Below are 56,352 nucleotides of genomic sequence, written 5' to 3' on the forward strand. Positions count from 1 at the left end.
CGAAGCACGCCGCGGCGCGCGAGCAGGCAGATTTTGGGCCGACGGGCTTGCGCCCAGGCTCGCTGGTCGGCCTCCGCCGCGCGGTAGCCGTCACGGCCTCCGTTGCGCCCCACCTCACGACTGATGCTGGACGGCGCTCGCTTCAGGGCCTGTGCGATCTGGCGCATGGAATGGCCCTGGCACAAGCCTCGGGAAATCTCTTCGCGATGGGCTAGCTGAAGGGCCCGAGGCGCCCGTTTGCGTGGTGTTGGAGCGAACCCGCCACGCTGCCTCAGAACGTAGTGAATCAGCTCCCCGTCCCGCTCAAGCGACCGGGCAATGGCAGCGGGCGGCACGCCGGCTTGCCAGTTTGCCCAAATCTGTTCACGGTCCACCGCCGACAAATGACGCCAAAGCCTGACTGCTCTGCTCATGATGCCCACCTCCGTCTTGATCAGACTACGGTGTTGCATCGACCGGTTGAGATCACCGGATGGCGAATCGAAAACCCCCGGCCGAAGCCCGTCCCGATGGGGGCGCAGCCGTAAAAAAAAGCCGCGCAGCGGCCTCCTTCCCCGAGGGTCGCCGCAGCAGGAGCGCCAGCCGCTATGGGCCGCCGGCTCTTCCCGCCACGTCCGAGCTTCAGCGCAACCCGGTTTCGTTGCGCGCGATGATCAGGCGCTGGATCTCGCTGGTGCCTTCGTAGATCTCGGTGATCTTGGCGTCGCGGAAGTAGCGCTCCAGAGGCATCTCGCGGGAGTAGCCCATGCCGCCGTGGATCTGCACTGCCTGGTGGGCGATGAACATGGCCGTTTCCGATGCGACGAGCTTGGCTATCGCTGCCTCGTTATTGAAGCGGCCGCCGGCGACCTTTTCGCTTTGCGTCTTGGCCCAGGCGGCGCGCATGGTCAGCAAGGTGGCGGCATCCAGACGGCATTTCATGTCGGCGATCTTGGATTGCGTCATCTGGAAGCTGCCGATCGGCTGGCCGAATGCCTTGCGTTCCTTCACCCAGGTGATGGTGGCTTCATACGCTGCACGGGCGATGCCCACTGCCTGCGAGGCGATGCCGATGCGGCCGGCGTCGAGCACGCCCATCGCAATGGCGAAGCCCTTGCCTTCGGCGCCGAGCATGTTTTCCTTCGGGCACACGTAGTCGTTGAATTCGATCTCGCAGGTGGCCGAGGCGCGGATGCCGAGCTTCGGTTCGGTCTTGCCGGCATGGAAGCCGGGGATTTTTGTGTCGATGATGAAGGCGGAGATGCCCTTTGCGCCGATCCCGGCGTGGGTCACGGCGAAAAGCACGATGTAGCGGGCCACCGGGCCTGAGGTGATCCAGCTCTTCTTGCCGTTGATCACCCAGTCGCCGTCGGCATTCTTCACCGCGCGGGTGTGCATGTTCGAGGCATCGGAGCCCGACTGTGGCTCGGTAAGCGCATAGGCGCCGATTTCCTCGCCCGAGGCGATCGCGCGCACATACTTCTGCTTCTGATCTTCCGTGCCGTTCTTCAGGATGCCGTTGCAGAACAGCGAATTGTTCACCGACATGATGGTGGCGTGCGCGGCGTCGGCGGCCGAGACCTCGATCACCGCCAGTGCGTAGGCCGTGGTATCCATGCCGGCGCCGCCGTACTCTTCGGGCACCTCGATACCCATCAGGCCCAGCTGACCCATTTCCTGGATGGTGGCCAGGGGAAATTCCCCCTTCGCATCGAACTCAGCCGCCACGGGGGCGATGCGCTTTTGCGCGAAATCGCGCGCGACCGCCTGGATCGAAAGCTGGTCGTCGGTGAAACGGAAATCCATGAAACTCTCCTGCCTCTTAGCGTTAAGCCGGGGCGAACCAATCCCCGCGCAGCCGGCTATTCTAACGGTCGTTCCAATCCCCGGCGCGTGCAGCGCAACAATGCGCCTTGACGCGGGGCCGGGTGGGGCCTAGCCTTTAGCATCTTTATATCGCGATGAAAGGATAGGCCTTGGATCTCGCCACTGCCTCCGGGGTGCTGCGCCTGCTTGCCGACGCCACCCGCGTCCGCCTGCTGGCCCTGCTCGAGCGCGAGGAACTGACCGTGGCCGAGCTCGCCGCCATCTTGCACCTGGCTCAGCCCCGTGTGTCCACGCATCTGGCCAAGTTGAAAGAAGCGGGGCTCGTCCGTGATCGCCGGGCCGGCGTATCGGCTTATTACCGCGCCAATGCGGAGTTCGATCCGCGCATGCAGGGCTTGATGGCCGCGCTGCGCGAAAGCATCGACGACGCCATCCTGCGAGCCGATGCCGCACGGCTACCCACGGTGCTGGCCCAGCGGGCTGGGGAAGCTGGCTGGGCCGACACGGTGGCCGGCGACATGGAGCGGCATTATTCTCCCGGCCGCACCTGGGAAACACTTGCCCGCGCCCTGCTGCAGTTGCTCGAAACCGGCGACGTGCTGGATATCGCCTCCGGTGACGGCGTCACGGCTGAGTTGCTGGCGCCGCATGCGCACTCGGTCACCTGCGTTGATTCGAGCGCGCGCGTGGTGGAAGCCGCCCGCCTGCGCCTGGGCCCGTTCTCCAACGTTGAGGTGATACAGGGCGACATGCACGCGCTGGATATCGCCGACGGCAGTTTCGACCTGGTATTGCTGCTGCACGCCCTCACCTACAGCACGCAGCCGGAAAAGGTATTCACCGAGACCGCCCGCGTGCTGCGCCCCGGCGGCCGCGTATTGGCCGCCACGCTCGGCCAGCACGACCACGCGGCGGCCGTGGAGCCTTTCGATCACCGCAATCTCGGCTTCAGCAGCCAGGCGCTTGAGCAGATGGCCTTCGATGCCGGGCTCTCGGTGGTCAGCGCCACGCGAATCAGCCGCGAACGCCGCGCGCCCCATTTCGAGGTGCTGAGCCTCGTTGCACGCAAACCCGCTTGAGGATCCACCCATGAGCAACCTGCCCTGGCTTTTCCCCCATCGCGTGACCTTGCTTGAGAAGGCCCTGGCCTCGCGCATCCTGGTGCTCGACGGCGGCATGGGCACGATGCTGCAAGGTCACCAGCTGGACGAGCACGGCTATCGCGGCGAGCGTTTCGCCGAAGGCTTCGACGCCACTAACGCACATGGTGAGAACTGCGCATGTGATCTCAAGGGCAACAACGACCTGCTCACGCTCACGCAACCGGGAATTATCAAGGGCGTGCACGAGGCTTACCTTGCTGCCGGTGCGGACCTTGTGGAAACCAACACCTTCAACGCCACGCGCATCAGCCAGGCCGACTACCATCTCGAGCACCTGGTGCCCGAGCTCAACCGTGTCGGCGCTGCGCTGGCGCGTGCTGCCTGCGATGCCGCCAGCACGCCTGAAAAGCCCCGCTTCGTGATCGGCGTGCTCGGGCCCACCAGCCGCACGGCGTCGATCTCGCCGGACGTTAACGACCCCGGCTATCGAAATGTGAGTTTCCAGGAACTGGTGGACAACTACACTGAAGCTGCCGATGCGCTGATCGACGGCGGCGCGGACACCATCATGGTCGAGACCATCTTCGACACGCTCAACGCCAAGGCAGCGCTGTTCGCCCTGTCGGAGCTCTTCCGGGTTCGCGGTGGCCGCATGCCGGTGATGCTCTCCGGCACCATCACCGATCGTTCCGGGCGTACCTTGTCGGGCCAGACCGCCGAGGCGTTCTATTACTCCGTGGCACATGTCGAGCCGATTTCAGTGGGCTTCAATTGTGCGCTCGGTGCCGATGAACTGCGCCCGCACATTCAAACGCTCTCGTCGATCGCGCGTACTTATGTGAGCACGCATCCGAATGCGGGCCTGCCCAATGCCTTCGGCGAATACGACGAAACACCCGAGCAGATGGCCGCCACCATTGGCGACTTCGCCCGCGAGGGCCTGCTGAACCTGGTCGGTGGCTGCTGCGGCACCACCCCCGCCCATATCAAGGCCATCGCCGACGCCGTGGCCCATTGTCGTCCCCGCATTTTCGAGGCAAGCCAGCAGGCAGCATGAGTACTCTTCGCCATACCCGCCTGAGCGGCCTCGAGCCGCTGGTCATCACCCCAGACCTGCTCTTCGTCAATGTCGGCGAACGTACCAATGTCACCGGCTCCGCCCAGTTCCGCAAACTGGTCAAGGAAGGCCGCTACGAAGAAGCCGTGGACGTCGCCCGCCAGCAGGTGGAGAGCGGCGCTCAGATCATTGACGTGAACATGGACGAGGGCCTGATCGATTCGGAAGCGGCGATGACGCGCTTCCTGAATTTGATCATGTCCGAGCCCGACATCGCCCGCGTGCCGGTGATGGTGGATTCCTCCAAGTGGACGGTGATCGAGGCCGGCCTGCGCTGCCTGCAGGGCAAGGGGATCGTCAACTCCATCTCGATGAAAGAAGGCGAAGAAACTTTCCTGGAGCACGCCCGCCTGGTGCGCCAGTACGGCGCCGCCGTGGTGGTGATGGCGTTCGATGAAGCCGGCCAGGCCGATACCTGCGAGCGCAAGGTCGAGATCAGCTCCCGTGCGTACAAGCTGCTCACTGAAGAAGTGGGCATGCCGCCGGAGGACATCATCTTCGACCCGAACATATTCGCGATCGCCACGGGCATCGAGGAACACAACAACTACGCGGTGGACTTCATCGAAGCCACGCGCGAATTGAAGAAGCGCTTTCCGTCGTGCCATATTTCCGGCGGCGTATCGAACGTATCATTCGCGTTCCGCGGCAACAACCCGGTGCGCGAGGCGATTCACTCGGTGTTCCTGTACCACGCCATCAAGGCAGGCATGGACATGGGCATCGTTAACGCAGGTTCGCTTGCGATCTACGACGATCTTCCGGAGGAGCTGCGCGAACGGGTCGAAGACGTGGTGCTGAACCGCCGGCCCGACGGCACCGACCGCCTGCTCGAAATCGCCGACCGCTACAAGGGCGGCAAGGCCGAAGCCGTGATCGAAACGGCCGCGTGGCGCGAGAAGCCCGTGCGCGAGCGCCTGTCGCATGCCCTGGTGCATGGCATCGACCAGTTCGTGGTGGAAGATACCGAAGAGGCCCGGCAGCTCTCATCACGCACGCTGGACGTGATCGAAGGCCCGCTGATGGACGGCATGAACGTCGTCGGCGACCTCTTCGGCGCCGGCAAGATGTTCCTGCCCCAGGTGGTGAAGTCCGCGCGCGTGATGAAAAAGGCCGTGGCCCACCTTATTCCCTTTATCGAGGAAGAGAAACTTCGCACGGGCGACGCCGGCAAGAACAATGGCACCATCGTGATGGCCACGGTGAAGGGCGATGTGCACGACATCGGCAAGAACATCGTGGGTGTGGTGCTTCGCTGCAACAACTTTGAAGTGATCGACCTTGGCGTGATGGTGCCCGCCCAGAAGATCCTGGACACCGCGCGCGAAGTGAAGGCGGACATCATCGGGCTGTCCGGCCTCATCACTCCCTCGCTTGAGGAAATGAGCCAGGTGGCCCGTGAGATGCAGCGCCAGGGATTCCAGCTGCCGCTGATGATCGGCGGCGCCACCACTTCGCGCGCGCACACCGCGCTGCGTATCGAGCCCCATTACAAAGCCGCCACGGTGTGGGTGAAGGATGCCTCGCGCGCGGTCGGCGTGGCGCAGTCGCTGGTGAGCCGCGAGTTGGTAGACGAATTCATCACCAAGGTCCGCAGCGAGTACGCCGAAGTGCGTGAGCGCCATAAGGACCGGAACGCCGGCAAGCCACTGGTGCCCCTGTCCAAGGCCCGCGCGCAGCGTTTCGAGGGCGGCTGGGATGCCTATGTACCCCCCGTCCCCCGCCAGCCCGGCGTTACCGTCTTCGACAACTACGACCTGGCAGAAATCGCGAAGTACATCGACTGGGGCCCGTTCTTCAACGCCTGGGAACTGGCCGGCAGGTTCCCTGCCATCCTTGACGACGAGATCGTCGGACCACAGGCGCGCGAACTCTTTGCCGATGCCAAGGCGATGCTGGGCAAGATCATTTCGGAAAAGTGGCTCACCGCCCGCGGCGTGATCGGCTTCTGGCAGGCAGGTGCCGTCGGCGACGACGTGGAGGTGCGCGGCGAGGACGGCAAGAAGCTGGCGATGCTGCGGTTCCTCCGCCAGCAGGTCGACAAGCCGGCCGATCGCCCGGACTTCTGCCTGGCCGATTTCATCGCGCCCAAGGATGCCGGCGTGGCTGACTGGGTGGGTGGCTTCGCCGTCACCGCGGGCCTGGGCATCGAAGAACGCGTCGCGCGGTTCGAGGCCGACCACGACGATTACTCATCCATCATGCTCAAGGCCCTGGCCGACCGCCTGGCCGAAGCCTTCGCCGAGCGCCTGCATGAGCGCGTGCGCGGCGAGTTCTGGGGCTACGCGCCGGACGAAGCCCTGGACAACGAATCTCTCGTGGCCGAGAAATACCGCGGCATCCGTCCGGCGCCGGGCTACCCGGCCTGCCCCGAGCACACCGAAAAGGCCACCTTGTTCGACCTGCTGGACGCACCTGGCAACACCGGCATCGAACTCACCGAAGGCTTCGCCATGTATCCCACGGCGGCCGTCTCCGGCTGGTATTTCTCCCACCCGCAGAGCCAGTACTTCGTGGTGGGAAAACTAAGCCGTGAACAGGTGGAAGACTATGCCCGCCGCAAGGGCTGGAAGCGCGAGGTGGCCGAACGCTGGCTGGCCCCCTACCTGGACTACGACGTGGACTAGGTCACCTCTTTGGGCACCTGGTGGCGCAGCCGCGCCTCGCGCATGTGCACCCACAGGTTATAGACCGACACGAAGGCCGGGAAAAAATTGGACAGGATGCCCACCGAGTCATTCTTGCCGAAGACGAAATAGGCCAGCAGCAAGGCCGAGCCCACCACTGACAGCCACCAGAACGACAGCGGCATCACCACCCGTTTGTACTTGCGGGTGTAGTACAGCTGGACGAACCAGCGGCTGGTGAACATCAGGGACCCTGCGAAGCCGACGATCTTCCAGGGAGTGAACGAGAAATGGGACAGGGCGGCCAGCACGTGCTGCCATTCGTGGATGAAGTAGTCCATGGGGGGTCGGCCACCGGGAAAAGTCGGCCATTTTACCCACGATGGCCCCCCGGATGTTGACCGCCCGCCCCGCCCTGCGTAGAATTCCGCGCTTCCGGCGGGCGGTTAGCTCAGCGGTAGAGCACTGCCTTCACACGGCAGGTGTCACAAGTTCGATCCTTGTACCGCCCACCATACGAATCGAACGAAAACGCCTCCGAAAGGGGGCGTTTCCGTGTGCACAGCAGCGAACCGTTCACCCTCCGCAGGTGTCACAAGTTCGATCCTTGTACCGCCCACCATACGAATCGAAGCCAAGAAGGCCGCCCTGTCAGGGTGGCCTTCTTACTTTGTGGCGCCGTAGCGCACAGCAGCGAACCGTTCACACGGCAGGTGTCACAAGTTCGATCCTTGTACCGCCTACCGCTGCCCCCCGCTACAGTGCCCGCGTGATCCGCTTCGGAAGTGCAGCAGGCTAAAGAGGGAGTGCCTCCATCTTCCGACGCTAGGATAGGGCGATGGCGTCTGCGTAGGCGCCCAGAACGACCGTCTGCCGCGGCCCGAAGAAGCTGCCAGAAAGGGGCTCGGCGAATGATGAAAGCGGCACTTAACATCAGCGGAAATCAATGAAGGCATGGATAGTGGGATGCGTAGCCTGCTTCGTGACACTTACGGCCATCGCGGGCACACCGAATGTCCAGGCGCCGGACGAGGCGTTCGGGGATCTCATCGCGGCCAGCGTCTATAACCAGGGACCCGGTGTGGCGGTACTTGTGGCGCGCGACGACAATGTGATCTATCGCGGTGCACGAGGGATGGCCAGTATCGAGTTGGGCGTGCCGTTGGACCCGGCCCAGCGCTTCCGCATTGGCAGCATTACTAAGACCTTCACCGCCGCGAGCGTCCTGAAGTTGGATGCCGAACACAAGCTGGCGCTAAATGATCCGCTTTCAAAGTTCTTGCCCGGGTTTCCCAATGGATCTCATATCACGCTTAGCCAGCTGCTAAGCCACACGTCCGGCGTGAGCGACAACTGGACAAGCGATCCAGCCAAACCCCTCAACACCGAGGAAACCGTCAAACAAATCGCATCCGTCCCTGCGGATTTCCCGCCGGGAACAGCTTGGGTCTATAGCAATTCCGGTTACATCCTGCTGGGCGCCGTCATTGAGAAGGTCACCGGCAAGCCTTGGCATGAAGCCTTGCGCGGGCAATTCCTGGCGCCGTTGCGGCTCGATCACACTGGATTCTTTACCGATGAAGCGGTGGTGCCAGGCAAGGTGACGGGATACACCCGGGACGCGACGGGAAAGACGGCATTACCTACGTTCGTGACCATCAGCGGGCCGGGTGCGGCAGGCGCGCTGGTATCCACGGTGGACGACCTGTTTCGGTGGATGCGTGCCCTGGTGACGGGCCACACCCAGCCAGGCTCCCTATACCAGAGGATGGCTCAGCCAGCTAGCACGTCGGACGGTAGCCGCGTGGACTACGGCTTTGGCCTCATGCTCGGCCGCGTTCGCGGCGAGGCGGTGGTCGAGCACAATGGTGGTATCGAAGGATTTTCATCGCATGTGGTTTATTTTGTCGATCAACATGTAACGGTGATCGTCCTGGCAAATTCGGACAGTGGCTCGCCCAACCCGCGCTCGCTTGCACACCGCCTGGGAGCGCTGGCCATCGGTAAGCCTTATACGCACCTTCAAGCCATCACCACACCACCGGAACTGGCACACGCGCTAAGTGGTACCTATCGAAGCGATAAGGGGGTTTCGCACGTGCTCGCCGCAACTGATGGCGGCGTATCCATTCAACGGGGAGGAGGTCCAAGTCGCCCGCTCGTACTCGCTGAAAACGATCGGTTGTTTTATCCGGATGACGCCACCGATTACATCCAGCTGGTTCGGAATGGCGATCAACGGGTGATCGCACTGGACTTTTATGTGGATGGGATGGCTCCCCCCAGGCGTGAAACGCGCGTGCCGAAGTGAGAGAGTACAGCACCAGGTAATGGCGAATGTCTGCGGCAGCCAAAAACGGATCGGGCGGATGAACACATCAGGCACTGCAGCCTCGCCGGGGCTCTGCCATCGTTTGGCGACGGCGAGCTCGGGCTACTTACGCCAGCCCAACGTATTCATCCGCCCCATGGCTCGTTAAGCCTTGCCCGCTTATGGGTGGGGTGGCGAGCGAGCCAGGGTAGAAAACCGTGAACAGACGGCCGGGCATACGCCCGCCTGGTCGCCCGCCGTATGACGGTAAACCCCGGGCCCCGCAGACATTGCTGCGGGGCCCGCTGTTCAACAGGTTTCTACACCCGGTTGCCGGTAACCCGGCAACCAGTGAATGATCCCGGGTCACACACGGAGGGTCCATACGAATCTTCTCAAAAGTGATGCCGACATGAACATCCAACGATGCTCAATCAAGGTTCGACAAGGCTATTCATCAAGCCTGCTCGTTCGTTCACCCTCCGCTACGAACCCATCACGTCCGTTTTCGGAAGTACTAAGCATGCTCAATTCAACTTCCCGATGGATATGCTGCATGCCCGCTAACGGCATCGAACAAAACGACGACGACGCCATTACCCAGTTCCGCCGTTACGTGCAACAGGCCGGCTTCCCCTGCCTTGCCGCCCGCACCGCCACCGAGAACGACCATATTCAATTCCTGGTAGCAGGAAGTCTTGAATCCGCTGACGCGGATGACGCCATCGTGGCGCAGGCGCGGGCGTTCGCAGCAGACGTGAAATCGCAGAAGGGATTCCACAGTCTGGCCCTGCTCTTCCCACGTACGCCGCCGATGGATGAAGCAACCTTCGAACGCGCGTTGTGGAGACGGTTGCAGGCCTTACATGCAATGGATGCTCGTACCGCGCCGTGGGATCCGTCGGTCAGCGCCGACCCGGCGTCTCCGGATTTCAGCTTCAGCCTGGGCGGCCATGCCTTTTACGTCGTGGGTTTACATCCAGCGTCAAGCCGGCGTGCGCGGTGTTTTCCCCACGCCGCACTGGTATTGAACCTGCACAGCCAGTTCGAGGCCTTGCGGGCGGATGGTCGCTACGAGCGCTTCCACGACGCCATCGTCGAGCGCGACGTGGCGTTCTCAGGGTCGGTCAATCCGATGCTGGTGACGCATGGTGAGGGGCTGGAGGCCCCGCAGTACAGCGGGCGGGAAGTGGATGCTGCGCTCTGGCGCTGTCCGTTCCATGCGGGCAAGCCAGCGGGCTGAATGGCGTCAAGTACAGACGGTACCGCTTGCCAGGGGCCTGGTAGCCACGCGACCTGAGTGACTGACCATCAGCTGCGCGCCGGGCACATCGGTGGTGTTCGTGCCGTCGGCGTCGGCGGTCGATGCCTTGGAGCAGGTCGTCACAGTCATGTCAGCGGTCAGAGGGGTCGGTGTTAGCAGTTCGCCACGCCCATTGTAAGTGAGTGGGCCGACGGCGGAAGCGCGGATCGATACCGCGGAGGCTACAAGCGTCACCCGCAGCAGTCGTGCAGCGGCGTCGGGATCATCCTTCTTATATTCGGTGTTGGGCGCCGCGGCCGTGTAGATGATCCAGCCCTTGTCGTAGTTGCCCGTCGTGGTGTCACACGTATTGTCCGTGGTATTGGCACGCGGACAAATGGACACATACGATCGCGTGGAAGCTGCCTGCCCGCGGGCAAAGGTAAGGTCAGCCATGATGTTGTTGGACTGGTTGGCGACACGATTACGCTGCATGAATTTGCGCATGTTCGGCACGGCGACTGCCAGCAGAATGGATGCCACGACCACGGTGACCATCAGTTCGATCAGCGAAAAACCGCGTTGGGATTTAGCTGCCATTGGTCACTCCTTCGCAATTGTCACGGACCAGTGCTTCCTGCACGCCCTTCGCTTCAATCCGCTGCTTGTCGTTGAGGGCCTGGGCGGTATTGGGGTCGGCGGCCTGGGTAACGGTGCCATTCTGGACCACGATGCCCTTGGTGAGCAGCGCCTGCAGATTGTGCCGCGCCGTGTCGCAGGCGGTGCGGCGGTAAGCCGCGTCCGCTGCATTGAGGTTGGCCCCGCTGCTGGCGGTCGACGCTGACGCCGGCATTAGGGGAGCCGCGGGGTCGTTCTTTAACTGCAACCGGTTCGCCTTGACCTTGACCGGTGGCTGCTGGTCGTAGTGGGTGACGCCCGAGGCGTCCTTCCACTTGTAAACCTCCTGCGCCATAGAAACGCCGGCCCACAAGGCGAGAACCACCATCAGGCTGGATGTTGCCGTGCGCATATCATCGACCCCAGCAATTGAGGGTGTCGGCGGTCGTAGAGCTGTTCGACGCCTGCACACCTGCCCGGTTGAGGCTGAATTGCACGCACTGGTCCTTCAACTGAGTACCCACGGCTTTGGCCTCAAGCGTATAAGCGACGGTGCTGGCGCTGATCGGATCGGTGATCGCATAGAACTGCCCCGCCATGGTCGAGGTGCCGTTGAGCGAGGCCAACGAAGTGGCGTACTTGTTGTTGGAAAAGTAATAGCGCTCCTGGCGCGCGGCGAGGTCTTGCAGGGTGCGTGTGGCATCCACGCGGTGCGACCGCAACACGTAGGACCGGTACGACGGCAGCGCAATCGCCGCCAGGATCGAGATGATCAACACCACGATCATGAGCTCGATCAGGCTGAAACCGCGGGAACGTGGCATGGTCATCCTCACTGTTGATCTACCGGCTCGCGCCAGGAAATCTGGTGGCTGTTCACCGGACTGATGGTACCCACATCCTTGCAGACCACCTTGTCGCCAATCTGCATGCACGCGGTGACCTTCTGCGTACCGGACCCTTGCGTGGTGTGGATGCTGGGCGCGGACGCCTTGCCCTTGCCGATGGTGGTCTTCTTGTACACCTCGCCCGGCTTGCCGTCCGACCCTGTCGCGCTGCCAAAACTCGCCGCGTGACTATCGGCGGTGCCGGTGATGTAGTTCAGCGCATAAAGGTAGCTTGTACCGGATACCGATATGGGGTTGCAGTCGGAGCTGTCGGAGGCGTCCTTGTCCGCCTTGGTCGGCGGCACGTAGGTCGGCGTCAACAGGATGCCGCCCAGCAGTGTCTGGCTGTTCACCACGCGCTCGGACGGCACCAGGGCACTGGCGCCACTGTCACCCGGGGTGAGGGCCAGCTTCCAGCCGGAGTATGTGAAGCAGAACGGCGTGGTGGTTGCCTTGGCCTGCAGGGCCGACGCCAGGCTTGACAACGTAGTGGCCCCCGCTGTGGTGGCGCCCAGCGTATCGTCGGAATTTACCTGCACATTGGTCGACACGAACAAGCTTGAATCGCTGACCGCAAGTGTCCGGCAAGCAGAGTTCAGGCCTAGCAGCAGGCTGTTGTCGGAAATACCGTAGATGTACTGCTGCTGCGTGCCCTGAGACGTAGTGGCCGAATCGTCTGCGTCGGTGAAGGCACGGCCCGAACCGAAGTATATGAAGTCGCGTCCGGACGGATCGCGTGCCAGGGTCGGACGTACCGTCACCGGCGTGCCGCCATTGTAGATCTGCAGCAAGCCTTGCCAGGCCGTCGGCAAGGAGCTTTCCACGCCAGCGGAGGTACGCATGTCGATCTTCCACAACCCACCGCCGAAGGCGCCACCCACGGCCGACGGGTTGGTCACCACGCCGAAGTACATGCCCTCGGCGCTGTTGTCCAGATCGTAATCGGAAGACACCATGTCGCCGGCGAAACTGCTGGCCGGTCCGTTGCTGAACTGCTTCGCATACGTTGCCTCGACAGTACCGTTACCGACCAGGCTGGAGAGATCGTAGATGTATGCGTTGAGCGGGATGGTAGGCGAGCCCTGCACCAGCTTGCCCGGCCCGCCGTTGTCCACCGGACCGGTACCGAAGCCCAGGAAAAACTTCAGGTTGCCCGAGGAATCCTTTTCGACCGCTATGGCAGGCGCCGGCGTCGTGAACGTGGGCACCGACTGCAGGTGGTCGAGGGACAACGCAATCGATGGGATCTCGCCCAACACAGTCGGTGGCTGCTCCGGATCAGTGATGTCCATGATCACGTAGGACGAGTTGGACGTCTGCACCGTCGATGGGCATGAAGCTGCGCTCGTACCCGAGCAGCCGAGTGTATTCACACTGATAGGGCCGCCACCGGTACGGAAGGGTACGACCATGATCGTGCCCCAGCCGCACACGTGGCCCTGACTGTCGACATTGGGCGTACCGCTGCTACATCCGTCGGCGGTGGCGTTACCGAATATCTTCACGTCGCTCACCACCGGTGAGCCGTCGACGTAGAACACGTGTGAGTAACTCTTGTCCGCTGCCCATCGCAAGTGCGCCAGAAGGTTGCTGGGCACGTACGCCCAGGCTTCCTGGCCCAGGGCCCAGTCGTTGCCAGAGGCCGACACTGGCGAGCCAGTCGTTCCCGGCGACGGCAACGTGCGAGTGAGCGTCGGCAACGTAGCTGATTTGCCGCCACTGGCGGGTTGTGCGGCGGTATAGAAACCTGCATTGAAGGCATGCAGCATGCCGTCGTTGGCGCCTACATACACCATCTGCCGGCGATGCAGGTAGTTGGTACGGAAGGCCAGGAAGCTGTTGTCGTTGTAGAGCAAGTCGTAGGATTCCGCCGGCACGCTCACTTCAATCGGCGAGGAATTGACGATGTCGCCCAGGCGATAGGTACGCGCGGAGGCGGTAACGTTCTGAAGGGGCACTGCACCACCGCCGGAACTGCGGCTGCGGAAATCGTCGGTGTCTTCCAGGCCGCGCACCCAGTTCACCATCGCCGCTGCCCGGGTGTTACTGATCTCGTTGAGCAAGCCGAAGTTGCCTATGCGATAGCTCAGGCCCGCAGCCGTCTTCGACGATTTACCGCATAACCCGGTACCATCCACCGGCGAGTAAGTGGCGCTGTTGCTACGCACCACCGTGTTGTTGCTGGTGATGCAGGCGCCGTTGTTACCCGTCCACACGAAGGGAACCTGCACGCCTGTGGTGATGGCGCCGGTTGCCGATCCGTTTTGCATGTACTTGCCGGTCAGGATCGACAAGGTCTTCTGCGGCTGCACCGCCACCGTGGTGAAGATGTAGCGCTGGCCACGATTGGCTGTCGTGTCCGCAGCGTCGGCGTAGTTACGCTGCACGGGGATGTTCGCCAGCGCCGTCGCATCGGCCGACTTAGTTGGGTCGTAATACGGATTGAGCAGGTCACCTGCATCCCACACCGGCGTCACCGTGTTTGACTGGGTGCAGTTCGCATCGGTAGCCGGATCGTCGCTCGGCGGTGCCGTGCAACGGAAGGTAGCAAGCGTGGCCGAGTTGGCCGCTGCGTTGGACGGGCGGCCGCTGGCGATATAAGCCGCATCTGGCGACAACACCGGATTACCCGCCGTGTCCTTCAACCCCCCCTCGCGCAGGTAGCCCTGGGCATCGGTCCAGAACGACCGCAGGCTGCCCGTCCAGACCACGCCATCGAAGAGACTGTAGTACTTCACCTGGTAGGCCAGGCCGTTACCAACGAAGTCGTTGCTGGAATCGGCCAGGCCCGCGTTGCCGGTGTCGTTGCCGCTGCTGGCGGCGATGGCCTGGAAAACGGCGTCTAGCTGGTCCTTCAGCTTGCCCGCGTTGCGAGCGAAGAAGTAGTTCGCAGGATCGGTTCCTGGCGCCAGCACAGGCGCGGTACCGTTGAAACCCGAATACTTGGCTGCATACCATAGGGGCGTCTGCAGCGCGCTTACCGAAGGATCGGAACTGGCGGTGAAGGTCGTGACCTGGGGATTGGAATCGCAATACGGCGAGGCCAGGTTATTGCAGCCGAAGGACACACCGGAGTTGTTGAATTCCGTAACACCGTCCGCCGTTGTGCCGGCCAGCTGATAGCCGATATACATGCCACCTGAGCTGTATCCCAGCCATTGGTTACGCATGATCAGGGTATTGTCGGTGGGGGTATTCACCAACTTGCCGTCAGTCGTGCAAGCACCTCCGCTGGTGCCCACGGTGGACCCTGTAGTCTTACCGCCGAATACGATTGGATCGCAGATCGCCACCCCACCGCTGACTACCTTCGATGGCTGAAGGCAACTGCTGCCCACGCAATAGGAAATGACGTTGGTGGCGTCCTGATCGTGGTCCGAGCCGTATTGGGAATCTTCCCACACGAAGTAGAAGCTGCCCACGTTCGGATACTTCTTAGTGGGCACCATGCCATAGGTCGTGTTCTTGTCCAAATTCTGCCGCGAGCCCAGCGACACCGAACCGATATAACAGCTTGAATACGTGCCCACAGCCGCAGGATCGGCACGACAGGTCGGCGATACCGAGACGTTCTTCGAGCCCACTGGAATGTTGAATGAAGGCAGGTTGTCCGACAGAGAAATGCCGTAGGTCTTGACGCGGAAGCTGCTATCGACTTTACCGTCGGTGCGGATAAGGGTGGTCCAGGCGCCGTAGCTCAGGCCTGCGATGAAGTACGAACCGCCCTGGCCTGGGGTGCCAAGGCAAACGCCCACCAGGGTCGACATGTTGCCGACGGTCGCCGGTGTGCAAATGGAGATATCGCTGTAGGAACCGACGGACGTAAGCGTGCCGTTACTCGGCGCACCCGTTAGCGCGGTTGTATTGTAGTAAGTGGAAAGCAAGTATTTGCCACTGATGCCTTCCAGCGACTGCACCTTGTTGGTAAGCACCGCAGCCGAACTCAAGTTCTCCACGCTCGACACGTTCTCGCTGTCGAAGCTGTTCAGGCCACTGCTGATGACCACGATCGAGCACGTGGCGCAGGGCTGGTTGCGCGGCTTTGTCGAACCGCTGTCGGTGCCATAGGGGTCGTTCCAGGGCGGCGTGGGCAACGTGGTGTCGCCGGTTTGCGACGGACCGGTATCACCAATGATGTAACGCAAGGCATCGGCATACATGCTGGCCAGCGGATTGCCGAAATCCGGGCACATCGTGGGGTTGGCTTGAATGTAATAACTGCGGGCACCCCACGCCGTCTTCGAGGGCGAATAGCATCCCGTGTCGCCGGAGGTGCCATAGTCGGCGCCTGCCCACCCGGTAATCTGCAGGCGGTCGAGCGTGATTACGATGCCTTCCGTGGTGTTGATGCCCTGCTTGTAGCAGAAAGTGCCATCGACATTGCTGAATTCATCGCCCGTAGCGCAGCCGCTGGCAACTGTGGTGTCGTTGTAAGCAAGCTTACCGATGTTGCGCCGTAACTGGCCGCCAACGCGTGGTGTCTTCCAGCCATTGGTGACCAGACCGAAGCGCTTGGCGGTGGTGTTGTCGTTCTTGCTGTACTTCTGCAGCAAGCCCTCGGGCTTCAGGCTCTTTCCGGTGGTGACGCAGAAGGCCTCGGTGGGGCTACCGTCCTGTTTGCACACGGTGACGCGCGCGTTGTAATCCTGATTGCCGTCACCGCTCTTCGGACGATTGGTGTCGCCTTCGCCGGCGCCGTTCCACTGGCACTGCAGCTTGGCCGTGGTGGCCCAGTCCGGCCACTGGTCGTTGGCCACTCGGATCACCGGTGCCGGCGTGATGCCAGAGATAACCTGGGTGGGGGTAGAAAAGGCCCCGGTTTTACCAGCGGAGACATTGCAGAAGGTGGTCGGGCTGGTAAACGGCGTATAGCTACCGATGTCGGTACCGGTATAAACCTTCGCCCAGGCATGCAGGTCGTCGGGAATCTCTGCACGCTCAAGCACCGTGGTCTTGGCGGTATCGGTACTGCGCGTTCCGCCGTAAAGCACCCAGCGGATGATGTCCAGGCGGCTCATCGACACCCAGTTCAGGAAGTTGCCGCTCCACGGACCGAGCGATGCCGAGCACTGGTGGGCGGTGGCTGTACCGGTCGCGCTGAACGTACCGCTGGCATACGTGTAGCAAAGGCTTGGGTCGAAGTAGCCGTTGTAGTCGAAGGCGTTCTGGTAGGTAGTGTCCACCGTGCCATCGCCATCTAGGTCGGTGTAGTCGGGATAGGCCTTGTTGAATAGCTGTTCGTCGCGTGACATCACCAACATGATCAGCGGCGCCACCTTTGGTGCGGCGGTGGCCACGGAGCCTGGGGGGAAGGCTTCGTAGTTCGACATGTTCATCGAATTGATGTCTGAGAGCTGACCGGTAGTGGGCGCGGACTGCGCCCACACAGCGGCACAGGAGAGTACCCCGATCAGCAGGCAGGCGATGATCGCCTGGGTTGAGCGCTGGAACCTGGCCATGGACTGCCCCTGTTACTTGATGACTTGGTTGTATTGGGTGATCGTGGTCGCCGTGCCGCCACCGGGCACCACCGACGCACTCCTGATCTGGAAAATCATCGAACCGCCGCCGTTGGCCGAGCCCACACCTTTGCTGGAGTAGCCCTGAGCCTGGGCGCCGCCTGCACCGGCGCTGACCACCGAACCGTCCTTGACGATGGCGATCTTGGTGACCGCCTGCTGGTCGGTCGTGCATGTATCGGCCGTGGTGGTGCACGTTGTGAGCACCACATCGGTGTCCCACTGCGAAGGATCGTAGTAATACCCCGGGCTACGCGTGACGCAGGTGGGGTCGGTGTAGAAGTTGATCGGGCCACCGCACTCCTGCTGCAAGCCGCCATTCGCCGGGTCCATCTTCGTCAACCACAATGGCGTCTTGGCGAAGGTGACTGCGGGATTGAAATCCGTCGTCGCGATTGCACCACCCCAGGTGGTAGGCCAGCCGCGGTAGAACACGTGCTGGTCGAACAATGCCAGGGGTACCGCGCGCGCCGCTTCGGAGGTTTCGAAAGCCTGCTCGTGCTTGGCGGTGGCATTGACCAGGTTCATTTCGAGCAACGTACCGCGCATGGCGATGATCGCCACCAGCGACAGCATCACCAGAAAGATCAGGCCCACCAGCAAGGCGGCACCCTGTTGACGACCAACGTGACGAAACCGGGGCGTGTCATGTCTGGTCATGGTCAGTTCTCGTTCCGGTTCCGCAGCTGCACCACGAACTGTTGCACGGCCCGGGTGAACTGCCAGGGTTTGTCGCCGAATGGCGTGAAGTTGGTGCAGCCGGATACGTCAGCGCCGGAGACCGCGATCTTGTACGTGCAGTCCGAACTCAACTTGTAAGTGCCTTCGTGTGGCACGGCAACATCACGCACAGGCGACACAGCCACCACGCTGACAGCCGCCGATACCACGCGGTCCCATGCATTGGCGGCGGTTACCTCCGAGGCCGTCATGTAGCTTGTGGGCGCCGGCGAGTTGCCATCGGCCGCCGAGACGCCGTACGACACTTTCAGTTGCTCCACGCCGTCGATCACCGCTTCGGAGATGAACTTGCCATCAGAGCGCAGGTACATGCGCATCAGCGTTGGCAATGGCGCGCCGTTGTCGTCGGTAGCGGCACACACGGCAGTTGTCGGGGCGCTACAGGGACGCAGGTAATACACATCCACTCGATATGGGAAAACATAACCCCGGATGGAATCTGAATTGGTCGGCGTCGAGGGCACCGGACTGCCAGCGAACAGCGTGGCCTGCCCTCCCACCGCGGTTACCAAGTAAACCTGGCTAGGATTGGCGCCGATGGTAGCTGCCTCAGCCGGGACCGGACCTGGCGAAAGCATCTGGGTGTCGACGTAGCGCATCACGATCACGTCGCTGCCCTTGACGTAGTTCGCCGCGTCACCGATGCAGGCGGCGCCCAGCGGAAAGGTATCCGAACCGCTATAACCGAACACGCTGCCGCCCCCGGTACTGTTGGGTACCACCGATGTGGCCCACGCCTGGGTGCAACTGCCACCCGTCGCGGTGATCGCCGCCGTCGCGGTGGAATTGATGTTGATGCTGTTGTAGTCGTTGCCACCCCAGAAATCCGCCATGCGCAGCGACCACCCAATACGGTCAGCGGCTACACGGACGTTCTGCTGCAGGTAGTTGGCACCGGACTGCAGCTGGTAACCCTTGCGATTGGCAATGAAGAGGTTGATCAGGCCACCGACCACCACGATGCCCAGTACCACAGCGATCATCATTTCGACGAGTGAGAAACCCCGCTGCCCCACCGGTTTGGCCGTTCGCGTCATGGTCATGGCAGGTAGTCGAAGGAGTAGCTTTCGTTATTGGTATCGGTACCGGTGCTATCGCGGCTCTGCGACAGCCCATTCCAGGTAGTGGTGATGGTGAGCGTGCCGCGGGTAGTGCTGGGCGTGATCGAGGCAATGCCCACGGTGCCGACGGGCACGGCCAGCGTGGTGCTGATCTGGGTGATCCAGTTGGTGATGTCCGCCGCCGCGACCTTGCAGGGGTCGTCGCCGCACTTGCTGGGATCGGGAATCCCGCCTGTGTACTTGTAGTAACTGGCGCTGACGTCACCGCCCTTGGCGGCGATGTCGCTGGATTTACTGACCCCGAATACGCCGGCGGGGTTCGCGCGCATGGCATCAGCCAGGCTGCGGGCTTGTAGCACCGCCACGGTTCGCGCACCGGCCTGTTTGGTGAATTGCGCACCCTTCAGCTGCATCAGGGCAAGCCCAAGCACGCCCACGCTGAAGATCACGATGGCAACCAGCACTTCGAGCAATGACACGCCGCGCTGGACGCGCGACGACGGCGACTTTGCCACAGTGATTCCCCCAAACCCCATTCCGACGCATGCATCCTGTCGCACCGCCCGGCGCAGACGCCAGCGCCAGGCGACGAGCGGTTAGATTCCGCCGACAAACGGTATACGGCCGGTTCACTCCCCCCGGCAGTCAATGGCCATGAACCCGCCGCCCAGGAGGCTGCTCCATGTCCAGCCACGACCGTAAAGACGTCCACCATCCCGACCACGGCCAGCCGACCCATCCGGAAACGGCCGGGGAAAAAGCCCGCCGCAAACTGCAGGAAAGCGATAACCAGGACCAGGCGCTGGAAGAGACCTTCCCCGCCAGCGACCCGGTATCTCCCTTTGTCCCGGCCAAGGCGCCGGACTAACCTGAACGTTGGCTCGGGTTGACCTGCCGCCGTGACGAGATGGTCACAACCGGATGTTTAACTTGCGCGGCCTTCGAAAGCCCACTGGAGCTTCAAGCGTGCTCGCGCAATATGTCGCCCCCACCCGCTTGGGAACCGCCCGGATCGTCCGCCACGGCCGCCAGTGGCGCGCCTTGATCAATGACGCCGAATATGGACGCCACGAAACGCCCGAGGCAGCAATAGCAGCCCTGCGCGAAGGCGAGCCTGCTGCCCGCGTGCCAGGTCTGCCCCAATGGAGCTTCACCGACGATCACCCACTGGCCAGCCTGCCCAATCCGCGCGCGGCCTAACGCTTTTCGCGCTTATGGAGCCCATGCTTCTGCGCCTCGCGGGCTTCGCGCCAGCCCTCACTGAGCGCCAGGGCTTCGGTTTCATAGGTAAAGCTGCCGCTGTCGCTGGTGGCAAGGATCGTGTGGCCATCATCATTAAGTACGGTGTAACTCCAGCCGTAACGGATGCTGCCTTCATCCGAACGCGGAGCACGGACAGTGATCAGGGAATCATCGAGCCGGGTCATCGCGCGTCTCCATGGGAGTCGGCCCGGATATTAACGCTCCCAGGGGCGAAGGATGAATGAAAGCGCTCAAGCGTGGTCTTGATAGGGCGAGTAATTCGCCTCGTTGGCCGATGGTTCAACCGCGCCCAGGAGGATATGCACCTGCGCGGCATCGATCGGGGCCAGTCGGGGGAAGGTGGCATTGACCAGGGCGGCAACCACCGGCGAGGGGCTCTGGCCCAGGTGCTGGTTCAGCAGATCGTGCAACTCGCCAATCATGCGCAGGCGCTGGCGGCTGACATGGTCCTGGCGGGCCTGGTCGGCGTTGGATTGCACCCAGCTTCCGACATCGGTGCGCAGGCCCATCAACGATGCACACAAGAGGTCCGCGTACTCGCCACGGCTGTCCACCTGCGGAATCCAGGTACCACGACTGGCCAGGTAACCCTCCACCGCCCTGCCGGTTTCACCTTTGGCGCAGGCCTGTTCACACAGGTGCGGGTCCATGCGCATCAGCGTATCGATGGCTTGCAACACCGCGCGGCCGTGCAGGCCGGCATCATCGGGCGAGGCCCATTCCATTCCGTCACGATCGGTGAAGGCGCGTTCGACGATCCAGAACACATCGAAGGCCATCAGCCGCTTCATCTCCTGGCTCATGCCGGACAAATCGTCGTCGAGCAGGCGCCAGGCCTCGATGGCATACGGGTTTGCGCCGAAGCGGGCCAAGGCCGATGTCAGTTCGCCGCGTGGATCGAGCATTTCCGCGTGCTCGCCGAAGCCGGCTGAATATTCAGCCAGTGCGTCGTTAAGCCAGGCTTCGGTGCTCCCGTCCATGTTCTCCCCACACAATTTCGCTTTACCTGACGGTATCGGCGGCAGGCGGGGATGCTTGAGCTACCGGAGCCCAGCGAAACCTGAACGGGCATGGCCCGCGCCGTCAACGTTCTATGTCCGCAACCGTTTTTTCTTCCTGCTGCGGACGTGGGTCCGCCTGTTGCTGGAGGAGTGACTGATGAACCGGATTACCCGAACCCTTGCCCTCGCCGCCTTTGCCGGCCTGGGCCTCGGCGCCACCGCATACACCGCACCGGTGCAAGCCCGCGAGGTGGTGGTCGTCACCACCCGCGTTGCCCCGCCGCCGCCACGCTTTGAACGTGTCCCGCCGCCGCGTGTGGGTTACGTCTGGGCGCCGGGCTACTGGCGATGGAACGGCTCGCGCCACGTCTGGGCCGGCGGCTATTGGGTCCGTGCTCGTCCCGGCTATCGCTGGGCCCCCCCGCGCTGGGAGCATCGCGGCCCGGGTTGGCGTTATCACGGCGGCGGCTGGGTGCGTTGATCTAGCACCCGTCATCTTCCCGTCACCGGCGCTGCACGAGGCGCCGGCCAGCCTCCGGACACGGATCGTCCGGAGGGCCGGACGCGGGAGGAGTACTGAATGAACGAAACATCGGAGTCGAAGGGTGTCGCCGCCCCCGGCAAGCAGAAAGGCGGCATCGGCTATGTCGTGCTGTGGTTGCTCGGCGTACCCATTCCCGTGCTGATCCTGATCGCGCTCGTGCGCGGTTGTGCCTGATCCCCCTATCGCACGGAGAAAAACCATGGCTTACGTAGCTTCCACGGCGACCGAGGTCGTCGTGACTTATCCGCGCCTTTCCTGGGGCGCCATCTTCGGCGGCTGGCTGGTCGCCACCGCCGTCGCCGGCCTGCTGTACGTGGCCGGACTTGCCCTCGGGTTCGCCGCTTTCGATGCTTCGGACCTTGCCAGCACAACCAAGGGCATCGGCATCGGTACTGGCATTTGGTTCGTCCTGACGTGGGCTGCCGCCCTGTTCCTGGGTGGCATGGCGGCGAGCTGGTTCGACAACCAGCTCGAACACACCATGGGCGCTCTGCAAGGCGTGGCCGTATGGGGGTTGTCCTTGACGGCCACGGCTTTGTGGATTGCCATGGGATTGGGCCACGCAGCGACGGGCGGTGCCGCGGTGGCTGCGGCGGCGCACGGCAACGGAGGTGGCGCATCGATTGTCGCCAGCGGTCCGGCCACCGAGGAAGTGGCTATCCTCGACGAGCAAGTGCACCAGGCGCTTCGCGGCGAACGCAACGACTCGGCAGTGACCGCCGCGCTCATCGCGAGCCACGACGACGCCGCACGCCGCCTCATCGAAGCACGCGGAGCCAGCGGCGCCGAAGCCCAGCGTGTACTGGCGTCGATGTCGGCGCAGACCCAGGCCGCCCGCAACGCCACCGCGGCGCAGGCCGAACGCGTGGCGCATTACACCTCGTTGAGCATGTGGGTATCGTTCCTGAGCGGGTTCCTTGCGTTTCTTGCGGCCGCCGGCGGCGGCTGGGTTGGCGCGAACAACCTGCACCGGGTGTTTCATCTCAGGCGGTATGAAGGAAGGTCCGTGCGCGACGTTGTCACTTGATCCTCGTGGCGTCCCGATGATCAGTGTCATGCGCGGCCTGCGAGCAGTCCCGCATGACACCATGCTCGGAATGGTCGGATGCATCACCGACAGCAGTCGAGATCCCAGCTGACATACGTAGGCAATGTCGCACGGCAAAATCGACGCTCAGCAAGCGCGATCGAGACACCATCATCATGGACGCGAATAATTTGAGCATTCCTTACAGGGAACAGCCATCGCCGGTTGACGAATCCCCGGGAGCGCACAATCATCCGGGCATGGACGATCGTATGGCTCGAATGGAAGTGAACATCAACTACATCCGTCGTGATGTGGACGAACTTCGCAGTGGGCTCCACAGAGTGGAAGAGCACATTCAACGCGAGGCATGGCGGTACGACATCAATGCGTTGAAGGACACCATCCACAGCGAATCATCGAAGCGACAGGAACAGTTCACGGAATTACGCGGTGAAATTGGCGACGTACGCCGTGAAATTGGCGACCTGCGCGCGGCCATGACCACTGAGACTGGCAACCTCCGCGCGACCATGACCACTGAGACTGGCGACCTGCGCGTGGCCATGACCACGGAGACTGGCGACCTGCGCGTGGCCATGACCGCGATGGAATTTCGCCTGGAACGGAAGTTCGAGCAATGCCTGCTCAAATTTCAATCGCGCATGCTGTGGGCCATTGGCGCAGCCGTGGGACCCATCATGCTAGCGTGGTTCATCCAGACGTTCCTGCCTGCACTCAGGGCCTCAGGCGTTTGATGCCTCCGGCCGGCGGCGCACCCACGAGGGCGCTATCAGGGTCCCGCGCCGCAGCGCGACTACCACCAGCACTACCGTGAGCACGCTGCAACAACCCAGCGCAACTACCGATGCCTCGGCGCCAAAGCTGCCGCCAGTCAACCAGTCGGGCCCGGAAATGCGCGGTGCTATCCAACCCTTCTGCGCGATCCCGGAGACCGAAATACCGTACACGGTTCCCTGCATGATGTTCCACGCCGCGTGCAAGCCCATGCAAAGCCATAGCGACCGGGTCACGTTGTAGAGCATGCCGAACAGCAGGCCGGCTTCGATGGCAATGGCCAGTGCACTCCACAGGGTGGCATTCGGGTTACCAAGATGCGCAGCGCCAAAAACCAACGCCGAGATCACCAGCGCGGCCCACGTGCCCAGGCCTTCCTCGACGATACGGAACAGCACGCCACGGCAGACGATTTCCTCGGTGATACCCGGGGCAATTCCCAACATCACGATCTGCGCGATCCAGGCAACCTCACTGTTGTAGCCATCGATCCGATAGCCACCGGCCAGGGCGATCACGCCAACGACCACACTGAAAAGGAATGCCCCGCCCACCAGGCCCGCAACGATACCCACGGGCGCGCGCGACGCTGCAAGTTCCGCGATGCGTCGCTTCTCGATGAAGCGCACCAACAGCCAGTAGGACAGTACAAACGGGATAATCATCACCAGACGTCGCAACGTGGATGCAGGTGTCATCGAAGCCAGGCCTGCACCGGGCAGGCCGACCAGCTTGAGCGCAAAGTTGAATACCGTGAGCGACACCGCCAGGAAGAAGGCAAAGATCACGATACGTGCCAGCGGCGAATCGATCAGCCAGCGCTTCCAGCCCGGGCGGCCATCAAGCGGCAACGACGGCGGAACGTCTATCACAGTGGTGTTCATTGGTTTTCCCCAGGCCGGCATGGCTGCATTGAAGGCTAGCGGGCATACGCGCCGATGCCAAGGCTCGATGCCATAAGTCATGGCGTGTGAGCCGGACTCATCAGCCGCCCGCTATCTACCCGCACCGATCCGCCAGCAGGCTTCAAGGAAGATCCGTCGTTCCATCTCGCCGTCAATTTCCTGTGCAAGGCACTGCGCGAGGACATTCAGGTCGCCGCCGCCCTTCGCAGCCCGACGTACCAGGTGCCCGGCGACGGGCCCGATACGCCTGGCCAGTTCCGTCTCGAGTAAGCGCAAGTGCACCGCATCAACGCCGCCGGCCGGATGGGAGATATCGGCCGGTCCAGTGTCCGGCGACGGACGGTGTTCGGAGGAAGGGTGATGGGCGGCGCTCCCGCCAAGGGCAGAATCCAGATAGTCGCGCAGACGATCGATGTGAGGTTCTAGGGGTGGCGGGAACGCATCCATCCAGTGTTGTGTGCTAAGGAAGTACTCCAGGCTCTTTGATGGCAGCACATCCTCGATCCGAAAGGGCAGTATCGGCACTTGCTTGTGCACGGCCCGTTCTACTTCGCGCCGCACCTGGCCTGAATCATTGCTGCTGCCGGAGAAAACCAGCACCATAAGACGCGCACTGGAAATCGCATCGATGATTTCGGCGGCCCAGTCGGCTGCCGGGGATACGTCGCGCGGCGCTATCCATACGCTGATGCCGTGTGCCTCCAGACGCTGCACAAGTGCCAAGGCAGCCTCGCGATCGGGCTGCGAATAGCTGACGAACAGGTCGTGGGCCATGGCTCAGCCGCCCAGCATCCGCAGCGCCTTGTCGAGGCTTTTGCGCATGCGGTTAAAGGCGGTCGACAACGCCGCCACCTCAGGTCCTCCGCCACTCGGGAAATCCGCGGCCGCCGTATCGCCAAGGCTCACCTGGTCGGCTATCCGCGCGATCCGGCGCACCGGCCGGATGACCAGTACATAAAGCGATGCATTGATGACCAGCCACACGCCTGCGAGCATCGCGGCGATAGCGATCAGCACGTCGCGGCGGACACGTCCGGCGCTCGACTGGGCACTGTCGAAGGGCACCGAGACGATCTGCGCGCCGACCACTTCGTTAGGCTGCCAGCCGAATCCGTTATCGCTGCCATAGCGTGCCAGCATGGTTGCCGGTGCCGCTGACGGCAGGCTGTGACACCCCAAACAACCGGCATCGACCCGGATGGGACGCGCCAGGTAGAGGGACCTGCCCATCGGGGTGTCGCGTATCCCACTTACTTGCCTGGTGCCGCTGTCGTTACGGAAGCGCTGCACGATGTCTGCCTCCCAATCCGTCGCGCGGTCGCGTGGATTGGTCGGGTTGAGCGTGGCTTCCTTGTAGGAGTACTCAGGGTGCTTCTTGTGCAGCGTGAGGAAGTTCTGCGTCGCGGCATAGAACGGCACGCTCTGGGGGCGGAACGCGCTGGCCAACTTGTCGCCGAGCAATGGTCCGATCTCGGTCTCGGTGTAGAAGCGGATCGCCGCAGCGCTGTCCATCATCAAACCAGCCTGGGCAAGCACTTCGCGCGTTGCGTTTTCCTGCAGCGTCGCCGTTACGATGAGGGAGATCGCGAACATACCGAGCGCAAAGGCGACAAGCAGTATCAGGTTGATCCGCAGCAGCATGCTCGGCCCCCTTTGACGGAGCGCAGGTCGACGCACCCGGCCCGACTATGTTCATGGCTGTGGGAACTTCGATGACGGCCTGGAGACTCGGCGCTCATGCCATCGTGGCAATCATGACATAAGCAAATTTGCCGCGCGCCCGATCAGGGACCAGGGCGTACAAATAAAACAGCGACATACGTTGATGCACGTATGTCGCTGTTTTTATTGCAAAATATGGTGCCGGAAATAGGAATCGAACCTACGACCTACGCATTACGAATGCGCCGCTCTACCAACTGAGCTATTCCGGCGAAGAGGCGGGATTTTAGGGGGCTTGGGGGCTTGGGCGCAAGCCTAGCTGGCAGCCATGCGCAGTTCGCGCGGCAGGGCAAAGGTGATGTTCTCAGCTTCGCCGTCCAGCTCGCTCACCGTGCCGGCACCCCAGGTCTGCAGGCGGGCGATCACTTCCCTGACCAGTTTCTCCGGCGCGGAGGCACCGGCAGTAACGCCCACGCGCGTGGCGCCTTCCAGCCAGGCCTTCTCGATGTGCTCGGCACCGTCGATCAGATAGGCACGCACGCCCTGCTTCTGGGCAAGTTCGCGCAGGCGGTTGGAGTTGGAACTGTTGACCGACCCCACCACCAGCACCAGGTCTACCGCGTCGGCCAACCGGCGCACGGCATCCTGGCGGTTCTGCGTGGCGTAGCAGATGTCGTCCTTGCGCGGGCCTTCGATGGCCGGGAATTTCTCGCGCAGCGCCTTGATGATGGCGATGGTGTCATCCACGCTTAAGGTGGTCTGGGTGACAAAGGCGAGCTTTTCCGGCTGCGCCGGATTGAAGCCTGCCACCTGCTCCACTGACTCCACCAGGTGGATGGCTCCGGTGTGGGCGCGGTTCCACTGACCCATGGTGCCCTCGACTTCCGGGTGGCCGCCGTGACCGATCAGCACCACGTCGTAGCCGGCGCGTCCCAGGCGGGCGACTTCCATGTGTACCTTGGTTACCAGCGGGCACGTGGCGTCGAACACGGTAAGCCCGCGGCGGTCGGCTTCCTCACGCACGGCCTTGGGCACGCCGTGGGCGCTGAAAATCACGGTAGCGCCGTCGGGGACGTCGGTGAGCTCTTCGACGAACACGGCGCCGTCCGCTCGCAGGCGTTCCACCACGTAGCGGTTGTGTACCACCTCGTGCCGGACATAGATGGGTGCGCCATAGGACTCCAGCGCACGATCGACGATGGCGATGGCGCGGTCGACGCCGGCGCAGAACCCACGGGGATTGGCAAGGAGGATATCCATGGCCGCGATTATCGCACGGCGGTGGTTTTCTTCCCCTGGAACAGGCTGCCCAGCACCAGCAGCACCGCGCCCACGGAAATGGCGCAGTCGGCCACGTTAAATACCGGGTAGTAATAGGTGCGCCAGTACACCTCGATGAAATCGGTGACCTGGGCCGCGTGCAGCCGGTCGATCAGGTTGCCCACGGCTCCGCCAATCACCAGCGCCAGCGGCAAGGCCGATTTCCAGTCGCCACGAGGCGTCTTCTTGAGCCACGCAGCCAGGGCAATGCTTATGACGACCGCCAGCAGCACGAAGAACCAGCGCTGCCAGCCCGAGCCGGTGGCCAGGAAGCTGAAGGCAGCGCCCGTGTTGAAGGCCAGCGTCCAGTTGAGAAAACCCGGGATCACCGGGTGCGGCATGCCTGCTGGCGCCAGCGCGCCGAGTGCCCAGAACTTGGTGAGCTGGTCCAGCGCGATAACCACCAGCGACAACCACAGCCACGCCAGCGCGCTGGCGGGTTTCTCCGTCCTCAGAACCACTGGCGCACCTCGCCCTGGCCGGCGACGTTTTCGACACAGCGGCCGCAGATCTCCGGATGGTCGGCACGCACACCGACATCGTAGCGAAGGTGCCAGCAGCGTATGCACTTGGTGGCCGTGCGCACGGACGCTGCCAGCCACGCCTCACCTTCGGCCAACTCCACCTTCACCGCATTCGCAGGCTTGGCCGCCAGCGGCGCGAGGGTCAACTCGGAAGTAATGAAGACGAAGCGCAGTTCACTCGCCGCTGGCGTGTAGCGGGCCAGCAGTGCATCGTCCAGGAATACATCGACCTGCGCCTCCAGCGACGCACCGATGTCGCCGGCCTTGCGCATACCCTCGAGCACGCGCGAAGCGCTGTCGCGGATGGCAAGCAGGTCTGTCCAGTAGCGGCGTTGTTCCGGCTTTGCCTGCAGGCCTTCCAGGCCTTCGTACCATGTTTCGAAGAGCACCGATTCGCTGCGCTCGCCTGGCATCGACGCCCAGATTTCCTCGGCGGTGAAGCTGGTCATCGGTGCCAGCCAGCGCACCAGCGATTCCAGGATGCGGTACATCGCGCTCTGCGCGCTGCGGCGGCCGACGCTGGCCGTGGGCATGGTGTAGAGGCGGTCCTTGGTGATGTCCAGGTACAGCGCGCCCAGCTCGTTGGTGCAGTAGTTCTGCACGCGTTGCACGACCTCCGGGAAGTCGTAACGATCGTACGCGGCCACCACGGCCTGTTGCGTGTCCACGCAGGCCTGGATCGCCCACTGGTCCAGCGGCAGGCAATCGGCCACGGGCAGCAGGTGTTGCGCCGGATCGAAGCCTTCGAGGTTACCCAGCAGAAAGCGCGCGGTATTGCGGATGCGGCGATAGGTGTCGGCCACGCGCTTCAAGATCTCATCCGACAGCGACATCTCGTTGCGGTAGTCGGTGCTGCAGATCCAAAGGCGAAGGATGTCCGCGCCCATGGTCTTCATGATGTCCTGCGGCTCGATGCCGTTGCCGAGCGACTTGGACATCTTGCGGCCCTGCGCGTCCACGGTGAAGCCGTGCGTAAGCACTTCCTCGTAGGGTGCGCGGCCGTGAATGGCAGCGGAGGTCAACAGCGATGAATGGAACCAGCCACGGTGCTGGTCGCTGCCTTCCAGGTACATCACCTTGTAATCGCTGGCCCCGCCCGCCTGCAGTTCCGGGCGCGCGCCGATCACGGCGAAATGGCTGACACCGGAATCGAACCAGACGTCCAGGACGTCGGTGACTTTCTCGTAGCGGTCGGCCTCGTCGCCCAGGAGGTCATGCGCGTCGAGCGAGAACCAGACATCGATGCCGCCCACTTCCACCCGCCTGGCGACCTCTTCGAGCAGTTCCACGCTGCGTGGATGTGGCTCGTGCGTGGCCTTGTCCACGAACAGTGCGATCGGCACGCCCCAGGTACGCTGGCGCGAGATGCACCAGTCGGGGCGGCCGGCGATCATGCCCGAGATGCGCTCTTCTCCCCAGCCCGGGATCCAGCGAACCTGCTTGATCGAATCCAGCGCTGTGCGGCGAAGGTCGGCCTGTTCCATCGATATGAACCACTGCGGCGTGGCGCGGAAGATCACCGGTGATGTCTTGTGGCGCCAGCAATGCGGATAGCTGTGCGTCAGCTTGGCCGAGGCCAGCAGCATGCCGGTGCCGCGCAGCGCCTCGACGATAAGGTCGTTGGCCTTCCAGATGTGCAGGCCGGCCAGTTGCAGGCTGCCAAAGGGCGGCACGTCGGCGCGATAGACGCCGCGGCCGTCGACATAGTTCAGCGGTCCGATGCCATAGCCCTGGGCCACGGCGAAATCCTCCGCGCCGTGATCGGGCGAGGTGTGCACGGCGCCGGTACCGTCTTCGTCCGACACGTGCTCGCCCATGATCACCGGCAGCTTGCGGTCGTAGAACGGGTGATGCAGCAGTTCGTTTTCGAGCACCGCGCCCTGGACAGTGCCAAGCACGCGCACGTCGGTTATGCCGTAACGCGCCAGGGCCTTCTCGGCCAGGGCCTCGGCCAGTACCAGCAGCATGCGGCGGCCATCGACCGCCGGGCCTTCCACCAGCACGTAGGGGATCTCAGGCCCCAGCGCCACGGCCTGGCTGGACGGCAACGTCCAAGGTGTGGTGGTCCAGATCGGCACGGCGACAACGGCGTCTTCCGAAGCCACGCCGAACTTCGCCGCCAGTGACTTAGGTTCGATCGCAGCGTAGGCCACGTCTACCGCGGGGGAGGTTTTATCGGCGTATTCGATCTCGGCCTCGGCCAGGGCCGAACCGCAGTCGAAGCACCAGTACACCGGCTTGGCACCGCGCACCACATGCCCGTTGGAAACGATGCGCGCCAGCGAGCGCAGCATGTCGGCTTCGTATTTGGCATCGAGGGTGCGATAGGGATGTTCCCAGTCGCCCAGCACGCCCAGGCGTTTGAAGTCCACGCGCTGCAGGTCGATCTGCTCGAGTGCATATTCCCGGCACTTCTGCCGGTAGGCCACGGCATCGAGCTTGTCGCCCACCTTGCCGAATTTCTTCTCGATGGCGATTTCGATGGGCAGGCCGTGGCAGTCCCACCCGGGAACATACGGCGAGCGGTTGCCGGCCAGCAGCTTGGATTTGACCACGACGTCTTTGAGCACCTTGTTCACCGCGTGGCCAAGGTGGATCACGCCGTTGGCGTAGGGCGGGCCGTCATGCAGTACGAACACGCGGTCGCGGTGGGCGGTCCTGGCCTGGATCTGCTGGTAGCGACCGATCTTCTCCCAATGCGCCAGCCAGCCCGGCTCGCGCTTGGGCAGGTCGCCGCGCATCGGGAAATTCGTCTGCGGCAGGTTGATCGTGTTCTTGTAGTCCTGGCTCATGTCGGCAACCGGTGATGCGAAAGGGTCGTCATGCGTCGACGAGGATGGGGTTCATGCCAAGCGCCTGGCGGGCGTGGGTCTCGTCGAGCTTCATTTGTGCGGTGAGCGTGTCCAGATCGGCAAATTTCTGCTCGTCCCGGAGCTTGGTAACGAACTCCACTGCCACGCGGCGCCCGTAAAGGTCGCCGGAAAAATCAAACAGGTGCGCCTCCAGCAGGGGTTCGGCCACGCTATTGACCGTGGGCCGCACGCCAAGGCTCGCCACGCCGGGCCAGCTGCACGGCCCTTCGCCCACGCCGATGCGCACGGAAAAAATGCCCTGGATCGGACTCACACGCTTACGAAGATGGATGTTCGCGGTGGGATATCCAAGGGTGCGGCCCAGCTTGTTGCCATGTTCCACATGGCCCTCGATCACGAACGGACGCCCGAGCAACGGCAGCACTTCGGCAAAGCAGCCTTCAGCCAGCAGTGCGCGGACACGCGATGACGACACGCGCACGCCCTCGATTTCCACGGGTGGCAGGGCGTGGGCCGTAAACCCCAGTTGCGCACCCATGCGTTCGAGCATGGCGAAATCACCCCTGCGGCCGTGGCCGAAGCGGAAATCGGCGCCCACCCAGACTTCGCGTGCGTTCATCCGCCCGACCAGGACATGCGTGATGAAATCTTCCGCCGGCATGGCAGTGAGCTTCTGGTTGAAACGAAGCATCAGCACGGCATCGAGCCTGGCTGCCTCCATGCCCTGGAGTTTCTCGCGCACGGTGGACAGGCGCGGCAGGGGCTGCGGCGAAAAGAACGCGCGGGGTAAAGGCTCGAAGCTGATCGCTGCGGCGGACACATGCTTCGCCACGGCGCGCTCATGCACGGTGTCCAGTAACGACTGGTGACCACGATGCAGCCCGTCGAAGGCACCGATGGCAACGATGCTGCCGCCCGGCGCGATGGACGGCCCGGAAGTGTCACGGAACAACCGCAGGGCCATCGTTCAGCGGGCCCCTGGCAGGCCGGCAACCGGCATGGAGCTTGGGAAAAAGGTCATCCAGCCAGTATAGCCGCAGCGTTGCGGCGCACAACGCGCCGGGACCTTAGTGCTCGCGTAATTCACGCAGGCGAAAGCCCAGGGCGAACAGCGTGGCCAGGTAGCCTCCCCCACCGGCGGCGATCAGGGCAAACAGCCAGCCGATGCGGTGGTGCACGTCCATGCCCGGCCAGGCCGGGGCCAGGTACAGTCCGAGCACCAACACGGCGATCATCACCGTGCAGGACGCACCCAGGCGGCCCAGGTGGCGGCTCCAACCCGGCTGGCGCACATACACCCCGGCCTTGCGCAGCCAGTACCACAGCAATGCCAGGTTCACGTAGCTGGCCAGCGCACTGGCCATGCCCAGCGCCATGTGCAGGCCCGGCACCTTCGACAGCCCTTCGATCCACGATCCGGCCTTGATGTCGTCCGGTGCCCACAGGGAAAAAAGCAGCAGCAGGAACAAGCCGTTGAAAACCATGTTCAGCACCAGCGAAGCCACACCTGCCCGAACCGGGGTCTTGGTGTCCTGGCGCGAATAAAACGCCGGCAACAACACCTTGACCAGGGCAAAGGCCGGCAGGCCAAAAGACAGCGCGGTGATCGATAGGGAGGACATCCGTGTATCGAAGGCGGTGAACTTGCCATGCTGGAACAGCGTGGAAACGAGCGGTTCAGCCAGAAGCATCAACGCAAACATGGCCGGCACGGCGATCAACAGGGTGATCCGAAGGCCCCAGTCCAGAGCTCGCGAAAACCCGGCGCTATCAGTGGCTACATGGTGGCGCGACAATGACGGCAGGATCACCGTGCCAAGGGCTACGCCGAACACGCCCAGGGGCAGTTCCAGGAAGCGGTCAGCCTGCGACAACCAGGTTTGTGAACCGTTGATCAGCAACGCCGCTACCACGGTATCGAGCAACAGGTTGATCTGTGCGACGGACGAACCGAACAGAGTCGGCACCATCAGCTTCATGACCCGGCGCACATCCGGGTGCGACCAGCCCCAGCGTGGCAAAGTCAGCAAATCGAGCTTTGCCAGGCTCGGCACCTGGAACAACAGTTGCAGAATACCGGCCGCCAGGATCGCCCACCCCAAGGCCAGGATCGGCGTATGCATGCGCGGCGCCAACCACAACGCGCCGGCGATCATGCACAGGTTCAGGATCACCGGTGTCAGTGCGGGCATGGCGAAGCGATGGAAACTGTTCAACGCCCCGCCAGCCAGCGCGGTCAGCGAGACGAACAGCAGGAACGGGAAAGTCAGGCGCAGCAGCTGCACCATCAGGTCGTACTTCACCGGATCGTCGTGGACGAAGATATCCGTGAGTTGGGGCGTGAAAATCAGCCCAAGCGCCGTGACCACCATCAATACGCCGCCCAGCGTGCCCGATACACGCGACATCAACTCACGCAAATCCGCGTGCGGGCGCGTCTGCTTGACCTCGGTGAACACCGGCACGAAAGCGGTGGAGAACGATCCTTCAGCAAACAGCCGGCGCATGAAATTCGGGATGCGGAAGGCCACCCAGAAGGCGTCCGTGGCGGCCGTGGCTCCGAAGGCATAACTGATGGCCTGGTCGCGGACCAGACCCAGCACTCGGGACACCATCGTCATGCTGCTGAAGGAGAGCAGCCCACGGAACATGCTGGGGGACTTCATGCGACGGTCGCGGCCTCTATGAAACGGAAGTTCGCGGCCGGAAGGCGCGCGGGCGTCATAGTCTGACAGGGCAGCCATCCCACATGACAGGCAAATCTGTGGCAAAATGCTGGCCTTCGGCCCTGCCGGCAGTAACTTGCCTGGCCCGTGGCCGGTAACGTCACCGGCCTAAGCTGTTGACGCAGCGGCGCATTGGCGCCACAATTAGCGTCTTTTTCAAGCCCAACCTACAGATTCGGAGTTTCCCTTGGCCAACATCAAGTCCGCGAAGAAGCGTGCGCGTCAGTCGGAGCAGCGCCGCCTGCGTAACGTCTCCGCGCGTTCCATGGTGCGTTCCGCACTGAAGAAGGTGGTCAAGGCAATCGAGGCCAAGGACAAGGCAGCCGCCACCGAAGCCTATGCCACCGCCACGCCTCTGATGGATCGCTACGCCGCCCGCGGCCTGATCCACAAGAACAAGGCCGCCCGCCACAAGAGCCGCCTGAACGCGAAGATCCGCGAACTGGCTTGAGCTTTTCGTAAGGCGTAAGAAAACCGGCCGATGGCCGGTTTTTTTTTGCTCGAGCGTGGTCGCGAGGAACCGGCGGGGTTTGCGTCGCTCGGTGCTCCGGGCTGCGGCGACCCTAGGGTAAGGATGCCGCTGCGCGGCCGTGTCCGATGGCTGCGCCCCGTCGGGTCGGGCTTCGGCCGGGGGTTTTCGACTCGCCATCCATGGCTCAGCGAAAACGGCCGGCCATCCATGGCCGTCCCCCTGCGGGCCTGATCCAGCCGAAGCCCTCGCCTGCGCCAGTCGCACCGAGCGACGCAAACCCCACCGGACCTAACGAACGGCGAGGTAGCGGAAAGGAACGTTGCGAGAGGGCACATGGTGGCTCGTATACGACGTAACCCAGAGTGCACGGCAAACCCCACGCGCCTCTTGTCCCTTCTCTCCCCCCACGCGACCTCGGACGACCGAAGAGCCGGAGAGCGGCGGAGGCGGGGGCGGACACCCTCGTCAGCGACTTGTGGAACCGAGCGCGGCGGGCGGAACAGGCCCGTAGGGGGCCGGCCCCGGCCGGCCGTTTTCGCGAAGGCCAAAGGCCGCCTCGAAAATCCCCGCCCGCTGCGCGGGCGCGCCGGGGCGCAGCCATAAGAAAAAGTCGCGCAGCGGCCTCTTCTCCCAAGCGCCGGTGTAACCGGAGCGACGAGGGTGTCCGCCCCCGCCTCCGCCGCTCTCCGGCTCCTCGACCACGCTCGAGCGTCGTCAGACTTCGCGCATGCGCACGTCGGCCGAGGCCTCATCGGCGTCGCGGGCTGCGGCGCGGGCCGCATCGAAGAACTGCTGGACCTTCTGGCAGACGTCCCAGGTGCCTTCGCGGGAAATGGCCGAGATGAGGAACCAGGGATCCTTCCATTCGAGCAGCTCGACGATCTCTTTCGCACGCGCCTGGCGCTCGTCTTCGTCCAGTACATCGGCCTTGTTCATTACCAGCCAGCGGGGACGCTCCAGGAGCTCTGGGTTGAACTTGGCGAGTTCCTGCTCAATGGCCCTGACCTGATCCACCGCATCGCCACCGTCGATCGGTGCGATGTCCACCACGTGCAGCAACAGGCTGGTGCGCGAAACGTGGCGCAGGAACTGGATGCCGAGGCCTGCGCCGTCGGCGGCGCCTTCGATCAGGCCCGGGATGTCGGCCACCACGAAACTCTGGTCGGTGCCGATGCGCACTACACCCAGATTCGGGTGCAAGGTGGTGAAGGGGTAGTCCGCCACGCGTGGGGTGGCCGCCGACACGGCGCGGATGAAGGTGGACTTGCCGGCATTGGGAAAGCCAAGCAGGCCGACGTCGGCCAGCAGCTTCAGTTCCAGCTTCAGCTCGCGCATGTCGCCCGAAGTGCCCGGGGTGGACTTGCGCGGCGCGCGGTTCACCGAGCTCTTGAAGTGGATGTTGCCCAGACCGCCGCGGCCGCCTTCGGCCACCAGCAGGCGCTGGCCGTTGACGGTGAGGTCGCCGATGATCTCGTCGGTGTCGACGTTGGTCACCACGGTACCTACCGGCACGCGGATGTCGGTGTCTTCGCCGCCCTTGCCGTACATCTGGCTGCCCATGCCGTTTTGCCCGCGCTGGGCGCGGAAGGCGCGCTGATGGCGGAAATCGACCAGGGTATTGAGGCCTTCGTCGGCAACCAGCCACACTGAACCGCCGCCGCCGCCGTCACCCCCGTCGGGGCCGCCGAATGGAATGAATTTTTCGCGGCGGAAGCTGATGCAGCCGTTGCCGCCGTCCCCGGCAATGACCTTGATGATGGCTTCGTCGACGAATTTCATGATGGAAAGCAACCTGAATGTGGAAAGGCCAGAAACGAAAAGCCCCGCCGGTGGGCGGGGCCATCGCTTCGAAGCCGGCGGCGATTTACGCCGTGACGACGTCGACGAACTTGCGACCCTTGTCACCACGCGTCTTGAACGCGACGGTGCCATCGACCAGGGCGAACAGGGTGTGATCGCGGCCGAGGCCGACGCCAACACCTGCGTGGAACTTGGTACCGCGCTGGCGGACGATGATGTTGCCGGCTTCAACAGCCTGGCCACCATAGATCTTCACGCCCAGGTACTTCGGGTTCGAGTCGCGACCGTTGCGGCTGGAACCTACGCCTTTCTTATGTGCCATGACTTAATTCCTCCGGCCGATCAGGCAGTGATGCCAGTGATCTCGATTTCGGTGTAATGCTGACGGTGTCCCATCTGCTTCTTGTGGTGCTTGCGGCGACGGAACTTGATAATGCGGATTTTATCGTGGCGGCCGTGGGCGCGCACCTTGGCGGTGACGACGGCACCGGTAACGACCGGGGCACCGACGGTGATCGAATCGCCTTCGCCCACCAGGAGGACCTGGTCGAAGTTGACCGTACCGTCGACTTCGGCGTCGAGCAGTTCCACGCGCAGGATCTCGCCCTGCATCACGCGGTACTGCTTTCCGCCAGTCTTGATGACTGCGTAACTCATGGAAAAGCCCTTGTGTAGTTATTATTTGGGTGTTGCGAACCGGCGATCATACAGGACCGTGTTCACCAGGGTCAACAACCCGACTGTTTTTAGGGGGTTAGGTTGAGCTGGCGGGGGTCGTCGAACCACTCGAACCGGTCTTTTTCACCGGTTTTTTGGCTGGAGCCTTTGCTGGCGCCTTCGCAGGCGTTTTGGCTGCCGGCTTTGCGGTGGACTTGGCCGGTGCCTTGGAAGAAGATTTTTTCGTCGATTTCTTGTGGGAAGAGGCCTTGCGGGCAGGCTCTGGCCCCGAAGCGACCTCCGGCGGAATCATGCCGGGCTTTTCCCTGGTGCCCGGACACTGGCCGTCGGCGTCGAGCTGGCCCTTGGCCTTCAGTTCCCCCACCAGCTGGTCGCGACGCTTTTCGCCCCATTCGCGGGTGACCTTCACGTTCTCGGCGAATACCTCGGGCATCTGGGAAATCACCTTCTGGCCCAGCGGCGAGCGATAGAACTTCAGCAGCCCGTCGATTTCCTCCCCGGTGAAATGCTTCTGGTAAGCCGGAATCATCGCGTCGAGCAGTTCCTGGCGGTTGCCATCGTTGATGAAACCGGACCAAACCTGGTCGTCGATGCAGGGGCGGTGGCCCTTCATCGCCGCGGCCATCTGCTGGTTCATGTCGTTCAGGCTCTGCGGAACGCCCATCAGCACGATCAGGTCGTGCACCTGGGTGGCGGTGGCCGGGGCTCCGGAGACGACCGGGGCAGGCGCGGCAACAGGGGCACCGGGGGCGGCCAAGGACAACACGGCCAGGGCAAAGCCCGGGATCAAACGCAACACCGCACGCATGGGACCTTTCCTCCGGCTTGAACCTTCCAACACAAGGCGCCGGAGTGTAGATCACCGCCCTGGACCGGATATTAAATTCTCCTTCGACGGAGCGTGTACCGCAGCTTGCTATCATGGCGTTTTCTCCCCATCTAAGGCGTCATGGATACCATCCGCATACGCGGCGCCCGCACGCATAACCTCAAGAACATCGACCTGGACCTCCCGCGCGACAAGCTGATCGTGATCACGGGATTGTCCGGCTCGGGTAAATCCTCGCTGGCCTTCGACACCATCTACGCCGAAGGCCAGCGTCGTTACGTGGAGTCGCTTTCCGCGTATGCCCGGCAATTCCTGTCGATGATGGAAAAACCCGATGTCGACCATATCGAGGGCCTTTCACCGGCCATCTCGATCGAGCAGAAGTCGACCTCGCACAACCCGCGTTCCACCGTGGGCACCATCACCGAGGTCTACGACTACCTGCGCCTGCTTTACGCCCGCGTGGGCACCCCGCGCTGTCCCGACCACGGCATCGCGCTGGAAGCGCAGACGGTAAGCCAGATGGTGGACAACACCCTGGCCCTGGATGCCGACACGCGCTGGATGCTGCTGGCCCCGGTGATCCGCGACCGCAAGGGCGAGCACGTACAGGTGTTCGAGCAGATGCGCGCCCAGGGATTCGTGCGCGCACGCGTCGATGGCGTGGTGTACGACCTCGACGCCGTACCGCCTCTTACCTTGCGCCAGAAACACACGATCGAAGCGGTGATCGATCGTTTCAAGCCGCGCGCGGATATCAAGCAGCGCCTGGCCGAATCGTTCGAAACAGCGCTGCGGCTGGGCGACGGCATTGCCATCGTGGTCAACATGGACGATGCCAAAGCGCCCGAGCAACTGTATTCCTCGCGTTACTCCTGCCCGCTGTGCGACTACTCGCTTCCGGAACTCGAGCCGCGGCTGTTCTCCTTCAACTCGCCCACCGGCGCCTGCCCGGGTTGCGACGGCCTGGGCGTGACCCAGGTGTTCGATGCCACGCGCGTGGTGGGTCATCCGGAACTGAGCCTTGCCGGCGGCGCGATCCGAGGCTGGGACCGGCGCAACGCGCATTATTTCCAGCTGATCATGTCGCTGGCCAAGCACTACGGCTTCGATCCTGATGAACCATGGCAGGGTCTTCCCGCCAAAGCCAAACAGGCCGTGCTGCATGGCTCCGGCAAGGACGTCATCGCCTTCCGCTACCTCACCGAGCGTGGCGGCAAGGTTACCCGCGAGCATCGTTTCGAAGGGATCCTGCCCAACCTTGAGCGCCGCTACAAGGAAACCGAATCGGCCGCGGTGCGCGAGGAACTGGCCAAGTACATCAGCGACCATCCCTGCCCCGACTGCGGCGGACAGCGCCTGAACCGTTCGGCGCGAAATGTGTTTGTTGCCGACCAGCCCTTGCCGGTGATCACGGCGCTCCCCATCGACGATTCGCTTAAATTCTTCGGCACCTTAAAACTCACCGGCTGGCGCAATGAAATCGCGGTAAAGATCGTCAAGGAGATCGCCGAGCGCCTTACCTTCTTGAACGATGTGGGGCTGAACTACCTCACGCTCGATCGCCAGGCCGATTCGCTCTCCGGCGGTGAGGCGCAGCGCATCCGCCTGGCCAGCCAGATCGGCGCGGGCCTGGTAGGCGTGATGTACGTGCTGGACGAACCCTCCATCGGCCTGCACCAGCGCGACAACGAGCGCCTGCTGGGCACGCTCACGCGCCTTCGCGACCTCGGTAACACCGTGATCGTCGTCGAACACGACGAAGACGCCATCCGTGCCGCCGACCATGTACTGGACATCGGCCCGGGGGCAGGTGTGCACGGTGGCGAGATCGTGGCCCAGGGAACGCTTGCCGATCTGTTGAAGGCGCCGCGTTCGGTCACCGGCCAGTACCTGTCAGGCAAACGCGGCATCGCGGTTCCCGAAAAGCGGCGCCAGGCCAAGGACGACTACTGGCTGGCCCTGCGCGGCGCCACCGGCAACAACCTCAAGGGCGTGGATCTTGAAATCCCCACTGGCACGTTCACCTGCATCACTGGTGTATCGGGTTCGGGCAAATCCACGCTGGTAAACGACACACTGTTCGCCCTGGCCGCCGCCGAACTCAATGGCTCATCGATGCAGCCCGCGCCATACGAGTCGATCGAGGGCCTGGAACTGTTCGACAAAGTGGTGGACATCGACCAGTCGCCGATCGGCCGCACGCCGCGTTCGAACCCGGCCACCTATTCGGGCCTGTTTACCCCGTTGCGGGAATTGTTCTCCCAGGTACCCGAATCGCGCGCGCGGGGCTACCTGCCTGGCCGCTTCAGCTTCAACGTGCGCGGCGGTCGCTGCGAAGCCTGCGAAGGCGACGGCATGATCAAGGTGGAGATGCATTTCCTGCCGGATGTGTACGTGCCATGCGATGTGTGCCACGGCAAGCGCTACAACCGCGAAACGCTGGAGATCCACTACAAGGGCCATACCATCGCCGACGTGCTGGAGATGACGGTGGAGGACGCATTGAAACTGTTCGAACCGGTGCCGGTGATCGCGCGCAAGCTCGACACGCTGCGTGCGGTGGGGCTTGACTACATCAAGCTCGGACAGAGTGCCACCACGCTTTCCGGCGGCGAGGCCCAGCGCGTGAAACTGTCCAAGGAATTGTCCAAGCGCGATACCGGCAGCACGCTTTACATCCTGGACGAGCCCACCACGGGCCTGCACTTCCATGACATCGAGCAGCTCCTGGACGTGCTGCACCAACTGGTGGAACAGGGCAACACCGTGGTGGTGATCGAGCACAACCTGGACGTGATCAAGACGGCTGACTGGGTAGTCGACCTCGGCCCCGAGGGTGGCGCCGGTGGTGGCCGCATCCTGGTCAACGGTACGCCCGAGACGGTGGCAGCCACGCCGTCATCGCACACCGGTCGATTCCTCAAATCACACCTGGCCACGCAAGCCAGGCCGGCAACGGCCAGGAAAAATGGCAAGGTCGCCGCCACCAAGGTCGCCGCCCCGGCCAAGGCCGGCAAAGCTGCCGCAACAACGCAACCGGCCGAGAAGAAAAGGAAGACGGCGTGACCCAAACCGCCATGGAAGATATTCCGGGTCTCCTCCATCGCGCACCCATCGGCGTTCGCTGGAGGGACCTTGACGCATTCAACCACGTCAACAATTCCAGCTACCTCACCTATCTGGAAGAGGCCCGCCTGCAATGGCTTAGCCATGTGCCGGGCTGGTACGACGAGAACGCCGTGCCGGTACTGGCGGCAAGCTCGCTCAACTACCGCGCACCCATCGGCTGGCCGGCCGAGCTGGCGGTGGAGCTTTTCTGCGAACGGGTGGGCAACAGCTCGCTCACCATCGCCCACCGAATCGTCGACGCCGGCGATCGCCACCTCCTGTACAGCGACGGCAATGTTGTGCTGGTGTGGATGAATCCCCGCGACGGCAAGCCCGTGCCATTGCCGGCGGCCATTCGCAAGGCGGGCGAGCGCACGTTGGCTGACTGACCTTCCCTTTTGTTCATTCGTGGTCGTTATGATCGGCGGACCCGCCACGAATGGAGTTCGTCCGTGACCAAGCGACCGCTTGCCTGCCTGCTCGGCTTCCTTGCTGCCACTCCGGTGGCCTTCGCCGCCGACGGCGTGAACCTTACGATCTATCGTGCTGATGGCGCGCAACTGTTCAGCGTGCAGGCCAGCGGGCCGGTACAGGACGGCTACGCCGTGGTGCACGAGAAGCGGGACATCGCGCTCACCGGCGGTAGCCAGGACATCGTGCTGGGCGGCTTTCCCTATTTCCTCGATACCGAGGCGTTATCCCTGCGCTTTTCCGGCAAGGCGCGCGTCGCCTCGCAGCGACTCACCTCGGCTGCCGGCGGTAGCGCCACCTTGGCGGCCATGGTGGGCAAGCAGGTGACTGTGATCGGCACGTCTGGTCAGCCCATCGCCACCGGCACCCTGTTGCGGGCCGGTGATGGCCTGCAACTTCGCGATGGCGCAGGGTCCACCGTCGTGGTCCGGGATTTCGCCGCGGTGTCCTCGCATGGCGATTTCCCCGATACCGGCGCCACGCTTAACGTGCGCGTGGCCGACGGCAGCGCCGGCAACGATGCCGCGGCGCTGGATTACCCCACCCAGGGCCTGGGTTGGCGCGCCTCCTACATCGGCACGCTGGCGGCCGGCGGTACCTGCCGCATGAACTTCCAGGCGCGCGCCAGCGTCGCCAACCGCAGCGGCCGCGACTGGACCGATGCCCAGGTCAAACTGGTGGCCGGGTCGCCGAACATGGAGAAGCCCGTGGCCTATGCCGCGGCACCGGCCCCGGCGATGCGCAGCGACAAGTTGTTCATGGCGAACGCATCGAGCGTCGACCTGCGCCAGCAGACACTCGGCGACTACCGCACCTACACCTTGCCGGGGGCCGTGACGCTTCCCGACGGCAGTATCAGCCAGGTACCGCTTTACACCACGCGCGACGTAGCCTGTGAGCGCGAGAGCGTCTATGAGCTACCCGGCACGGGCTTCCAGCCAGGCCAGCCGATGATCAACCGCGCCTTCAACCTGGGCGATAGCCAGGAAGTGGCCAGCAAACTACGCTTCGACGCCTTCGACACGCTTCCGGCCGGTTACCTGCGCGTACTTACCATCGACCGCGATGGCAACGCCGAACTGCTGGGAGAAACACGCATGGCCGACACCCCCAAGGGCGAGAAGGCCAACGTTTTGCTGGGCAATGCGATCGACCTGCGCGGCAAGAACGAGTTGACGACCTTCAATGTCGACCAGGCCGCGCACCGCATGGACGAAGGCCGCCGGATCACCCTGAGCAACGGCGGTGACGAGGTGAAGACGGTGACGGTGATCGCCCATCCCTATCGCTGGAACCACTGGAAGCTGGCCTCGTCATCGGCCAAGCCCGTCAAACAGACACCGGACACGCTGGAGTTCCACGTGGACGTACCTGCCAATGGCAAGGCCACCCTCGACTACGCCGTGACCTACAACTGGACCGCCGCCGACGCGCCGGCGCGTTAACCGGCATCCACTCTCAGCCACCAACAACCGACGTTACGCAAAGGACCCGCCCCATGCTCGACATCCTTCCCCAAGACGATGGCATCGTCGAAATCCGCCTGGCGAGGCCGCCGGTCAACGCGCTGAATGTCGAGCTGGTGCGACTGCTGCGCCAGACGATCGAACAATCCCCGGCGCAGGGAACCCAGGGCATCGTGCTATCGGGCACGCAGGGCATGTTTTCCGCCGGCGTGGACGTACCCTCGCTGCTCGGCGCCGACCGCGCCACGGTGCGCGAATACTGGCGCGAGTTCTTCCTGATGTGCGGCGTCCTGGCGAACTCGCCATTGCCGCTGGTGGCAGCCATTACCGGACACAGCCCCGCCGGCGGCGCGGTACTGGCGTTGTTCTGCGACTACCGCGTGATGGCGCATGGCCCTTATCGCATCGGCCTCAACGAGGTACAGGTGGGGTTGTCGGTACCCGACGCCATCCAGGTGGCGCTGCGGCGCGTGGTCGGCCCCTATCGGGCCGAACGCCTGCTGGTGGCCGGTACCATGCTCGATGCCGAGCAAGCCCTGGCGGCGGGTTTCGTGGATGAACTTTCCGGACTGGAGCAGGTGAATACCCGTGCCCACGTCTGGCTGCGCGAACTGCTTGCCCTGCCCCGCCAGGCCATGCTCCGCACGCGCGCACTGGCACGCGCCGACCTTGCCGCCACCTTCGCCGACGTCGACTCCCTGCCGCTGGATGGATTCCTCGACGATTTCTTCAGTGAGGAAACACAAGCCACCCTTGCGGCGCTGGTGGCGCGCCTGAAGGGACCGCGCTAACCGCGCGCGACGGGGCGGTCCGGGTCGCTCGACCAGCCGCTCCACGACGGCGCAAACAGGCGTGAGCCATCCAGCCCCGCCTGGGCCATCGCCAGCACGTTGTGGCAGGCCGTGACGCCAGACCCGCACATGTGCACCACGTCGCCCGGATGGCGATTACCCAACAACGTTTCGAACGATTGGCGCAGTTCCGCGGAACTGCGCCAGCGTCCGTCGGTGAGGTTCTGTTCGAACGGGCGGTTCAGCGCGCCAGGTACGTGGCCGGCGACCGCGTCGATGGGTTCAACCTCGCCCAGATACCGCGGGCGGGCGCGGGCATCCACCAGCACGGCGTGGTTCTCCGCCATCAGGTGGGTAAGTTCGTCGGCGTCCACCAGCAGGTCGGTGTCGAAGGCGATGTCCACGTGGGTGTCCGAGAGCTTCGGGATATCGGTGGACATGGGTTGCCCCGCTGCCGTCCATGCCTGGGTCCCGCCATCAAGCACCGAGGCCGGAATACCCGCCATCACCAGCAGCCACCACATGCGCGCCGCCGCCAGCGCGCCGCCCGATCCGTCGTAAGCCACCACGTGGCGGCCCGGTAGCCAGCCCCACGCCGACAGGCGCGCTGCGAACTGGGCGGCGGTCGGCAGCGGATGCCGACCTGCATGCGCGGCATGCGAGCCATGATCGGAAAGGTCGCGGTCAAGATGAGCATAGACCGCCCCGGGCAAGTGGCCAGCACGATAGGCGGCCTCGCCGGCCGAAGGGTCGGCCAGGTCGAAACGACAGTCGACGAAAAGTGGGCTGGGTAGCCCGGCCGCGGTGGCGGCGTCGATCACTGGTGCAATGCTCATGCGTGTCCCATCCGTCGCAGCAAGTTCAGCAAGATGGCCGCCGTCGCACCCCAGATGCGATGGCCGGCATGGACGAATTCGACCATGTCCCGCCGGTGGCCACGGTAGTCCATGGTATAGCGCCGCAGGTTGACCGGATCGACCAGGAAAGCCAGCGGCACCTCGAAGATCTCAGCCACCTCGTCGGGCGCTGGGTGCAGCCGCGCGGCGGCGTCGATCCGCGCCACCACCGGCGTAATCACAAAGCCACTGATGGTTTCGTACCGATCGAGAAAACCCAGCGGCCGAACGGCCGAACGGTGCAGGCCGATTTCCTCTTCCGCTTCGCGCAACGCCGCCTCGACGACATTGGCATCGCCCTCATCGACACGTCCACCGGGGAGCGCCACTTGCCCGGCGTGTTCGCTCAGCGTGTGCGTGCGTACCGTGAGCACCAGGCGTTGCTGGCGATCGTCCCGAAAGCCCAGCATCACTGCTGCGGATGCGCGCGGCGACTCGCCCAGGAGGTCGGCCATCTCGGCATGGTTCCATCCCGGCCCGGTAGGGGGCGCATCGAGCGAAAGCAACGCCCGGCCCAATGGGTCGCGATCGCCATCCATCAGTGCGGTTCCCGCGAGGGCAGTACCTGGTCCATCAGGTGGCGACGCTCGCCGTCGCTCATGCTGCGCCAGCGCGCGATCTCATCACCGGTACGCAGGCAACCCTCGCAAAGGCCACGCGCGTCGAGCCGGCAAATGCCGGTGCACGGCGAGAGGATGGCTTGCGCGAGGGAGTCGGTCATCGACCGGGAATAGTATCGCGTTTCGCCTAAAGGCGCGCTTACTGCTTGATTTGCAGCAATTCAATCTCGAAAACGAGGGCTTCGTTCGGGCCGATGCGCGGCAGTTCGCCGCGCTCGCCATAGGCCAGCGACGCGGGGATCACCACGCGCCAGGTATCACCCACCTGCATGCGGGGAATGACATCCTGCCAGCCGCGGATCACCTGGTTGACGGTGAAGGTGACGGGGTTGCCGTGCGCCCATGAACTGTCGAATTCCGTACCATCGACCAGTGCGCCGCGGTAGTTCACCGTGACAATGCTGTCCACCCGGGGATGCACGCCTCCCGTGCCATTCTTGATCACCGCGTACTGGATGCCCGACGGCAAGGTAACCACGCCAGGCTGCGCCTTGTTGCGGGCCAGGAATTGCGTGCTCTTGCGTGCGTTTTCCTGGCCGATGCGCTGGAACTCGGCCAGGGCATCGTTGTGCTGGCGGGTGTCGTAGGCAATCAGCTGGTCGTGCATTTGCTGCATCGGCACGGCGGGAGTGCGCTTGGCGTAGCCATCCTGCAAGGCACGCACCAGGGCGGCGATGTCGACATCGGGGCTTCCCGCGCGGGCGAATTGCGCACCGATCTGGTAGCCGATGGCATAGGACAACTTGCCCTTGTCCACCACCGTGGCCGGTTGTGCCGGCGCTGCCTTCGGTGCGGCTTGCTGGGCGTGTACAGGGGCCGTCCCCAACACCAGGCAAGGCAGCAACCAACGCAGTCGTGACATTCGAACCTCCACTCTCGCCCTCGGGGGCGACGGCACAGCATAAGCGATCCGTCGATGATCTTGGAAAGCCCGGGCGCCGGAAGGTTCCCGCCCGCAGGTTCCCGGCGCTACCATCGGCGGCTTATTCACCGGAGAGAAGCGCATGGCCTTCCGCAACGTTCTCGTCGCCGACCGGGGTGCGGTCCGTACCATCACCGTCAACCGCCCCGACAAGCTCAATGCGCTCAACCGCGAGACCCTGGGTGAACTCACCCTGGCCTTCGCCCAGGCCGCGCAGGACGACGCCGTGCGCGCCGTGGTGCTGGCCGGCGCCGGCGAGAAGGCTTTCGTGGCCGGCGCCGACATCGGCGAGATGAATGGCCTCACCCCGGCTCAGGCGCAAACGTTCTCACGCGCCGGGCAACGCCTGATGACGTCGATCGAACGCCTTGGCAAGCCCGTGGTGGCCCGCATCCAGGGCTTCGCGCTGGGCGGGGGCATGGAACTGGCCATGGCCTGCCACCTGCGTATCGCCAGCGAGAAAGCCCGCTTCGGTCAGCCGGAAGTGAACCTGGGACTGATCCCGGGCTTCGGCGGCACCCAAAGGTTGGCCAGGCTCGCCGGGCGCGCCGCGGCACTTGAACTGTGCCTGCTCGGCTCGCCCGTCGATGCCGCCCGCGCGGCGGCCTTGGGCATCGTCACCCGCGTGGTCGCACCCGATGCGTTGGACGATACGGTGGCCCAGGTGGCCGATCAGTTGGCGGCCTCCGCGCCGCTGGCGATGGCGGGCATCCTCGACGCCGTGTTGCAAGGCGGCGAGGCGGCCATCGACATCGGGCTCGAGTTCGAAACGCAGGGGTTCGCGCTGGCGTTCGCCACAGAGGACATGCGCGAAGGCACCGGCGCCTTCCTGGAAAAACGCAAACCCGCCTTCCACGGCCGCTAGCTGCGGCCGTAGCGTGCCGCGGTTGGTCAGTGATGACCGCCGCGGTATTTCAGTTCGCCAGCAGTCACGCGAACATCAAGGCGGTTCTCCGGCGGCGCCAGTGGACAGGTGGCGTACGGCGTGAACGCACACGGCGGGTTGTACGCCTGGTTGAAATCAACCACCACCTTTCCGTCTTTAGGCAGCCCCGTGGTAATGAAGCGCGCCGCGCCGTAGGTTTCCTTGCCGCTGGTGCGGTCGGCGAAGACGAAGAACAATGAATCGGCGTCTTCCTGGATGGGAAGCAGTTCGTAGGTATGACCGTTACGGGTGAACACGGCCTTGCCGGGTACTTTCTCCTTGTTCACCGTACCCAGCACCGACCCGATTTCCAGTTCATGGGGCGGATCGAACGGTACCCAGGTGGCCTCGATGCGCCATGAGGCATCGATCGGGAAGTAGTCCAGGCCGAGGAAACCGGTACGGGTGCCGGCGTTTTCATCCTTTACCCGCAATCCCTTTTTCCCATCACGCTCGATGGCGAAGAAACTGGCCGATCCGAACGCCACCGTGGTGGGCTTGCCTTTGGCATGCATGTCGTCGATGAGTGGCGCGCTGGCCACGTGCTTGCCGTCGATGGTGGCGTCGCTGCCCTGCGCCAACGTGATGGACAGCGAGCCATCGGGCGCCTGCGTCACCGTGCCCAGGTAAGCTGGACCTGCATGCAGCACGATGTCGTTGTCGGCAGCCGAACCCACGCGGTTGGCGCCTTCCTTGAGCCACTCCAGGCCAATCAGGCTAAGCCAGCCATCGGGGGCCTTGAGACTGGCCGCGCGCGTCGCCTGCCAGGCCTGGGTCTGGCGGATGAAATCCGGATCCGTGTCGGCGGCACTCACCGCTCCGACGGCAAGGACCGAGGCGATGGCAAGGGAACGAAGCATGGGTGGCGCCTGGCTTATGGTGGATAAACGACGATGAGGCCTCAGGCCCCGGCGATCAAGGGGCATACATCACGAATGGCCATCCAGATGGCTTTAGCGGCCTCGCATGAAAAGTTTGTCCAGCTCCGTCAAAGACAGCTGGATCCACGTTGGCCGGCCGTGGTTGCATTGGCCGGAGCGTTCGGTGGCCTCCATTTCCCGCAGCAGGGCATTCATCTCGGCGATGCCCAGCCGCCGGCCGGCACGTACCGAGCCATGACAGGCCATGGTGGAGAGCAATTCGTTTTCCAGTTCCTGAAGGCGCCGCGAGCTGCCGTGGGTAGCAAGTTCGGACAAGACGTCACGTGCCAGCTGGCTGACGTCAGCACCCTCGAGCAGTGCGGGAATACGGCGCACGACGATCGCCGATGGACCGCTGCGCGAAAGCTCAAGGCCCCATTCGGCCAATGCGTCGGCATGCTCTTCGGCCGCGGCCGCTTCCTTCGCTCCTACCGCGATCGACAGCGGCACCAGCAACAGCTGCGAGCGCAGGTTGCTGGTAGCGCGGCCATTCTTGAGTTTCTCGTAGGTGATGCGCTCGTGTGCTGCGTGCATGTCCACCAGTACCAGGCCCTGCTCGTTCTCGGCCAGTACGTACACCTGCTTCAGCTGCGCAATGGCAAAACCCAGTGGTGGGGCCTGGCTGTCATCGTTATCGGGCAATGGCACCCGTACGGTAGAGGCAGCGTTACCGAACAGCGCGGCATACTCGGCCAGCGGCTCGTCGCGCACGCCAAGGGTAAGGCGCGGCTGATTCAGAGGTCGCGCACCCCACGACATCGGCGAAAGGCGCGGTTCGTTCGCGGCATCGGGCGATGCAGGTGTCCACGATGCGTTGGGAGCCGACACCACCGCCTGCACTGGCGCCACGCCGGCACGGGTCTGCGCAAGTGCCTCGTGCAGTGTGCGGTAAAGGAAATCGTGGACCAGGCGCTGCTCGCGGAAACGCACCTCGCTCTTGGCCGGATGCACGTTCACATCAACGCCGGCAGGATCCAGGGTGAGGAACAGCACGAATGCGGAATGGCGGCCGTGGAACAGCACGTCCGCGTAGGCCTGGCGCACGGCATGTGCCACCACGCGATCACGTACCAGGCGCCCGTTGACGTAGAAGAACTGCTGGTCGGCCTGTGAACGCGACGCGGTGGGCAAACCCACCCATCCGCCCAGGTGCAAGCCCGCGGCCGAGTGGTCCACGCGCAGGCTTCGCGAGGGGAATTCCTCGCCCAGTACCTCGGCCACGCGCGCAAGGGCCCCGGCCTCGTCGCGCGCGGCCTTGACGATGCGCACCGGCCGTCCATTGTTGCTGAGGCGGAACTCAACCCCTTCCCGTGCCAGCGCCAGGGATTTGAGCAGGTCGTCGATATGCGCGAATTCCGTGCGCTCGGCGCGGAGGAACTTGCGCCGAGCCGGCACGTTGTAGAAAAGATCGCGCACCTCGATGCTGGTGCCCTGGGGGTGTTGTGCCGGACGGGCCTGGCGCAACTTGCCACCGTCCACTTCCAGCCGGAAGGCCGCATCGGCACCGCGCTGGCGCGATGTGAGCGCCACGCGAGCCACCGAGGACACCGATGCCAGCGCCTCGCCACGGAAGCCCATGCTGGCCACGTGCTCGAGGTCGTCGAAACTGCCGATCTTGCTGGTGGCATGCGATGCCACGGCGAGTTCCAGTTCATCGTGGGCGATGCCGGCGCCGTCATCGCGCACGCGGATAAGCTGGGCACCGCCCTGCTCGATGTCGATCTCGATACGCAGGGCGCCGGCATCGAGGCTGTTCTCGACCAGCTCCTTGACCACCGACGCCGGGCGTTCGATGACTTCGCCGGCGGCGATCTGGTTGATCAGTTCAGGGGGAAGCGCGCGAATGGATGCCATCGGCGCAGGATAGCAAGGCCGTCAGGATGACGGGATGGCCAGTACCGTACCCGCCCGTACCCCGCTGTCGGGAATCTGGTTGACCTGCCGCAGCGAGCCAACGCTCACGCCGTACTGTTGGGCGATACCGCGCAGCGTCTCACCCCGCGCGACACGGTGCAGATCGCGCACGTTGTCGTCGGCGCGGGCGATGTTCACGGCCTTCGCCGTGCGCCTGGCCGCGCTATTGGCGGCCTTGCTGGCAGCGGTCGCGGCACCGACCACGGGCGAGGCCTGTATCTGCGAGGCTGTCTCGACCACAGGCTCTGCCCGCTTTGCCACAGCCACCAGGTTGTTGCCATTGCGACGCGCGGCCTGGGCGGCGAACCAGGTGCCCGGGGGCGGCGTGTTGGCGAAGTAATTGCGGATGCCGCCGAGCACCGCCGTGGCCAGTGATTGCCGATGGGCGCTACTGCGTAGCTTGGTTTCTTCCGACGGGTTGGTGATGAAGGCCGTCTCGACCAGGATCGAGGGGACATCGGGTGAGCGCAACACCACGAAGTTGGCGCGTTCGACGTAACCACGATGGGTGGGACCGAGCTGGCCGATGGCCTTGAGTACGTTGTTGGCGATCGATTCGGAAGCCTGCATGGCATAGCCCTGCTGCAGATCCAGCAGCACGGCGGCGAGCGTGTCGTCCTTGTCGTCCAGCGAGACGCCGCCGACGAGGTCGGCGCGGTTTTCACGATCGGCAAGCCACCGTGCTGCTTCGCTGGTCTTGCCACGCGGCGAGAGCACCCACACCGAGGAACCCCTGGCGTCGCTGTTCTTGAAGGCGTCGGCATGGATCGAAACGAAAAGGTCGGCGTTGTGCTCGCGGGCGATCTGGTAACGGCGCTTCAATGGGATGAAATAGTCGCCATTGCGCGTGAGCACGGCCTGCATACCGGGCTGCGCGTTGATCTGCGCGGCAAGTTCGCGCGCCACGTTCAGCGTGACGTCTTTCTCGAGCAGCCCCGTGGCACCACGGGCGCCGGAATCCTCGCCGCCGTGGCCGGCGTCCACCGCCACCACCACCTTGCGCTCACTGGCGGGCATCGATGCCACGGGAGCGGACGATGCGGTGGCGCGCCCGCGCTTGCCACTGGCGGTCGTTCGCGCTGGCGGGGCATCGCGAACGGCTACCGCTGAACTGGCATCGTCGTCGCTGTCGTCGTCATCGCTGGTGCCGGCGTTCTTCTGGCCGACCTTGGCCAGGGCCGGATCACCCGGATAGAGATCCAGCACCAGGCGGTAACCGTAGTCGCCCGCGGGCTTGACCAGGAAACTCTTCGGCCTGGCGGTGGGATCGAAATGCGCCACCACGCGGGCGCCCTTCCCCGGCACATCCAGGCCCTTGAACAGGCCCTGCGCACCCGGTGCGCGGAAACCCCCGGCGAGGCTCCCACCCGGAAGCTCGATAATCATGTCGCCCGGCTTGTCGCCCGGGGAAACCTTGTATCTGCCGTTGTCGGAAAGATCGAACACCACTCGCGTGTACTCAGGACCGGCCCAGACGCGGGCGGCCTTGATATCGGTGGCAACGGCGGGTTGGCTCGCGATGATGGCGAGGCAAGCGGCGGCAACGGTGGTGACGATTCCCCTCATGGCCGGGATTGAACTGCAACGGTCAGCTGAATGCAAGAGGAATTCCCTGATAAATCCATAACCTGCACATCATTCGTCAGCGTTCGTGCAGGAAGTGTCGCCAAGCGACGGTTTTCGATCAGGAGTCACCATGCCGGCGCGAGGTGATTTGCAGCGGAAAAACAATCACTTAATTCCTTCAAGGAACCGATTGCCCCGTTTCGTGGCCGATTCGACACGCAATCGGCGGCCGCCGCCCTGATGGGCGAGGCGAAGATGGACATCGGCGGCCGGCAACGCGTCTGCGCCCCGCTCAGGCCACTCCACGAGCACCAGTGAAGCCTCGTCGGACAGCGCGTCGAGTCCGAGCCATTCCAGTTCACCGGGGTCGGCGATGCGATAGAGGTCCAGGTGCCAGGCAACCTGGCCGGGAAGGTCATAGGATTCCACCAGACTGTAGGTGGGACTCTTCACCCGCTCGCCCACGCCCAGTGCCTGCAGGAATGCCCGGGCAAAGGTGGTCTTGCCAGCGCCGAGGTCGCCATGCAGGTAAACCACCAGGCCGCCGTCGACACCGGCGGCCAGTATCTGGGCGATGCCTTGCGTGGCGGCTTCATCGGCCAGGACGATCTCACGCATGATCGATGCCATTGAGGACGGCACGCAGCGTGTCCAGCAGGTCCGTGGCCGCCATGCCTATTTCGCCCCCGCGCGCCACGAGGTCTCCCGCGCGCGCATGCACCGAGGTACCCAGGCACGCCGCATCGAATGGGTCACCGGGGCACTGTGCGAGCAGGCCGGCAATCACGCCGGTAAGGATGTCGCCCATGCCGCCGCTGGCCATGCCCGGATTGCCCCAGGGGCACACCTGCAGGCGCCCGTCGGGTGCGGCGACAATGCTGCCGGTACCCTTGAGCACCACCACCGCCTGGTATTTCTCCGCGATGGCCGTGGCGGCAGCGAAGCGATCGGCCTGGACCTCACGGGTGTCACAACCGAGCAGCCGGCCGGCCTCGCCCGGGTGCGGGGTAAGGATGGTCGGTGTGCTGAAGCTGCGCGGATGCCTGGCCAGCATGTTCAGGCCATCGGCGTCGAGCACCATGGGCTTGCCGGCATCGAGCGCGGTCAGCCACAAGGCATGGCCCCATGCAGCCTGTCCAAGCCCCGGCCCCACGGCCAGTACGCTTGCCTTTCCCAGTGGCTGTTCGAGTGATTGCGGGCCGTCAGCTGCGCGCGGCATCAGTTCGGGCCGTGCCGCATGCAGCGCCACGATGTTCTCAGTCCGCGTGGCCACGCTTACCAGCCCCGCACCCACGCGCAATGCGGCGCTTGCGCACATCAGTACCGCACCGCCGGTGCCATGGTCACCACCGATGGCCAGCACGTGGCCGTACTGGCCCTTGTTCGACTGCCTCGGCCGGGGCGGCAACGCCCTGGGCTGCATGAGGATGGCCGATGGCAGCTGGTCGGCGATCACGCGCTCGTCCGCGCCCAGGCTCGCCAGTTCAAGCATGCCGACATGGTCGGCGGCTTCCTGGGTGAACATGCCTCGTTTGTGCGCAATGAAAGTTACCGTGGCATCAGCGCGCACGCAGGGGCCTGGTGTGGTGCCGGTGTCGGCGGAGAGCCCCGACGGGATGTCTACCGCAAGCACAGGCAAGCCGGCGGCATTGATAGCTTCGATGGCTTGGGCCATGACGTCGCCTGGCGGCCGCGACAGGCCCGTGCCGAGAAGGGCATCGACCAACAAGTCGGCACCGGCAAGGTCGAGCCTTGCCGAGACATCACCGCCGCCCTTGACGAAACGGTCGCGCGCTGCCCTGGCGTCTTCGGTTACCGGTTCCACCACGGCCACGACGCGCGAGGGAAGCCCTTCCTCGCGTGCACGCAGCGCCAGCAAATAGCCGTCGCCACCGTTGTTCCCGGGACCACACAGCACCACGATGCGCCGCGCTTCGGGCCATCGCCGTCGCAGGGCACGAAAGGCGGCATCGGCGGCACGCGCCATCAAGGTGGGGGAATCCACCCCCAGGATGTGCATGGCCCGGGTATCGATGGCATGCGATTGGGCCGCGGTGAACAGTGCCGCGGCAAGCGTTGGCGTGGTCATGGCGGCCATTATAGGGAGGCTGGCCGTGACGATGATTGCAAAACGGAACTTTGCGCAGGACGGCCGGCCCGATTCACTACAATGCACCCATGGACTATCGGAAGCTGGCCGACGACATCAGGCTTTGGGCAAGCGAGCTCGGCTTCGCCGAGGCCGGCATTTCAGGCACATCGCTGGGCGATGACGAAACCCACCTTCAGCGCTGGCTGGACGACGGCCATCATGGGGAAATGGACTACATGGCGCGCCATGGCTCGAAGCGAAGCCGCCCGGCGGAACTGGAGCCTGACACGCAACGAGTGATCTCCGTACGCATGGACTACGTGCCGCCAGGCACGCAGCATGCCTGGCCGGTGATCGCCGACGGCGAACTGGGGTACGTGGCCCGCTATGCACTTGGCCGCGACTACCACAAGCTCATGCGCAACCGCCTGCAGAAGCTCGCCGGGCGCATCGGCGAGGTCGTGGGGGATTTCGGCTATCGCGCCTATGTGGATTCCGCCCCGGTGCTGGAGAAAGCCCTGGCACGCAACGCGGGGCTTGGGTGGATCGGCAAGCACACGGTGCTGATCAACCGCCATGCCGGTTCCTATTTCTTCCTTGGCGAGCTCTACACCGACCTGCCGCTGCCCGTGGATACGGCAGCCACGGCACACTGCGGGACCTGCCGCCGATGCATCGACATCTGTCCGACGCAGGCGATCGTGGGGCCCTACCGCCTGGATGCGCGGCGTTGCATTTCGTATCTCACGATCGAACTGCGCGGCAGCATCCCGGAGGACCTGCGCAAGCCGATGGGCAACCGTATCTTCGGCTGCGACGATTGCCAGTTGATATGCCCGTGGAACAAGTTCGCGCAGGAAACCACCGAGCCTGACTTCGCGCCACGGCACAGCCTGGATGGCGCGAAGCTCACATCACTATTCGCCTGGAGCGAGGAGGAATTCCTCTCGCGTACCGAAGGCATGGCGATACGGCGCACCGGTTACGAAGGATGGTTGCGCAACATCGCCGTCGCGTTGGGCAATGCACCGACGTCCGATGATGTCGTCCGTGCGCTTGAAGCGCGCCAACTGGATGCATCGGACATGGTGCGTGAGCACGTCGCCTGGGCACTGGCGGAGCACGCCACGCACGGCAACGCTGCCAGGCCCTAACGCCGCGCGGCGATTTCCTCGATCAGCGCCTGCGTGGATGCGTCGAAGGCATGCTCGGACTTGCCCTTCAATGCCGGCTGGATCTGCTGGGCAATCACCTTGCCAAGCTCCACGCCCCATTGGTCGAAGGCATTGATGCCCCAAAGGTGGCCCAGCATGAACACCTTGTGTTCGTAGAGGGAAATGAGCGCACCCAGGGTTTCGGGGGTGAGCGCATCGAGCAGGATCACAGTGCTTGGACGATCACCGGCGAACGTGCGCTGGGCAGCAATGGCACGATCGCCGTCTTTCGATTCGGCCATGGCTTCATCGAAGGTCTTGCCCAGCGCCAGCGCGGCCGCCTGCGCCAGCAGGTTCGACAACAGCACGCGGTGGTTTTCTTCGAGCTTGTGGCCGGGCTTGACGATGCCGATGAACTCCAGCGGCACGATATCGGTGCCCTGGTGCAACGCCTGGAAATACGCATGTTGCGCGTTGGTGCCGATGCTGCCCCACACCACCGGCACGGTGGGCTGGGTTACCTGCTCGCCCGCAGGCGTAACGTGCTTGCCCAGGCTCTCCATTTCCAGCTGCTGCAGGTACGAAGGTAGATCAATCAGCGGATCGACATAGGGCACGACGGCGCGGCTGGTGCTGCCGCGCACGTTTCGGTTCCATATTTCGGCAATGGCCAGTTGCACCGGCAGGTTCTCCTGCCATGGGGTGCTGCGGAAATGATCGTCGATCATCGCGGCGCCAGCGAGCAACGCCCGGAAGTGCGACATGCCCACGGCAAAGGCAATTGATAGCCCGACCGCCGACCAAAGCGAATACCTGCCGCCGACGAAGTCCCACATCGGCAGCACTTTCTCGGCAGGAATACCCCAGTCGGCGGCGGCCTTCGTGTTGGAGCTGACCGAGATGAAATGACCGGCGGCCTTCTTGATGTCGCCGCCATAAATGGTGGCGATCCAGTCGCGCAGCACGTTGCCGTTGAGCAGGGTTTCCTGGGTATTGAAGCTCTTCGATACCAACAGCACGATCGTGGTTTTCGGATCGAGCGTTTTCATCAGGCCATCGGCGGCATGGCCGTCGACGTTGGTAAGGAAATGGTTGCGAAGCTTCGGCACGTGGAATTGCGCCAGGGCGTCGACGGCCAGGCGGGGGCCAAGGTCCGATCCGCCGATGCCCACGTTGACGACATCGGTAATGGTGGCCGGCAGGCCGACATCCGGCCCCTTGCCGGCATGCACCGCGCCGACGATCGCCTCAATGCGCTTGAGCGTGGATTCGATCTCTTCGAGGTCGGCTGCGGGCGCGGGCGACTTCAGCTTCGAGCCACCGGCGCGCAGCGCCGTATGCAGCACGGCGCGGTCTTCGGAAGTGTTGATGTGTGCACCAGCGAACATTGCGTCGCGGGCGGCTTCCCAGTTCGTACCCTGTACATAGGCGCCCACGGCGTCGAGCGCGGCAAGGTCGAGCTTCTGGCGGGAGAGATCCAGCAGTACCGGCCCTACCCGCTTGCGCAGGCGGTCGCCCCGCGCCTTGTCCTTGAGCAAGTCCCGCAGGTGCGTGTTGGCGAGGCGGGACGCGTGCTCGGCAAATGCTGGCACGCGATCGGTGGTGGCATCCATGGGAGGCTCCGGACAAGTGACGGTAAGCCTCCGATGGTAGCGCAGCGAACTTGACGAAAACGTCGCTACGCGGCCTGTTTGGGAATCGAATGATTGGTGTGCGTGATGCGGTTATCGCGGTCGACGTAAACCATGGTCGGCTTGAACACGGCAAGCTCGACCTCGGACAGGCCCACGAAGGCAGCGATGATCACCAGGTCGCCCGGCTGGGCGCGGTGCGCGGCGCTGCCGTTCACCGAGATAATGCCCGAGCCTTCCTGGGCACGCAGCGCGTAGGTGGTAAAACGCTGGCCGTTGTTGATGTTCCAGCAGTGGATCTGCTCGTACTCGCGGATGCCCGACGCGTCCAGCAGGTTGCCGTCGATGGCGATGGAGCCTTCGTAGTGGAGCTCGGCGTGGGTCACCGTGGCGCGGTGGATCTTGGCCTTGAGCATGTTCAGGTGCATGGAAAAGTCCGGGGGTGCGGATAGGCGTTAAAAGGTGCGCAGTGTATCGG

General features: G+C 63.8%; 51 protein-coding genes, 2 tRNA genes and 1 pseudogene. 19 read left to right on the forward strand and 35 right to left on the reverse strand.

Annotated features, from left to right (window positions below):
• A partial coding sequence (locus VGM61_RS19500; RefSeq protein ID WP_422662180.1) for a helix-turn-helix domain-containing protein occupies positions 1–413 on the reverse strand: 413 nt, incomplete at its 3' end.
• A 208-nt stretch (positions 414–621) separates the two neighbouring features.
• Entirely contained in the window at positions 622–1,785 is a 1,164-nt protein-coding gene (locus VGM61_RS02060) for an acyl-CoA dehydrogenase family protein (RefSeq protein WP_331521046.1), read from the reverse strand.
• A gap of 170 nt (positions 1,786–1,955) precedes the next feature.
• Here VGM61_RS02060 and VGM61_RS02065 point away from each other — a divergent pair, with 170 nt between their 5' ends.
• From VGM61_RS02065 to metH, 3 genes are read left to right on the forward strand one after another with little or no spacing between them, the layout of a single operon-like run.
• Positions 1,956–2,885 (forward strand): metalloregulator ArsR/SmtB family transcription factor, encoded by a 930-nt coding sequence (locus VGM61_RS02065; protein ID WP_331521047.1) that lies wholly within the window; start codon positions 1,956–1,958, stop codon positions 2,883–2,885.
• A 10-nt stretch (positions 2,886–2,895) separates the two neighbouring features.
• A complete protein-coding gene (locus VGM61_RS02070; protein ID WP_331521048.1) occupies positions 2,896–3,966 on the forward strand; it encodes a homocysteine S-methyltransferase family protein in 1,071 nt (356 codons plus the stop codon).
• Positions 3,963–6,653 (forward strand): methionine synthase, encoded by a 2,691-nt coding sequence (metH, locus tag VGM61_RS02075; RefSeq protein WP_331521049.1) that lies wholly within the window; start codon positions 3,963–3,965, stop codon positions 6,651–6,653. Before VGM61_RS02070 ends, metH begins: the two co-directional genes overlap by 4 nt.
• Here the strand turns inward: metH and VGM61_RS02080 are convergent.
• Positions 6,650–6,994 (reverse strand): lipid-A-disaccharide synthase N-terminal domain-containing protein, encoded by a 345-nt coding sequence (locus VGM61_RS02080; protein WP_331521050.1) that lies wholly within the window; start codon positions 6,992–6,994, stop codon positions 6,650–6,652. The genes metH and VGM61_RS02080 overlap by 4 nt on opposite strands.
• Positions 6,995–7,093: 99 nt before the next feature.
• Here VGM61_RS02080 and VGM61_RS02085 point away from each other — a divergent pair.
• The 3 genes from VGM61_RS02085 to gntA all read left to right on the forward strand — a co-directional run bounded on the left by VGM61_RS02085 (position 7,094) and on the right by gntA (position 10,207).
• Positions 7,094–7,168: transfer RNA gene (locus VGM61_RS02085), tRNA-Val, on the forward strand.
• Between the two features lie 467 nt (positions 7,169–7,635).
• Entirely contained in the window at positions 7,636–8,964 is a 1,329-nt protein-coding gene (locus VGM61_RS02090) for a serine hydrolase domain-containing protein (protein WP_331521052.1), read from the forward strand.
• 556 nt (positions 8,965–9,520) lie between these two features.
• Complete coding sequence (gene gntA / locus VGM61_RS02095; protein ID WP_331521053.1) at positions 9,521–10,207, forward strand: guanitoxin biosynthesis heme-dependent pre-guanitoxin N-hydroxylase GntA; 687 nt, start codon at positions 9,521–9,523, stop codon at positions 10,205–10,207.
• 6 nt (positions 10,208–10,213) lie between these two features.
• Here the strand turns inward: gntA and VGM61_RS02100 are convergent, their stop codons facing one another.
• From VGM61_RS02100 to pilV, 7 genes are read right to left on the reverse strand one after another with little or no spacing between them, the layout of a single operon-like run.
• On the reverse strand, positions 10,214–10,807 hold the full coding sequence (locus VGM61_RS02100; protein ID WP_331521054.1) for a GspH/FimT family pseudopilin: 594 nt from the start codon (positions 10,805–10,807) through the stop codon (positions 10,214–10,216).
• Positions 10,797–11,237 carry a DUF4124 domain-containing protein gene (locus VGM61_RS02105; protein WP_331521055.1) on the reverse strand — a complete coding sequence of 147 codons (441 nt, stop codon included), beginning with the start codon at positions 11,235–11,237 and terminating at the stop codon, positions 10,797–10,799. The genes VGM61_RS02100 and VGM61_RS02105 overlap by 11 nt, the downstream gene beginning before the upstream one ends.
• A gap of 1 nt (position 11,238) precedes the next feature.
• On the reverse strand, positions 11,239–11,649 hold the full coding sequence (locus VGM61_RS02110; RefSeq protein ID WP_331521056.1) for a type IV pilin protein: 411 nt from the start codon (positions 11,647–11,649) through the stop codon (positions 11,239–11,241).
• An 8-nt stretch (positions 11,650–11,657) separates the two neighbouring features.
• Positions 11,658–17,171 carry a hypothetical protein gene (locus VGM61_RS02115; RefSeq protein WP_331521057.1) on the reverse strand — a complete coding sequence of 1,838 codons (5,514 nt, stop codon included), beginning with the start codon at positions 17,169–17,171 and terminating at the stop codon, positions 11,658–11,660.
• A gap of 12 nt (positions 17,172–17,183) precedes the next feature.
• A complete protein-coding gene (locus tag VGM61_RS02120) occupies positions 17,184–17,891 on the reverse strand; it encodes a pilus assembly PilX N-terminal domain-containing protein (RefSeq protein WP_331521058.1) in 708 nt (235 codons plus the stop codon).
• 2 nt (positions 17,892–17,893) lie between these two features.
• Entirely contained in the window at positions 17,894–19,015 is a 1,122-nt protein-coding gene (locus VGM61_RS02125) for a PilW family protein (RefSeq protein WP_331521059.1), read from the reverse strand.
• Positions 19,012–19,548 carry a type IV pilus modification protein PilV gene (pilV, locus tag VGM61_RS02130; protein WP_331521060.1) on the reverse strand — a complete coding sequence of 179 codons (537 nt, stop codon included), beginning with the start codon at positions 19,546–19,548 and terminating at the stop codon, positions 19,012–19,014. The genes VGM61_RS02125 and pilV overlap by 4 nt, the downstream gene beginning before the upstream one ends.
• A gap of 167 nt (positions 19,549–19,715) precedes the next feature.
• On the opposite strand from pilV, the gene VGM61_RS02135 reads away from it, so the two are divergent.
• Together VGM61_RS02135 and VGM61_RS02140 are read left to right on the forward strand one after the other, a co-directional pair.
• Positions 19,716–19,901, forward strand: coding sequence for a hypothetical protein (locus VGM61_RS02135; RefSeq protein ID WP_331521061.1), 186 nt, complete (start codon positions 19,716–19,718; stop codon positions 19,899–19,901).
• A 98-nt stretch (positions 19,902–19,999) separates the two neighbouring features.
• Positions 20,000–20,233 (forward strand): hypothetical protein, encoded by a 234-nt coding sequence (locus tag VGM61_RS02140; protein ID WP_331521062.1) that lies wholly within the window; start codon positions 20,000–20,002, stop codon positions 20,231–20,233.
• Here VGM61_RS02140 and VGM61_RS02145 read toward each other — a convergent pair.
• Both VGM61_RS02145 and VGM61_RS02150 read right to left on the reverse strand, forming a co-directional pair.
• Positions 20,230–20,460, reverse strand: coding sequence for a hypothetical protein (locus VGM61_RS02145; RefSeq protein ID WP_331521063.1), 231 nt, complete (start codon positions 20,458–20,460; stop codon positions 20,230–20,232). The genes VGM61_RS02140 and VGM61_RS02145 overlap by 4 nt on opposite strands.
• Positions 20,461–20,526: 66 nt before the next feature.
• Positions 20,527–21,276: a hypothetical protein gene (locus VGM61_RS02150; protein WP_331521064.1), complete on the reverse strand. Its 750-nt coding sequence runs from the start codon at positions 21,274–21,276 to the stop codon at positions 20,527–20,529.
• A gap of 178 nt (positions 21,277–21,454) precedes the next feature.
• Here VGM61_RS02150 and VGM61_RS02155 point away from each other — a divergent pair, with 178 nt between their 5' ends.
• The 4 genes from VGM61_RS02155 to VGM61_RS02170 all read left to right on the forward strand — a co-directional run bounded on the left by VGM61_RS02155 (position 21,455) and on the right by VGM61_RS02170 (position 23,626).
• On the forward strand, positions 21,455–21,778 hold the full coding sequence (locus VGM61_RS02155; protein WP_331521065.1) for a YXWGXW repeat-containing protein: 324 nt from the start codon (positions 21,455–21,457) through the stop codon (positions 21,776–21,778).
• Positions 21,779–21,877: 99 nt separating this feature from the next.
• Complete coding sequence (locus VGM61_RS02160) at positions 21,878–22,015, forward strand: hypothetical protein (RefSeq protein WP_331521066.1); 138 nt, start codon at positions 21,878–21,880, stop codon at positions 22,013–22,015.
• A 25-nt stretch (positions 22,016–22,040) separates the two neighbouring features.
• A complete protein-coding gene (locus VGM61_RS02165; protein ID WP_331521067.1) occupies positions 22,041–22,868 on the forward strand; it encodes a hypothetical protein in 828 nt (275 codons plus the stop codon).
• Between the two features lie 176 nt (positions 22,869–23,044).
• Complete coding sequence (locus VGM61_RS02170; RefSeq protein ID WP_331521069.1) at positions 23,045–23,626, forward strand: hypothetical protein; 582 nt, start codon at positions 23,045–23,047, stop codon at positions 23,624–23,626.
• Here the strand turns inward: VGM61_RS02170 and VGM61_RS02175 are convergent.
• The 9 genes from VGM61_RS02175 to murJ form a co-directional block, all read right to left on the reverse strand.
• Complete coding sequence (locus tag VGM61_RS02175; protein WP_331521070.1) at positions 23,615–24,550, reverse strand: type II CAAX endopeptidase family protein; 936 nt, start codon at positions 24,548–24,550, stop codon at positions 23,615–23,617. The genes VGM61_RS02170 and VGM61_RS02175 overlap by 12 nt on opposite strands.
• Before the next feature lie 111 nt (positions 24,551–24,661).
• The gene (locus VGM61_RS02180) at positions 24,662–25,345 is read right to left on the reverse strand and encodes a toll/interleukin-1 receptor domain-containing protein (protein WP_331521071.1); all 684 of its coding nucleotides are present in this window, start codon (positions 25,343–25,345) and stop codon (positions 24,662–24,664) included.
• A gap of 3 nt (positions 25,346–25,348) precedes the next feature.
• On the reverse strand, positions 25,349–26,212 hold the full coding sequence (locus VGM61_RS02185; protein ID WP_331521072.1) for a Tll0287-like domain-containing protein: 864 nt from the start codon (positions 26,210–26,212) through the stop codon (positions 25,349–25,351).
• A 217-nt stretch (positions 26,213–26,429) separates the two neighbouring features.
• A tRNA-Thr gene (locus VGM61_RS02190) sits at positions 26,430–26,505 on the reverse strand.
• 43 nt (positions 26,506–26,548) lie between these two features.
• Positions 26,549–27,493, reverse strand: a complete 945-nt coding sequence (gene ispH / locus VGM61_RS02195) for a 4-hydroxy-3-methylbut-2-enyl diphosphate reductase (RefSeq protein WP_331521073.1) — start codon at positions 27,491–27,493, stop codon at positions 26,549–26,551.
• Positions 27,494–27,501: 8 nt separating this feature from the next.
• A complete protein-coding gene (lspA, locus tag VGM61_RS02200) occupies positions 27,502–28,014 on the reverse strand; it encodes a signal peptidase II (RefSeq protein WP_331521074.1) in 513 nt (170 codons plus the stop codon).
• Positions 28,005–30,869, reverse strand: a complete 2,865-nt coding sequence (gene ileS, locus VGM61_RS02205) for an isoleucine--tRNA ligase (protein ID WP_331521075.1) — start codon at positions 30,867–30,869, stop codon at positions 28,005–28,007. The genes lspA and ileS overlap by 10 nt, the downstream gene beginning before the upstream one ends.
• 28 nt (positions 30,870–30,897) lie before the next feature.
• Entirely contained in the window at positions 30,898–31,854 is a 957-nt protein-coding gene (locus tag VGM61_RS02210; protein WP_331521076.1) for a bifunctional riboflavin kinase/FAD synthetase, read from the reverse strand.
• A 103-nt stretch (positions 31,855–31,957) separates the two neighbouring features.
• Positions 31,958–33,556: a murein biosynthesis integral membrane protein MurJ gene (gene murJ / locus VGM61_RS02215; RefSeq protein WP_331521077.1), complete on the reverse strand. Its 1,599-nt coding sequence runs from the start codon at positions 33,554–33,556 to the stop codon at positions 31,958–31,960.
• Between the two features lie 247 nt (positions 33,557–33,803).
• On the opposite strand from murJ, the gene rpsT reads away from it, so the two are divergent.
• Positions 33,804–34,067 carry a 30S ribosomal protein S20 gene (gene rpsT / locus VGM61_RS02220; protein WP_250625593.1) on the forward strand — a complete coding sequence of 88 codons (264 nt, stop codon included), beginning with the start codon at positions 33,804–33,806 and terminating at the stop codon, positions 34,065–34,067.
• A gap of 735 nt (positions 34,068–34,802) precedes the next feature.
• Here the strand turns inward: rpsT and cgtA are convergent.
• The 4 genes from cgtA to VGM61_RS02240 form a co-directional block, all read right to left on the reverse strand.
• Positions 34,803–35,867, reverse strand: coding sequence for an Obg family GTPase CgtA (gene cgtA / locus VGM61_RS02225; protein WP_331521078.1), 1,065 nt, complete (start codon positions 35,865–35,867; stop codon positions 34,803–34,805).
• 85 nt (positions 35,868–35,952) lie between these two features.
• Positions 35,953–36,210, reverse strand: a complete 258-nt coding sequence (gene rpmA / locus VGM61_RS02230; RefSeq protein WP_250625582.1) for a 50S ribosomal protein L27 — start codon at positions 36,208–36,210, stop codon at positions 35,953–35,955.
• 20 nt (positions 36,211–36,230) lie between these two features.
• A complete protein-coding gene (gene rplU / locus VGM61_RS02235; protein ID WP_331521079.1) occupies positions 36,231–36,545 on the reverse strand; it encodes a 50S ribosomal protein L21 in 315 nt (104 codons plus the stop codon).
• 97 nt (positions 36,546–36,642) lie between these two features.
• Complete coding sequence (locus tag VGM61_RS02240; RefSeq protein ID WP_331521080.1) at positions 36,643–37,374, reverse strand: DUF2059 domain-containing protein; 732 nt, start codon at positions 37,372–37,374, stop codon at positions 36,643–36,645.
• Between the two features lie 141 nt (positions 37,375–37,515).
• Here VGM61_RS02240 and uvrA point away from each other — a divergent pair, with 141 nt between their 5' ends.
• The 4 genes from uvrA to VGM61_RS02260 all read left to right on the forward strand — a co-directional run bounded on the left by uvrA (position 37,516) and on the right by VGM61_RS02260 (position 43,234).
• A complete protein-coding gene (uvrA, locus tag VGM61_RS02245; RefSeq protein WP_331521081.1) occupies positions 37,516–40,464 on the forward strand; it encodes an excinuclease ABC subunit UvrA in 2,949 nt (982 codons plus the stop codon).
• 11 nt (positions 40,465–40,475) lie between these two features.
• On the forward strand, positions 40,476–40,895 hold the full coding sequence (locus VGM61_RS02250) for a thioesterase family protein (RefSeq protein WP_331521140.1): 420 nt from the start codon (positions 40,476–40,478) through the stop codon (positions 40,893–40,895).
• A 63-nt stretch (positions 40,896–40,958) separates the two neighbouring features.
• Positions 40,959–42,422, forward strand: a complete 1,464-nt coding sequence (locus VGM61_RS02255) for a DUF4139 domain-containing protein (protein ID WP_331521082.1) — start codon at positions 40,959–40,961, stop codon at positions 42,420–42,422.
• 53 nt (positions 42,423–42,475) lie between these two features.
• Positions 42,476–43,234, forward strand: a complete 759-nt coding sequence (locus VGM61_RS02260) for an enoyl-CoA hydratase/isomerase family protein (protein ID WP_331521083.1) — start codon at positions 42,476–42,478, stop codon at positions 43,232–43,234.
• On the opposite strand, the gene VGM61_RS02265 is transcribed toward VGM61_RS02260, so the two are convergent.
• The 3 genes and pseudogenes from VGM61_RS02265 to VGM61_RS02275 form a co-directional block, all read right to left on the reverse strand.
• Positions 43,231–44,070 (reverse strand): sulfurtransferase, encoded by an 840-nt coding sequence (locus VGM61_RS02265; RefSeq protein ID WP_331521084.1) that lies wholly within the window; start codon positions 44,068–44,070, stop codon positions 43,231–43,233. The genes VGM61_RS02260 and VGM61_RS02265 overlap by 4 nt on opposite strands.
• Positions 44,067–44,851 (reverse strand): annotated as a pseudogene (locus VGM61_RS02270) (NUDIX hydrolase). The gene VGM61_RS02265 and the pseudogene VGM61_RS02270 overlap by 4 nt, the downstream one beginning before the upstream one ends.
• 38 nt (positions 44,852–44,889) lie before the next feature.
• A complete protein-coding gene (locus VGM61_RS02275) occupies positions 44,890–45,612 on the reverse strand; it encodes an FKBP-type peptidyl-prolyl cis-trans isomerase (RefSeq protein WP_331521085.1) in 723 nt (240 codons plus the stop codon).
• Between the two features lie 142 nt (positions 45,613–45,754).
• Here VGM61_RS02275 and VGM61_RS02280 point away from each other — a divergent pair, with 142 nt between their 5' ends.
• Positions 45,755–46,537 (forward strand): enoyl-CoA hydratase-related protein, encoded by a 783-nt coding sequence (locus VGM61_RS02280; RefSeq protein ID WP_331521086.1) that lies wholly within the window; start codon positions 45,755–45,757, stop codon positions 46,535–46,537.
• A 26-nt stretch (positions 46,538–46,563) separates the two neighbouring features.
• Here VGM61_RS02280 and VGM61_RS02285 read toward each other — a convergent pair whose 3' ends face one another.
• The 5 genes from VGM61_RS02285 to VGM61_RS02305 all read right to left on the reverse strand — a co-directional run bounded on the left by VGM61_RS02285 (position 46,564) and on the right by VGM61_RS02305 (position 53,086).
• Entirely contained in the window at positions 46,564–47,457 is an 894-nt protein-coding gene (locus tag VGM61_RS02285; RefSeq protein WP_331521087.1) for a DUF1684 domain-containing protein, read from the reverse strand.
• Between the two features lie 93 nt (positions 47,458–47,550).
• Positions 47,551–49,371, reverse strand: a complete 1,821-nt coding sequence (mutL, locus tag VGM61_RS02290) for a DNA mismatch repair endonuclease MutL (protein WP_331521088.1) — start codon at positions 49,369–49,371, stop codon at positions 47,551–47,553.
• Positions 49,372–49,392: 21 nt separating this feature from the next.
• Positions 49,393–50,997, reverse strand: coding sequence for an N-acetylmuramoyl-L-alanine amidase (locus VGM61_RS02295; RefSeq protein ID WP_331521089.1), 1,605 nt, complete (start codon positions 50,995–50,997; stop codon positions 49,393–49,395).
• A gap of 165 nt (positions 50,998–51,162) precedes the next feature.
• Entirely contained in the window at positions 51,163–51,615 is a 453-nt protein-coding gene (tsaE, locus tag VGM61_RS02300; protein ID WP_331521090.1) for a tRNA (adenosine(37)-N6)-threonylcarbamoyltransferase complex ATPase subunit type 1 TsaE, read from the reverse strand.
• Complete coding sequence (locus tag VGM61_RS02305) at positions 51,608–53,086, reverse strand: NAD(P)H-hydrate dehydratase (RefSeq protein WP_331521091.1); 1,479 nt, start codon at positions 53,084–53,086, stop codon at positions 51,608–51,610. Before VGM61_RS02305 ends, tsaE begins: the two co-directional genes overlap by 8 nt.
• 89 nt (positions 53,087–53,175) lie before the next feature.
• On the opposite strand from VGM61_RS02305, the gene queG reads away from it, so the two are divergent.
• Positions 53,176–54,243 carry a tRNA epoxyqueuosine(34) reductase QueG gene (queG, locus tag VGM61_RS02310; protein ID WP_331521092.1) on the forward strand — a complete coding sequence of 356 codons (1,068 nt, stop codon included), beginning with the start codon at positions 53,176–53,178 and terminating at the stop codon, positions 54,241–54,243.
• Here the strand turns inward: queG and pgi are convergent.
• On the reverse strand, positions 54,240–55,856 hold the full coding sequence (gene pgi / locus VGM61_RS02315; protein WP_331521093.1) for a glucose-6-phosphate isomerase: 1,617 nt from the start codon (positions 55,854–55,856) through the stop codon (positions 54,240–54,242). The two genes, queG and pgi, sit on opposite strands and share 4 nt — an antisense overlap.
• 65 nt (positions 55,857–55,921) lie before the next feature.
• A complete protein-coding gene (gene panD / locus VGM61_RS02320) occupies positions 55,922–56,302 on the reverse strand; it encodes an aspartate 1-decarboxylase (protein WP_331521094.1) in 381 nt (126 codons plus the stop codon).
• Positions 56,303–56,352 lie beyond the last annotated feature (50 nt).

It is taken from the genome of Pinirhizobacter sp., assembly GCF_036499745.1.
Lineage (GTDB): Bacteria > Pseudomonadota > Gammaproteobacteria > Xanthomonadales > Rhodanobacteraceae > Pinirhizobacter.

What these genes read in the sequence shown, in the direction of transcription:
- VGM61_RS02285 (WP_331521087.1), bottom strand. Translation starts at nt 47,457, where the DNA reads ATGCTTCGTTCCCTTGCCATCGCCTCGGTCCTTGCCGTCGGAGCGGTG.
- VGM61_RS02070 (WP_331521048.1), top strand. Translation starts at nt 2,896, where the DNA reads ATGAGCAACCTGCCCTGGCTTTTCCCCCATCGCGTGACCTTGCTTGAG.
- VGM61_RS02110 (WP_331521056.1), bottom strand. Translation starts at nt 11,649, where the DNA reads ATGCCACGTTCCCGCGGTTTCAGCCTGATCGAGCTCATGATCGTGGTG.
- pgi (WP_331521093.1), bottom strand. Translation starts at nt 55,856, where the DNA reads ATGGATGCCACCACCGATCGCGTGCCAGCATTTGCCGAGCACGCGTCC.
- VGM61_RS02250 (WP_331521140.1), top strand. Translation starts at nt 40,476, where the DNA reads ATGGAAGATATTCCGGGTCTCCTCCATCGCGCACCCATCGGCGTTCGC.
- VGM61_RS02170 (WP_331521069.1), top strand. Translation starts at nt 23,045, where the DNA reads ATGGACGCGAATAATTTGAGCATTCCTTACAGGGAACAGCCATCGCCG.
- VGM61_RS02135 (WP_331521061.1), top strand. Translation starts at nt 19,716, where the DNA reads ATGTCCAGCCACGACCGTAAAGACGTCCACCATCCCGACCACGGCCAG.
- uvrA (WP_331521081.1), top strand. Translation starts at nt 37,516, where the DNA reads ATGGATACCATCCGCATACGCGGCGCCCGCACGCATAACCTCAAGAAC.
- VGM61_RS02150 (WP_331521064.1), bottom strand. Translation starts at nt 21,276, where the DNA reads ATGGACGGGAGCACCGAAGCCTGGCTTAACGACGCACTGGCTGAATAT.
- VGM61_RS02120 (WP_331521058.1), bottom strand. Translation starts at nt 17,891, where the DNA reads ATGACCAGACATGACACGCCCCGGTTTCGTCACGTTGGTCGTCAACAG.
- VGM61_RS02080 (WP_331521050.1), bottom strand. Translation starts at nt 6,994, where the DNA reads ATGGACTACTTCATCCACGAATGGCAGCACGTGCTGGCCGCCCTGTCC.
- VGM61_RS02115 (WP_331521057.1), bottom strand. Translation starts at nt 17,171, where the DNA reads ATGGCCAGGTTCCAGCGCTCAACCCAGGCGATCATCGCCTGCCTGCTG.
- gntA (WP_331521053.1), top strand. Translation starts at nt 9,521, where the DNA reads ATGCCCGCTAACGGCATCGAACAAAACGACGACGACGCCATTACCCAG.
- VGM61_RS02175 (WP_331521070.1), bottom strand. Translation starts at nt 24,550, where the DNA reads ATGAACACCACTGTGATAGACGTTCCGCCGTCGTTGCCGCTTGATGGC.
- VGM61_RS02125 (WP_331521059.1), bottom strand. Translation starts at nt 19,015, where the DNA reads ATGACCATGACGCGAACGGCCAAACCGGTGGGGCAGCGGGGTTTCTCA.
- ispH (WP_331521073.1), bottom strand. Translation starts at nt 27,493, where the DNA reads ATGGATATCCTCCTTGCCAATCCCCGTGGGTTCTGCGCCGGCGTCGAC.
- VGM61_RS02275 (WP_331521085.1), bottom strand. Translation starts at nt 45,612, where the DNA reads ATGTCACGACTGCGTTGGTTGCTGCCTTGCCTGGTGTTGGGGACGGCC.
- VGM61_RS02160 (WP_331521066.1), top strand. Translation starts at nt 21,878, where the DNA reads ATGAACGAAACATCGGAGTCGAAGGGTGTCGCCGCCCCCGGCAAGCAG.
- VGM61_RS02180 (WP_331521071.1), bottom strand. Translation starts at nt 25,345, where the DNA reads ATGGCCCACGACCTGTTCGTCAGCTATTCGCAGCCCGATCGCGAGGCT.
- VGM61_RS02100 (WP_331521054.1), bottom strand. Translation starts at nt 10,807, where the DNA reads ATGGCAGCTAAATCCCAACGCGGTTTTTCGCTGATCGAACTGATGGTC.
- VGM61_RS02185 (WP_331521072.1), bottom strand. Translation starts at nt 26,212, where the DNA reads ATGCTGCTGCGGATCAACCTGATACTGCTTGTCGCCTTTGCGCTCGGT.
- ileS (WP_331521075.1), bottom strand. Translation starts at nt 30,869, where the DNA reads ATGAGCCAGGACTACAAGAACACGATCAACCTGCCGCAGACGAATTTC.
- VGM61_RS02060 (WP_331521046.1), bottom strand. Translation starts at nt 1,785, where the DNA reads ATGGATTTCCGTTTCACCGACGACCAGCTTTCGATCCAGGCGGTCGCG.
- VGM61_RS02240 (WP_331521080.1), bottom strand. Translation starts at nt 37,374, where the DNA reads ATGCGTGCGGTGTTGCGTTTGATCCCGGGCTTTGCCCTGGCCGTGTTG.
- VGM61_RS02210 (WP_331521076.1), bottom strand. Translation starts at nt 31,854, where the DNA reads ATGGCCCTGCGGTTGTTCCGTGACACTTCCGGGCCGTCCATCGCGCCG.
- VGM61_RS02155 (WP_331521065.1), top strand. Translation starts at nt 21,455, where the DNA reads ATGAACCGGATTACCCGAACCCTTGCCCTCGCCGCCTTTGCCGGCCTG.
- VGM61_RS02265 (WP_331521084.1), bottom strand. Translation starts at nt 44,070, where the DNA reads ATGAGCATTGCACCAGTGATCGACGCCGCCACCGCGGCCGGGCTACCC.
- rpmA (WP_250625582.1), bottom strand. Translation starts at nt 36,210, where the DNA reads ATGGCACATAAGAAAGGCGTAGGTTCCAGCCGCAACGGTCGCGACTCG.
- VGM61_RS02305 (WP_331521091.1), bottom strand. Translation starts at nt 53,086, where the DNA reads ATGACCACGCCAACGCTTGCCGCGGCACTGTTCACCGCGGCCCAATCG.
- VGM61_RS02295 (WP_331521089.1), bottom strand. Translation starts at nt 50,997, where the DNA reads ATGAGGGGAATCGTCACCACCGTTGCCGCCGCTTGCCTCGCCATCATC.
- rplU (WP_331521079.1), bottom strand. Translation starts at nt 36,545, where the DNA reads ATGAGTTACGCAGTCATCAAGACTGGCGGAAAGCAGTACCGCGTGATG.
- VGM61_RS02145 (WP_331521063.1), bottom strand. Translation starts at nt 20,460, where the DNA reads ATGACCCGGCTCGATGATTCCCTGATCACTGTCCGTGCTCCGCGTTCG.
- metH (WP_331521049.1), top strand. Translation starts at nt 3,963, where the DNA reads ATGAGTACTCTTCGCCATACCCGCCTGAGCGGCCTCGAGCCGCTGGTC.
- VGM61_RS02165 (WP_331521067.1), top strand. Translation starts at nt 22,041, where the DNA reads ATGGCTTACGTAGCTTCCACGGCGACCGAGGTCGTCGTGACTTATCCG.
- mutL (WP_331521088.1), bottom strand. Translation starts at nt 49,371, where the DNA reads ATGGCATCCATTCGCGCGCTTCCCCCTGAACTGATCAACCAGATCGCC.
- queG (WP_331521092.1), top strand. Translation starts at nt 53,176, where the DNA reads ATGGACTATCGGAAGCTGGCCGACGACATCAGGCTTTGGGCAAGCGAG.
- VGM61_RS02260 (WP_331521083.1), top strand. Translation starts at nt 42,476, where the DNA reads ATGCTCGACATCCTTCCCCAAGACGATGGCATCGTCGAAATCCGCCTG.
- cgtA (WP_331521078.1), bottom strand. Translation starts at nt 35,867, where the DNA reads ATGAAATTCGTCGACGAAGCCATCATCAAGGTCATTGCCGGGGACGGC.
- tsaE (WP_331521090.1), bottom strand. Translation starts at nt 51,615, where the DNA reads ATGCGTGAGATCGTCCTGGCCGATGAAGCCGCCACGCAAGGCATCGCC.
- panD (WP_331521094.1), bottom strand. Translation starts at nt 56,302, where the DNA reads ATGCACCTGAACATGCTCAAGGCCAAGATCCACCGCGCCACGGTGACC.
- VGM61_RS02280 (WP_331521086.1), top strand. Translation starts at nt 45,755, where the DNA reads ATGGCCTTCCGCAACGTTCTCGTCGCCGACCGGGGTGCGGTCCGTACC.
- murJ (WP_331521077.1), bottom strand. Translation starts at nt 33,556, where the DNA reads ATGAAGTCCCCCAGCATGTTCCGTGGGCTGCTCTCCTTCAGCAGCATG.
- VGM61_RS02105 (WP_331521055.1), bottom strand. Translation starts at nt 11,237, where the DNA reads ATGCGCACGGCAACATCCAGCCTGATGGTGGTTCTCGCCTTGTGGGCC.